The 45,962-nt window shown below is 72.3% G+C and carries 35 protein-coding genes and 1 pseudogene; 27 read left to right on the top strand and 9 right to left on the bottom strand.

The features are described from left to right. Positions 1-526 precede the first annotated feature (526 nt). On the bottom strand, positions 527-1,966 hold the full coding sequence (gene gndA / locus ACFV6X_RS32800; RefSeq protein ID WP_385389809.1) for an NADP-dependent phosphogluconate dehydrogenase: 1,440 nt from the start codon (positions 1,964-1,966) through the stop codon (positions 527-529). Positions 1,967-2,368: 402 nt separating this feature from the next. On the opposite strand from gndA, the gene ACFV6X_RS32795 reads away from it, so the two are divergent. After that, complete coding sequence (locus ACFV6X_RS32795) at positions 2,369-3,550, top strand: transglycosylase family protein (protein ID WP_385389807.1); 1,182 nt, start codon at positions 2,369-2,371, stop codon at positions 3,548-3,550. On the opposite strand, the gene ACFV6X_RS32790 is transcribed toward ACFV6X_RS32795, so the two are convergent. Then, positions 3,540-4,652 carry a DMT family transporter gene (locus ACFV6X_RS32790; RefSeq protein ID WP_385389805.1) on the bottom strand — a complete coding sequence of 371 codons (1,113 nt, stop codon included), beginning with the start codon at positions 4,650-4,652 and terminating at the stop codon, positions 3,540-3,542. The genes ACFV6X_RS32795 and ACFV6X_RS32790 overlap by 11 nt on opposite strands. 228 nt (positions 4,653-4,880) lie before the next feature. Between ACFV6X_RS32790 and ACFV6X_RS32785 the strand changes: the two genes are divergently transcribed. The 5 genes from ACFV6X_RS32785 to ACFV6X_RS32765 all read left to right on the top strand — a co-directional run bounded on the left by ACFV6X_RS32785 (position 4,881) and on the right by ACFV6X_RS32765 (position 11,506). Further along, a complete protein-coding gene (locus tag ACFV6X_RS32785; protein WP_385389803.1) occupies positions 4,881-5,645 on the top strand; it encodes a (2Fe-2S)-binding protein in 765 nt (254 codons plus the stop codon). An 83-nt stretch (positions 5,646-5,728) separates the two neighbouring features. Next, a complete protein-coding gene (glgA, locus tag ACFV6X_RS32780) occupies positions 5,729-6,880 on the top strand; it encodes a glycogen synthase (RefSeq protein WP_385389801.1) in 1,152 nt (383 codons plus the stop codon). A 47-nt stretch (positions 6,881-6,927) separates the two neighbouring features. Further along, positions 6,928-8,187 (top strand): glucose-1-phosphate adenylyltransferase, encoded by a 1,260-nt coding sequence (glgC, locus tag ACFV6X_RS32775; protein ID WP_385389800.1) that lies wholly within the window; start codon positions 6,928-6,930, stop codon positions 8,185-8,187. A gap of 380 nt (positions 8,188-8,567) precedes the next feature. Further along, positions 8,568-9,908, top strand: coding sequence for a wax ester/triacylglycerol synthase family O-acyltransferase (locus ACFV6X_RS32770; RefSeq protein WP_385389799.1), 1,341 nt, complete (start codon positions 8,568-8,570; stop codon positions 9,906-9,908). 104 nt (positions 9,909-10,012) lie between these two features. Beyond that, positions 10,013-11,506, top strand: a complete 1,494-nt coding sequence (locus ACFV6X_RS32765) for an SDR family NAD(P)-dependent oxidoreductase (protein WP_385389797.1) — start codon at positions 10,013-10,015, stop codon at positions 11,504-11,506. A 6-nt stretch (positions 11,507-11,512) separates the two neighbouring features. Here ACFV6X_RS32765 and ACFV6X_RS32760 read toward each other — a convergent pair whose 3' ends face one another. Continuing rightward, positions 11,513-11,686, bottom strand: coding sequence for a hypothetical protein (locus ACFV6X_RS32760; protein WP_365447216.1), 174 nt, complete (start codon positions 11,684-11,686; stop codon positions 11,513-11,515). Positions 11,687-12,267: 581 nt separating this feature from the next. Further along, positions 12,268-12,828, bottom strand: coding sequence for an HD domain-containing protein (locus tag ACFV6X_RS32755; RefSeq protein ID WP_385389795.1), 561 nt, complete (start codon positions 12,826-12,828; stop codon positions 12,268-12,270). A gap of 474 nt (positions 12,829-13,302) precedes the next feature. Between ACFV6X_RS32755 and ACFV6X_RS32750 the strand changes: the two genes are divergently transcribed. Both ACFV6X_RS32750 and ACFV6X_RS32745 read left to right on the top strand, forming a co-directional pair. Further along, positions 13,303-13,476 (top strand): hypothetical protein, encoded by a 174-nt coding sequence (locus ACFV6X_RS32750; protein ID WP_103782545.1) that lies wholly within the window; start codon positions 13,303-13,305, stop codon positions 13,474-13,476. A 54-nt stretch (positions 13,477-13,530) separates the two neighbouring features. Continuing rightward, positions 13,531-14,013, top strand: a complete 483-nt coding sequence (locus tag ACFV6X_RS32745) for a GNAT family N-acetyltransferase (RefSeq protein WP_385389793.1) — start codon at positions 13,531-13,533, stop codon at positions 14,011-14,013. Between the two features lie 15 nt (positions 14,014-14,028). Here ACFV6X_RS32745 and ACFV6X_RS32740 read toward each other — a convergent pair whose 3' ends face one another. Then, positions 14,029-15,396: an amidase gene (locus ACFV6X_RS32740; RefSeq protein WP_385389791.1), complete on the bottom strand. Its 1,368-nt coding sequence runs from the start codon at positions 15,394-15,396 to the stop codon at positions 14,029-14,031. Between the two features lie 225 nt (positions 15,397-15,621). On the opposite strand from ACFV6X_RS32740, the gene ACFV6X_RS32735 reads away from it, so the two are divergent. Then, positions 15,622-17,961 carry an alpha-L-fucosidase gene (locus tag ACFV6X_RS32735; protein WP_385389790.1) on the top strand — a complete coding sequence of 780 codons (2,340 nt, stop codon included), beginning with the start codon at positions 15,622-15,624 and terminating at the stop codon, positions 17,959-17,961. A 60-nt stretch (positions 17,962-18,021) separates the two neighbouring features. Here the strand turns inward: ACFV6X_RS32735 and ACFV6X_RS32730 are convergent, their stop codons facing one another. Next, entirely contained in the window at positions 18,022-19,065 is a 1,044-nt protein-coding gene (locus ACFV6X_RS32730) for a LacI family DNA-binding transcriptional regulator (protein WP_385389789.1), read from the bottom strand. A gap of 239 nt (positions 19,066-19,304) precedes the next feature. Between ACFV6X_RS32730 and ACFV6X_RS32725 the strand changes: the two genes are divergently transcribed. From ACFV6X_RS32725 to ACFV6X_RS32700, 6 genes are read left to right on the top strand one after another with little or no spacing between them, the layout of a single operon-like run. Then, a complete protein-coding gene (locus ACFV6X_RS32725) occupies positions 19,305-20,594 on the top strand; it encodes an ABC transporter substrate-binding protein (protein ID WP_385389788.1) in 1,290 nt (429 codons plus the stop codon). A gap of 6 nt (positions 20,595-20,600) precedes the next feature. Beyond that, positions 20,601-21,488: a carbohydrate ABC transporter permease gene (locus ACFV6X_RS32720; protein ID WP_385389786.1), complete on the top strand. Its 888-nt coding sequence runs from the start codon at positions 20,601-20,603 to the stop codon at positions 21,486-21,488. Continuing rightward, positions 21,485-22,396 (top strand): carbohydrate ABC transporter permease, encoded by a 912-nt coding sequence (locus ACFV6X_RS32715; RefSeq protein ID WP_385389784.1) that lies wholly within the window; start codon positions 21,485-21,487, stop codon positions 22,394-22,396. Before ACFV6X_RS32720 ends, ACFV6X_RS32715 begins: the two co-directional genes overlap by 4 nt. A gap of 32 nt (positions 22,397-22,428) precedes the next feature. Next, positions 22,429-23,694: a glycosyl hydrolase gene (locus ACFV6X_RS32710; protein ID WP_385389783.1), complete on the top strand. Its 1,266-nt coding sequence runs from the start codon at positions 22,429-22,431 to the stop codon at positions 23,692-23,694. Further along, the gene (locus tag ACFV6X_RS32705; protein ID WP_385389781.1) at positions 23,691-25,706 is read left to right on the top strand and encodes an endo-beta-N-acetylglucosaminidase; all 2,016 of its coding nucleotides are present in this window, start codon (positions 23,691-23,693) and stop codon (positions 25,704-25,706) included. Before ACFV6X_RS32710 ends, ACFV6X_RS32705 begins: the two co-directional genes overlap by 4 nt. Positions 25,707-25,738: 32 nt before the next feature. Further along, complete coding sequence (locus ACFV6X_RS32700; protein ID WP_385389779.1) at positions 25,739-28,759, top strand: alpha-mannosidase; 3,021 nt, start codon at positions 25,739-25,741, stop codon at positions 28,757-28,759. A gap of 85 nt (positions 28,760-28,844) precedes the next feature. Here the strand turns inward: ACFV6X_RS32700 and ACFV6X_RS32695 are convergent. Then, positions 28,845-29,552, bottom strand: a pseudogene (locus ACFV6X_RS32695) (FadR/GntR family transcriptional regulator); the annotation flags it as partial. Between the two features lie 162 nt (positions 29,553-29,714). Here ACFV6X_RS32695 and ACFV6X_RS32690 point away from each other — a divergent pair. Genes ACFV6X_RS32690 through ACFV6X_RS32655 form a run of 8 tightly spaced genes read left to right on the top strand, consistent with a single transcriptional unit; the run spans position 29,715 to position 37,605 of the window. Then, positions 29,715-30,803: a sugar ABC transporter substrate-binding protein gene (locus tag ACFV6X_RS32690; protein WP_385389777.1), complete on the top strand. Its 1,089-nt coding sequence runs from the start codon at positions 29,715-29,717 to the stop codon at positions 30,801-30,803. Further along, complete coding sequence (locus ACFV6X_RS32685; protein ID WP_385389776.1) at positions 30,800-32,296, top strand: sugar ABC transporter ATP-binding protein; 1,497 nt, start codon at positions 30,800-30,802, stop codon at positions 32,294-32,296. The genes ACFV6X_RS32690 and ACFV6X_RS32685 overlap by 4 nt, the downstream gene beginning before the upstream one ends. Beyond that, entirely contained in the window at positions 32,289-33,317 is a 1,029-nt protein-coding gene (locus ACFV6X_RS32680; protein WP_385389774.1) for an ABC transporter permease, read from the top strand. The genes ACFV6X_RS32685 and ACFV6X_RS32680 overlap by 8 nt, the downstream gene beginning before the upstream one ends. A 38-nt stretch (positions 33,318-33,355) precedes the next feature. Continuing rightward, positions 33,356-34,702, top strand: a complete 1,347-nt coding sequence (locus ACFV6X_RS32675) for an enolase C-terminal domain-like protein (protein ID WP_385389772.1) — start codon at positions 33,356-33,358, stop codon at positions 34,700-34,702. Then, positions 34,699-35,457: an SDR family NAD(P)-dependent oxidoreductase gene (locus tag ACFV6X_RS32670; RefSeq protein ID WP_385389770.1), complete on the top strand. Its 759-nt coding sequence runs from the start codon at positions 34,699-34,701 to the stop codon at positions 35,455-35,457. The genes ACFV6X_RS32675 and ACFV6X_RS32670 overlap by 4 nt, the downstream gene beginning before the upstream one ends. Beyond that, complete coding sequence (locus ACFV6X_RS32665; RefSeq protein ID WP_385389769.1) at positions 35,454-36,440, top strand: aldo/keto reductase; 987 nt, start codon at positions 35,454-35,456, stop codon at positions 36,438-36,440. The genes ACFV6X_RS32670 and ACFV6X_RS32665 overlap by 4 nt, the downstream gene beginning before the upstream one ends. Then, a complete protein-coding gene (locus ACFV6X_RS32660; RefSeq protein WP_385389767.1) occupies positions 36,440-36,754 on the top strand; it encodes an L-rhamnose mutarotase in 315 nt (104 codons plus the stop codon). The genes ACFV6X_RS32665 and ACFV6X_RS32660 overlap by 1 nt, the downstream gene beginning before the upstream one ends. Beyond that, complete coding sequence (locus ACFV6X_RS32655) at positions 36,751-37,605, top strand: amidohydrolase family protein (protein ID WP_385389766.1); 855 nt, start codon at positions 36,751-36,753, stop codon at positions 37,603-37,605. The genes ACFV6X_RS32660 and ACFV6X_RS32655 overlap by 4 nt, the downstream gene beginning before the upstream one ends. Here the strand turns inward: ACFV6X_RS32655 and ACFV6X_RS32650 are convergent. Next, positions 37,593-39,014 carry a lipase maturation factor family protein gene (locus tag ACFV6X_RS32650; RefSeq protein WP_385389765.1) on the bottom strand — a complete coding sequence of 474 codons (1,422 nt, stop codon included), beginning with the start codon at positions 39,012-39,014 and terminating at the stop codon, positions 37,593-37,595. The two genes, ACFV6X_RS32655 and ACFV6X_RS32650, sit on opposite strands and share 13 nt — an antisense overlap. 151 nt (positions 39,015-39,165) lie before the next feature. Between ACFV6X_RS32650 and ACFV6X_RS32645 the strand changes: the two genes are divergently transcribed. From ACFV6X_RS32645 to ACFV6X_RS32635, 3 genes are all read left to right on the top strand, one after another. Beyond that, positions 39,166-40,515 (top strand): DUF6777 domain-containing protein, encoded by a 1,350-nt coding sequence (locus tag ACFV6X_RS32645; RefSeq protein ID WP_385389763.1) that lies wholly within the window; start codon positions 39,166-39,168, stop codon positions 40,513-40,515. A gap of 77 nt (positions 40,516-40,592) precedes the next feature. After that, a complete protein-coding gene (locus ACFV6X_RS32640; protein WP_385389762.1) occupies positions 40,593-42,671 on the top strand; it encodes a SpoIIE family protein phosphatase in 2,079 nt (692 codons plus the stop codon). Positions 42,672-42,745: 74 nt separating this feature from the next. Further along, positions 42,746-43,609, top strand: coding sequence for an Fpg/Nei family DNA glycosylase (locus ACFV6X_RS32635; RefSeq protein ID WP_385389760.1), 864 nt, complete (start codon positions 42,746-42,748; stop codon positions 43,607-43,609). 4 nt (positions 43,610-43,613) lie between these two features. On the opposite strand, the gene ACFV6X_RS32630 is transcribed toward ACFV6X_RS32635, so the two are convergent. Then, positions 43,614-44,795 (bottom strand): PP2C family protein-serine/threonine phosphatase, encoded by a 1,182-nt coding sequence (locus tag ACFV6X_RS32630; RefSeq protein WP_385389759.1) that lies wholly within the window; start codon positions 44,793-44,795, stop codon positions 43,614-43,616. A gap of 195 nt (positions 44,796-44,990) precedes the next feature. On the opposite strand from ACFV6X_RS32630, the gene ACFV6X_RS32625 reads away from it, so the two are divergent. Next, the gene (locus ACFV6X_RS32625) at positions 44,991-45,842 is read left to right on the top strand and encodes a SigB/SigF/SigG family RNA polymerase sigma factor (protein WP_385389757.1); all 852 of its coding nucleotides are present in this window, start codon (positions 44,991-44,993) and stop codon (positions 45,840-45,842) included. Positions 45,843-45,962: the final 120 nt, after the last annotated feature.

Raw genomic sequence — 45,962 nt, 5'->3', positions numbered from 1 at the left:
CGCCCGTGCCGCCCCCGGGGGGGGGGGGGGGTGGCCCCGCCGCCCGCCACCCCGCCCCGTCCGGCGCGCCGGACGGCCGGGAGAGGCCGCCTCGGCCACGAAGTGACTCCAGTGGGTGACTGGCGGCGCGGGGCGCCGGGTACGCGGGGGAGTAGTCCAGTGCCGACGCCCACCCACTGGCCGGAGGACAATCATGACCAGCCCGCAGCCCGAACCGGTACCACCGCCGCCAGGCCCGCAGCCCCACCCCGTGCCGCCGCCCGAACCACCCCCGGCCCCGGCTCCTCCACCGCCGCCTGCCCCGGAGCCACCTCCGGCCCCCCACCCGGCCCCGGACCCGAGCCCGTCCCCCATCCCCCCGGGCCCCGAACCGGTCCCTAGCCCGGAACCCGGCCCGCCTCTGTCATGAACAGCGACGGTGGGCGGCGGTCCACGCCGCCCACCGCAACTCCGTGGAAGGGGCGCGGAGAGCTGCGTCACCAGCCCCGCACGCCCGCACCCGCGGAACGACCGAACCGCCCGACTCCTAGGCGGACACCTCCGACCGGTCGCCGCCCCACAGCGTGTGGAACGCCCCGTCCCGGTCGGTCCGCCGATACGTGTGCGCCCCGAAGAAGTCCCGCTGTCCCTGCGTGAGCGCCGCGGGCAACCGCTCGGCACGCAGCGCGTCGTAGTACGCCAGCGCCGCCCCGAACCCCGGCGTCGGCACACCCTGCCGGGTCGCGGCGACCAGCACCTCACGCCAGTCGTCCTGCGCCTCGGCGATCTCCCGCGCGAACGTCTCGTCGGACAGCAGGCTCGGCAGGTCGGCCCGCGCGTCGTACGCGGCGCGGATCCGGTCCAGGAAGGCCGCGCGGATGATGCAGCCGCCACGCCAGATCGAGGCGACCTGCCCGAGGTCGATGTCCCAGTCGTACTCCTCGCTGCCCGCGGCGATCTCGTGGAAGCCCTGGGTGTACGACACGATCTTCGACGCGTACAGCGCCTGCTCGACCCGGTCCGCGAACGCCCCGGCCTCCTCCTTGCTCAGCGGCGCGGCCTTCGGACCCGCCAGCCCCCGCGAGGCCTCCCGCAGGGCCGCGTGCCCGGACAGTGAGCGCGCGAAGACCGCCTCGGCGATCCCGGACACCGGAACGCCCAGGTCCAGCGCGATCTGGACGGTCCAGCGGCCGGTGCCCTTCTGCTCCGCCTGGTCCACCACCACGTCCACGAACGGCTTGCCCGTCGCCTCGTCCACGTGCGACAGCACCTCGGCGGTGATCTCGATCAGGTACGAGTCCAGCCGGCCCGTGTTCCAGGTGCGGAAGATCTCCGCGATCTCCGCCGGCGAGTACCCGGCGACATCGCGGAGCAGCTGGTACGCCTCCCCGATCAGCTGCATGTCGGCGTACTCGATGCCGTTGTGCACCATCTTCACGAAGTGCCCGGCGCCGTCCGGACCCACGTGCGTCACACAGGGCGCCCCGTCGTCCGCCTTCGCCGAGATCTTCTCCAGCATCGGGCCCAGCGACCCGTACGACTCCTTCGAGCCGCCCGGCATGATGCTCGGCCCGTGCAGCGCGCCCTCCTCGCCGCCGGAGATGCCCGTGCCGACGAAGTGGATGCCCTGCTCACGCAGCTCGCGCTCACGGCGCCGGGTGTCCGCGAAGTGCGCGTTGCCGCCGTCGATGATCATGTCGCCCGGCTCCAGGAGCGGGGCGAACTCCTGGATCACCGCGTCCGTCGGCTCACCGGCCTTGACCATGATGACCAGGCGGCGCGGACGTTCCAGTGCCGCGACGAAGTCCTTGGCGGTCTCGGCCGCGACGAAGTCGCCCTCGCTCCCGAACTCCTCCACCAGCGCGTGCGTCCGCGACGCGGTCCGGTTGTGCAACGCGACCGTGTAGCCGTTGCGCGCGAAGTTGCGGGCGAGGTTGCGGCCCATGACCGCGAGACCCGTGACGCCGATCTGGGCTGAAGTGCTCATACCGCCTGCTCCTCATGGGATCCGGGGACCCCGTAGATCGTGTATCGGTGGTGCCGATCCGGATATGTACGTCTGTATGTATTCGTGCCGTGTGCTGTAAGCCGTGTGCCGTGTGCCGTGTGCTCGTCCGATCCGGTGCTGCCGCCCATTGTGTCCGTCGTCGTGCCGTCAGTATCGTCCCTCGGCCATCCTGACGTGCCGCTCAGCCGACCGCATGTCCTGACCCGACGGGGCTCAGTACGTACGGAAGGGGCCGGGCGCCTCAGCGCGCGCCGGGGCAGTCCCGCAACAGGGGTACGATCCGCGCCACTTGGCACTTCCAGGCGGCCGATTGCCGTCTTGTCATGGCCTGTTCGCGGCGCATACTTTTGGCCCTCCTGACGCTTGTCGAGGGGGCTCTCCATGGCCGTACGCGGCCGGCACCGCCGGTATCAGCCGAACAGGATCAACCGCGCCTCGCTCACCGTCACGGCGGGCGGCGCCGGCATGGCCCTCCCGTTCGTCGGCACCGGAGCGGCGCACGCGGCCGACGTGGCCACCTGGGACAAGGTCGCCGCCTGCGAGTCGACCAACGACTGGAACATCAACACCGGCAACGGGTACTACGGCGGACTGCAGTTCAGCCAGTCCACCTGGGAGGCCTACGGCGGCACGGCGTACGCGGGCCGCGCGGATCTGGCGACCAAGGACCAGCAGATCGCCGTCGCCGAGAAGGTGCTCGACGGGCAGGGGCCCGGCGCCTGGCCGGTGTGCTCGCAGCGCGCCGGGCTGACCCGGGGCGGGGAGAGCCCCGACATCAGACCCGCCGGCACCACGACGCGTACCCCGAAGTCCACGGCGGCGGACGTCCAGCCGCAGACCACACCCCAGTCGCGCGCCGGGACCGCCGAGATGTACACCGTCGTCCGCGGCGACACACTCTCGACCATCGCCGACGAGCGTGACGTCCGGGGCGGCTGGCAGCGCCTGTACGCCGGCAACCGCAGAACCATCGGGGCGGATCCCGACCTGATCCTGCCGGGCCAGCGACTGAACCTGCGCGCCAAGGCCACGGGCACGACGACCGCGCCGGCCCCGAGCACGACGCGGCAGACCCCCAAGGCCCCGCCCAAGGCGGCACCGAAGTCCCCGCCGAAGACCTCCGCTCCCGCCGACGACGGCGGCGGTGACCAGCGCGGCGACTCCCGCGTCGCCCCGGTCAGCGGCCCTCTGGGCACGGCCTACCGCGCGACGGGCTCCAGCTGGTCCAAGGGCTACCACACGGGTGTCGACTTCCCCGCCCCCACCGGGGCCACCGTGAAGGCGGTCGGGGCGGGCCGGGTCGTCGACGCCGGCTGGGGCGGCTCCTTCGGCTACCAGGTCGTGATCCGGCACTCCGACGGCCGGTACAGCCAGTACGCGCACCTGTCGGCCATCTCCGTCAAGGCCGGGCAGTCGGTGGGCGCCGGCCAGCGCATCGGCCGGGTCGGATCCACCGGCAACAGCACGGGCCCGCATCTGCACTTCGAGGTGCGGACCGGGCCCGGTTTCGGCTCCGACGTCGACCCGCTGGCGTACCTGCGGGCCGGCGGGGTCAGGATCTGACCCTGACGCGACTGCGCTCCAGGGCCGGGAAGGGGACGTAGGGCGCGCCGTACAGCGCGTGGTACTGCGGCGTGGCGTCCGAGGCGACGGCCGGCGCGGCGTTGTCGTACACGCCGTCGTCGTAGGCACCGGAGGTGTCCGCGGCGGTCGTGCGCGCGCCCCTGGTGTACACGCCGTCCGCGAGCGGGCTGGGCAGGAAGACGCTGTCGGGCAGGGCCGCGGCGGCCGGCTTCCCGGTGGTGACGGCCTGCGGCACGGGCGGCGGCGTCCCGGTCCCGGCGCGCTCGACACGCTCCGCCGTCAGAAGGATCAGTCCGCCCGCCGCCACCACACCGCAGCCCAGGGCGAGCAGGGTGCCCGTGGTGCCGTACCGGAAGGACTCGCCGAACATGGTGGTGCCCACCGCGGCGGCCACGACGGGGTTCACGACGGTCAGCGTGGCCAGCGGGGCCGTGAGTCCGGCGCCGCGGTAGGCGGCCTGGGACAGCAGCAGACCGGCGACGGCGAACACGCCGATCGCGGCCAGGGAGGGCAGCAGCGCCGAGGTCGGACCGCCGGTCCAGTCGACCGCGACGGACTTCGTGAACACCGAGGACATGCCGAACGCTATGCCGGACGCCGTGGCCAGCACCATCGCGCGCACCGCCGGATGCCGGTGCGCCGCACGGCCCACGACCATCAGCGAGGCGACCACACCGGCGGTCACCACGAACACGCCCGTCTGCTGGGCCGCGTCAAGGGATCGCGAGCCGGAGGAGCCGACGAGGGACAGCAGGCCCGCGAGGCCGACGGTCGCCATGACGGCGCCCCGCCAGGCAGTCGACCCGGCCCTGCGTCCCACGAACAGCGCGGCCATGGGCAGCGCGAACACGATGGTGAGCGCCCCCAGCGGTTGCACCACGCTCAGCGGTCCGTAGGCCAGGGCCGCGACGTGCAGCAGGCCGCCGAGACCGTTCAGCGCGACCGCGGCCCACCAGCCGGGCCTGCGCAGCGGCGCGTACTGCCCGTCCGCCTCCGCCACGCGCTCCTGCACGATCGCCCCGCCCGCGTACGCCACGGCGGAGACGAGCGACAGCAGCACGGAAAGCGCGAGGGCGCTCATGGCCTGCTCCTCTGCGGGCGGCGCAGGCACTGGGCCCGGCGCGGCGAACGGTCGGTTCTCATAGCCAACACGATGCCTTGTCGCGCTGTTCCCGTCGTCGTACCTGAGCACGCAATGAGACCTACTGCCGATGGAGTACGACCAGCCGCACGTCATCCCCAGGGTGGGCTACCAGGGAGGTACACCCCTGGGGTTCGGCCCCTAGGGGCCTTGGTACTACTGCTCCTCGTGGAACTCGACCCCGCCCTCACCGCCCTGCGACCGCTCGGCGGCTTCTTCGTCCTGCGCACGGTCGTGGACGGCCCCCGGGACCCGGCCGGGCCGCTGCCGACCCTCGCGCAGACGTACGACGGTACGACATCGGACGTCTGCCCCGAGTCCCTGGAGCTCCCCGATTCCCCGGGCTTCCCCGATGCCCTGGACCTCCGTGTCCAGAAGGTGGCGACGGCCCTGCGCGCCCCCCGGGCCCGGATCGCCGCCTCCGTGGCCCACCTGGGGCTCGCGGCCCGGCTCTGGTCGGCCGCCCTGGGCTGCGCCGCTCTGTACGGCCGGATCCCCGACCTCGACCCACGGCTGCTGCGCTGGGACGCCGACGCCGGTGCCCCCGACGACCTGTGGCTCACCGAGGTGCGCCCGCTGCCGGGCGACGCCGCGACCCTCGTCGACGTCGTGCTGCACGGGCACCTCGAACCCCTGGCGGCCGCCCTGCGCGCCCGTCACCGGCTCCCGGAAGGCCTGCTGTGGGGCAACGCCGCGTCCGCGCTCGCGGGCGCCGCCCGCGAACTGGACCGCTGGGCGCGCACGCACGGCCGTACGGACACCGCCGCCCGGGCCCGCGCGCTGACGGACGGGCTCTTCGCACATCCCCTCCTGCGCGACACCGGCACCCTCACGGGCACGGCCTTCCGGCGCCGCAGCTGCTGCCTGTACTACCACGTGCCGGGCGCGGGAGTCTGCGGCGACTGCTGTTTCACCCGGCCGCCCACGGCTTGACCAGGCGGCCGTCCCGTGGTCTTCCGCCCGCGACGCATCTGGGTGACCATGAAGGCACCAGCCGCTGAGACAGGGGGTTCCGGGTGCGAGTGGGACTGCTGACCCGGGAGTACCCGCCGGACGTGTACGGCGGCGCGGGAGTCCATGTCGAGTTCCTCGCCCGGGAGTTGCGGCCCCTGGTCGATCTCGACGTGCACTGCTGGGGCGAGGGCCGCAGCGAGGGCGTGGTCCGCCACCGCTCCTGGCCCACCCTCGACGGCGCCAACGACGCCCTGCGCACCTTCTCCGTGGACCTGTCGATGGCCGCCGCCCTCCAGGGCCGCGAACTCGTCCACTCGCACACCTGGTACGCCAATCTCGCCGGCCACCTCGCCAAACTCCTGTACGGCATCCCGCACGTGGTGACCGCCCACTCCCTGGAGCCGCTGCGGCCGTGGAAGGCCGAGCAACTCGGCGGCGGTTACGCCCTGTCGAGCTGGGCCGAGCGCACCGCGATCGAGGCCGCCGACGCGGTCGTCGCCGTCTCGGGAGCGATGCGCGAGGACATCCTCGCCTGCTATCCGGCGCTGGACCCGGCCCGCGTCCACGTCGTGCACAACGGCATCGACACCGAGATGTACCGGCCGGACCCGGCCACCGACGTCCTGCGCCGCCTCGGCGTCGACCCGGACCGCCCCTACGTGCTGTTCGTCGGCCGCATCACCCGGCAGAAGGGCGTGCCCCATCTGCTGCGCGCGGTGCGCGACATCGACCCGTCGTCGCAGGTCGTGCTGTGCGCGGGCGCGCCCGACACCCCCGAGATCGACCAGGAGTTCCGCGAGCTGTACCGGGAGCTGAGCCGGGTCCGCGACGGCGTGCACTGGATCCGCCGCATGCTGCCCCGCCCCGAGGTGATCCAACTCCTCACCCACGCGGCGGTCTTCGTCTGCCCTTCGGTGTACGAGCCCCTGGGCATCGTCAACCTGGAGGCGATGGCCTGCGGCACGGCCGTCGTCGCCTCCCAGGTCGGCGGCATCCCGGAGGTCGTCGCCGACGGCAAGACGGGCCTTCTGGTGCCGGTGGACGACGACTTCGAGCCAGGCCTCGCCCGCGCCCTGGACGCGGTGCTCGGCGACCCGGAGGGCGCCCGGCGGATGGGTGCGGCGGGGCGGGAGCGGGCGGTGGGGGAGTTCGGGTGGGACACGGTCGCCCGGCGCACGGCACGTCTTTACTCGGACGTCCTGGTTCCGGGGTAGTCGACAGAGCAGACCACGGCGGCACAACAGGTAAGAGGGGCGGCGGGATGCGGCGATGGGGGAACCCCCTGGTCGAGCGGAGTCGAGACCTTGGGGGAGGACTTTCCGTGCTGGGAATCGTATTGGCGGGCGGAGAAGGCAAGCGCCTGATGCCCCTGACCGCGGACCGGGCGAAACCCGCGGTGACCTTCGGCGGCACGTACCGCCTCGTCGACTTCGTCCTGTCCAACCTCGTCAACGGGGACATCCTGCGCATCTGCGTCCTCACGCAGTACAAGTCGCACTCGCTGGACCGGCACATCACCACCACCTGGCGGATGTCCAGCCTGCTCGGCAACTACGTCACTCCGGTCCCGGCCCAGCAGCGCCTCGGCCCCCGCTGGTTCCTGGGCAGCGCGGACGCGATCCTGCAGTCCCTGAACCTGATCCACGACGAACAGCCGGAGTACGTCGCCGTGTTCGGCGCCGACCACGTCTACCGCATGGACCCGCGCCAGATGCTCGCCCAGCACATCGACTCCGGCGCGGGCGTGACCGTGGCAGGCATCCGTGTGCCGCGCTCGGAGTCGCCCTCCTTCGGGGTGATCACCCCGGGCTCGGACGGCAGCACCGTCGAGCGGTTCCTGGAGAAGCCCGCCGACCCGCCGGGCCTGCCGGACGACCCCGACTGCGTCCTCGCCTCGATGGGCAACTACATCTTCACCACCAAGGTGCTCGTCGAGGCTCTCCACCGGGACGCCGAGGACCAGAACTCGGTGCACGACATGGGCGGTTCGATCCTGCCCCAGCTCACCGCGCGCGGCGAGGCCCACCTGTACGACTTCGGCGACAACCACGTGCCCGGCGAGACCACCCGCGACATGGGCTACTGGCGGGACGTCGGCACGCTGGACGCGTACTACGACGCCCACATGGACCTCATCGCCGAGCGGCCCGCCTTCAACCTCTACAACCGCAGCTGGCCCGTCTACACCCACTCCAACCAGCTCTCACCGGCCCGCTTCAACGCCGGCGGCATCGCCGGCGAGTCCATCATCAGCGCCGGCTGCCTGATCCGGGGGCAGGTCACCCGGTCCGTGCTGTCGCCGGGCGTGGTGGTCGACCCGGGGGCGGTCGTGCAGGGCTCGGTGCTCCACGACAACGTGCACATAGGGCGCGGCGCGGTGGTGCGGGGCGCGGTGCTGGACAAGAACGTCGAGGTGCCCCCGGGGGCGACGATCGGGGTGAACCCGGAGCGGGACGCGGAGCTGTACACGGTGTCCAAGGGCGGGGTGATCGCGTTGGGGAAGGGACAGCGGGTGCCGTGAGGGCGTGAGAGCTTGGGAGCGCGAGGGCGTGAGGGAGGCACGGGGTCGATCGCATGTTCGGCCCCGTGCCCGGGGCGTCGCGGCCGGGTACGGCGCCCGGATCCCTCCGCGCGGCGCCCGCCGTGTCCGAGTGGGGCGGCGCCCGGGGCGTCCTCGTGTGGCGCGCGCCGGGTCTTCATGTGACGCTCCCTACATCTCCGTGGTGCCCCTGCCCGTCCTTCGTGACCTCTTATGTCACGCGTATCCCGTGAGTCCCACGCCCTTTCTCGGGCAGAGGGACTTAATCTGTTGTTAACTGTGCGTAGCCTGATCGTACTTGACCGTAATCGCGCGTGGGCGATTGACTGCTGGCCCACCCGTCGTCGACGCGAGGCACCCCATTGACTTCTGACGACCTGCTCGCTCCCCTCGACCTGGCGTTCTGGAACATCGAGTCGGACCGGCACCCCATGCATCTGGGGGCGCTCGGTGTCTTCGCGTCCCACTCGCCCGCCGCCGGTGCCCATGCCGCCGACCTGCTCGCCGCGCGTGCCGCCGCCGTGCCCGGGCTCCGGATGCGGATCCGGAACGTATGGCGGCCGCCGGCCCTGCGGCGCCCGCTGGCCTTCGGTGGCGCTGCGCGGGAACCCGCCCCCGACTTCGACCCGCTCGACCACGTCCGGCTGCATGCCCCGACGGCCGACTTCCACGCGGTGGCGGGCCGGCTGATGGAGCGTCCGCTGGAACGCGGCCGGCCGCCGTGGGAGGCGCACGTGCTGCCGGGGGCGGACGGCGTGTCGTTCGCCGTGCTCTTCAAGTTCCACCACGCCCTCGCCGACGGCCTGCGCGCCCTGACCCTGGCTGCGGCGATTCTGGACCCCACGGACCTGCACGCCTCCCGCCCCCGCCCGGCGGAGCCGCCCCGCCGCCTCCTGCCGGACGTGCGCCAACTGCCCGACGTGGTGCGCGGTGCCCTCTCCGACGTGGGCCGCGCCCTCGACATCGGCGCCTCCGTCGCCCTGTCCACCCTCGGGGTGCGCTCGTCGCCCGCACTCACCTCCGAGCCCTCCGGCACCCGCCGTACCGCCGGCGTGGTCCTCGACCTCGACGACGTGCACCGCATCCGCAAGGCAGTCGGCGGCACCGTCAACGACGTCCTGATCGCCGTCGTCGCGGGCGCCCTGCGCCGCTGGCTCGACGAACGCGGCGACGGCAGCGACGGCGTCGCGCCGCGCGCCCTGATCCCGGTCTCCAAGCGCCGCCCGCGCACCGCGCACCCGCAGGGCAACCGGCTGTCGGGGTACTTGATACGGCTTCCGGTCGACGATCCCGACCCGCGCGGCCGCCTCGACACGGTCCGCACGGCCATGGACCGCAACAAGGACGCCGGCCCCAACCGGGGCGCGGGTGCCGTCGCGCTGCTCGCCGACCACGTCCCGGCGCTGGGCCACCGGCTCGGCGGGCCGCTGGTCAGCCAGGCCGCGCGGCTCTGGTTCGACATCCTGGTCACCAGCGTCCCGCTGCCCGGCCTCGGCCTGAAGCTGGGCGGCAACCCGCTCACGGAGGTGTTCCCCTTCGCCCCGCTGGCCGCCGGGCAGTCCCTCGCCGTCGCCGTCTCGACGTATCGGGGGCGGGTCCACTACGGGCTCGTGGCCGACGCGGCGGCCGTACCGGACCTGGACCGATTCGCCCAGGCGGTGGCCGACGAACTGGAGACGCTGATCAAGGCCTGTGCGCCGTGATCATGACGGGTTTGGCGGTGCGGCCCGGCGCTCCGTAAAATCTGCCGTTCGAATGCGGGCGCGACCGGAGCGCCGCGACGGCAGATCCAGGAACGGCAGCGGCGATGACGGTGACAGAGGACGGCTCGGCGATCACGGACGAGATCGTGTACGGGCCCGGCATCGACCCGGAGCGGCTCGCCGTGTGTCTGAGCGTGCTGGAGGAGCTCGACAAGCTGGACGTCGACCACCCCGACGCGATCCTGGTGCGCCGGGCCACGTCGCACATCTACCGCACCGTCAAGCAGCGCCGCCGGCAGGACCGCCGGGCCGCCAAGACCGCGCACGACAAGGCGGTCACGGAGGCCACGGCGACCGGCTCCGCCGAGCGCATCGACGACGAGACCGAGGGCATCCTGCCCTCGTCGCGGACCGCCGAGGGCAAGATCGCGGGGATACTCCAGCGCCCCCGCTCCTGCTACACCTGCAAGCAGCGGTACGTCGAGGTCGACTACTTCTACCACCAGCTCTGTCAGGACTGCGCCGCCCAGAACCGTGCCAAGCGGGACGTCCGGGCCGACCTCAGCGGCAAGCGCGCGTTGCTCACCGGTGGCCGCGCCAAGATCGGCATGTACATCGCGCTGCGGCTGCTGCGTGACGGTGCGCACACGACGATCACCACGCGCTTCCCCAAGGACGCCATCCGCCGCTTCAAGGCGATGGACGACTCGGGGGACTGGATGCACCGCCTGGAGGTCGTCGGCATCGACCTGCGTGACCCGGCGCAGGCCGTCGCCCTCGCCGACCAGGTCGCCGAGGCGGGCGCCCTCGACATCCTGATCAACAACGCGACGCAGACCGTGCGCCGCCTGCCGTCCGCCTACGCCGCGCTGGTCGACGGCGAGAGCGCTCCGCTGCCGGCCGGTGAGCTGCCCGCCCACCACGTCATCGGCGCCTTCAACTCCGGCGCCGTCGACGGTCTGGCCGCGCTGCCCGTCGGCATCAGCGGCCTCGACGCGCAGCAGGTCGCCGACCTCGCCCTGGTCGCGGGCAACGCCAGCGTCGCCCGGCACCTCGACGGCACCGCCATCGACGCGGGCGGCCTCGTCCCCGACGTCGTCGACAGCAACACCTGGGTGCAGACCATCGAGCAGATCTCCCCGGTGGAGCTGCTGGAGACCCAGCTGTGCAACTACACGGCGCCGTTCATCCTGATCAGCAAGCTCCGGCCGGTCATGGCCGAGGCCGCGAGGCGCGCGGCGAGCGGGCGGGCGTACGTCGTGAACGTCTCCGCGATGGAGGGCGTCTTCGGCCGTGGCTACAAGGGCGCGGGCCATCCGAACACCAACGCCGCCAAGGCCGCGATGAACATGGTCACGCGGACCAGCGCGCAGGAGATGTTCGACACCGACGGCATCCTGATGACCTCGGTCGACACCGGCTGGATCACCGACGAGCGCCCGCACTACGACAAGCTGCGCATGGCCGAGGCCGGCTTCCACGCCCCGCTCGACCTGGTCGACGGCGCGGCCCGCGTCTACGACCCGGTGGTGCGCGGCGAGGCGGGCGAGGACCTGTACGGCGTCTTCCTCAAGGACTACGCGCCCGGTAAGTGGTGAGCCCGCTCACCACTCACTGCGGGCGTTCTCGACGAGGTCCATCCAGGCGATGCCCATCAGCAGCGCGGCCACGCCGACCAGCAGGGCGCTCACGGCCAGGGCGAAGTACAGGACCGTACGGGACAGGCCCCCGAGGTCCGGGGTGCGCCGGGGGCGCGCGGGCGGAGTGACGTCGCTCATGGGTGCCACCTTCCTCACGGCGGCCTGCCGAAGCGTCCCGACCCTGCTGCCGGGGCGCGTCGGCCGACAGGCCCCACACTCATGATCCCACCGGCCCCCGCCGCCCGCACCCAGCCGCCGGCTCCCACCGACAAGACGGCCGACTCGCTGTCTCCGGCCCGGGCCCACGCTGCTGTCTCCGGCCCGGGCCCACGCTGCTGTCTTCGCCCGGGCCTGCGGTGGTGTCTTCGGCTCCGGGGCTGCGGTGGTGGCTCCGGCCCGGGCCCACGCTGCTGTCTTCGCCCGGGCCTGCGGTGGTGTCTTCGGCTCCGGGCCCGCGGTGGTGTCTTCGGCTCCGCGTCCGTGTCCGTGGTGGTGTCTCCGGCCCGAGCCCCGCGCTGGTCTCCGGTCCCGGCCCGCGAGGGTGTCTTCGGCTCCGGGCCGTGGAGGCGCCTCTGGTTCGGGGCCGTGCAGGTCTGCGCCGGGCCGGGGCACGCGGCAGAACGGTGTGCGGGAGGGGCAGGGCATCGGCGACGTCGACGAGGTGCCGGGCGAGACGGTCGGGGGCGTGTCGGCCGACGATCCCGCCGCGCGCGCCGGTCTCAGTCCACCGCGCCGAGACGTGAGTGTCGGGACGCGACCAGTTCCAGGACCGTGCGCCAGTCCTCCATGACTCCCGCGTCCAGGCCGACGACCTTCCCCGCGTCGTCCGCCTGGCGCAGGGTGACGGCGTCCTCGGCGAGGGGATCCTGGGCGAACGCGGCGGCCTCGGCCGGGCTCATCGTCCCACCCTGCAGGGTCAGGGTCAGCGAGCTCTGCGGGGACAGGCCGCGCTCGGGGGAGACGGCGGCCAGATAGCGCTTGGCCGGGACGTGCAGCCGTACGAGACGGGCGACCCGTTCGCCGAGCAGGGGCCGGACGACGTCCGCCGCGTGGTCCGCGTGCCCGGCGTCGTCGCCGGGGCGCAGCAGATGGCCGATGTCGTGCACCAGGCCCGCGACCTGGAGTTCCTTGTCGGCGGGGTGACTTCGGCGCAGCAGCGCGGCCGTCTGCAGCGCGTGGTCGTGCAGGTCGACCGGGTCGCCGGTGCGGTCCGGGGTGTCCCAGGCGCCGCGGCAGGCGCGCAGCAGATCCATCAGCTCTTCGACCCCGCGCAGTTCCATGTGCGTCACTCCTCCCGCGGGTCAGGCCGTTTCCGGACGTCAGCAGAGCATGGCCGGCTTGCGAATCGGCCAACGCGACCTGAACTGCGTGACGCCGCGGAGGGCCGGTCGCGGCCCTGTTCGCCCAGGTAGGCCGGTCGGGTGAGTCACCATGGGTCCTTTTCGTTATGGATGGCCCAAAGTTCGCCTGATCGAGCACGGGATGACGCGGGAATGTTACCCGCAGTTTTCAGCCCCATCGAGCATGCCCCCGCTCATTTGGTTAATCTGGTCCGGACGGACAGCAGCAACGGGTCCCCACCCACACCCATCGTCCGTCCCGGGACAAGCCGGTGCACAACGGCGTGCTCTCACGCGAGTTACCGACGCCACCGCGTCCAACTGCAACATGGCAGAACCCGAACGGGCGTCGGGCAGCGGACCGCAAGCCGCCGGCGCGCCCCCGCGGGTGACCCGACACATAAGGAGTGCGCGGTGACACCGGAGAAGACGAATCGCGAACAGCGCCCCAAGGAACGCACGGAGCGCGCGGGCCGCCGGCCAGGCGAGATCGGCAGCCTCGACGTGTGGGCCCGGTCCGCCCCGATCCGCCTGGCGGGCTACGAGGAGGACCTCGCCGAGCCGCACATCCTGCCCAGCGTGGACTGACGGGCAGGAGCCCTTCGCGATCGCCGACCGCATGGGCGTGCGAGACTCACGCCCATGCTGATCAGGGAAGCCGCGGCCGAGGACTGGCCGCACATCTGGCCGTTCTGGCACCGCATCGTCGCCGCCGCCGAGACCTACGCCTGGGACCCGGACACCACCGAGGACGCGGCCCGAGCCCTGTGGATGAACCCGGCCAAACGCGTCTACGTCGCCCAGGACGACGACGGGACCGTCATCGGCTCCGCCTATCTCACCCCGAACTACAGCGGCCCCGCCGCCCGGATCGCCAACGCAGGCTTCATGGTCGACCCCGACCAGGCCGGCCGCGGCATCGGCCGGGCCCTCGCCGAGCACATCCTGACCCAGGCCAAGGTCCACGGCTACCGTGCCATGGTGTTCAACGCCGTCGTCGAGACCAACCCGGCCGTCCAGCTGTGGACGTCCCTCGGCTTCACGATCCTGGGCACGGTGCCGGACGCGTTCGACCACCCCCAGCACGGCAGGGTCGGCCTGCACATCATGCACAGGACCCTCTAGGGCCGGTCCGGCGGGTCATGCCGCGGACGCCCTGGCCGGCCGGTCGACAGGCGCCGTCCGCCGCCAGGGGTGCGCCGCCTCCAACTGGCGTGCCAGCTCCAGCAGTTCCCCTTCCGACCCGGGCCGCCCCACGAGCTGTACGGCACAGGGGGCGCCCGACGGCAGGGTGCCGAACGGCACGGCCATCGCGGGCCAGCCGGTCAGGTTCCACGGGGGAGTCATGGGCGAGTAGTTGGTGTTGGCGGCCATGTTGCGCAGCCAGCCCCGCTCGTGCCAGGGCCCCGCCTTGGGCGAGCGGCGCGCCAGCGCGGGCGTGAGCAGCACGTCGTACTCGGCGAAGAACGGCTCCAGCCGCCGCCGCAGCTCCTCCCGGCTCGTGCCGGTGCGCACCCCGCGCGCGAACCGCCGCCCGACCGCCGCGTGGACGCGGGTGCGCCGCGTCAGCAGCCGCGCGTCGAGCCCCTGGGCGTCGACGGAGGTCCCCGCCGTCCAGTGGGCGAGCGACGTGAGGCTCAGCGACACCGGATAGGGCGGGTCGGCGCGCCGTACCTGGTGACCGGCCTTCATGAGCAGCCCGGCGGCCTCCCGGGCGGCGTCCGTGTACGGCTTCGCGACGGTGACCCCGACGATCGGGCTGCGCAGGGAGACGGCGACCGTCCGGGCGCCGGGCGTGTGCTGCCGTACGGCGTCGGTGCCGGCGAGGACGGAGAGCATCAGCCGGGCGTCCTCGACCGTCGTCGCGAGAGGGCCGTTCTCCGACATGCCGAACCAGTCGCCCTCGCCGATGCCGGCCGGGACGACCCCGAGGCCGGGTTTGATGGTGACGACCCCGCAGTTGGCCGCCGGGATGCGCAGGGAGCCCATGCCGTCGTTGCCCAGCGCGATCGGCACCATGCCCGCCGCCACGGCGGCCGCGCTGCCGCCGGACGAGCCGCCCGCCGTACGCGTCAGGTCCCACGGGTTGCGGGCGGTGCCGTGCACCCCTTCGGTCGTACCGAACGCGCACAGTTCCGGCACATTGGTCAGCCCCACCACGACCGCGCCGGCGGCGCGCAGCCGGGCGACGGCCACATGGTCCTGGCCGGCCGGCACGTCCGGCGTCGCCGCCGAGCCGATCCGCATGCTCTCGCCGCGCACCGGCAGATTGTCCTTGACGGCCACGGGCACGCCCGCGAGCGGCAGTTCGGCCAGATCGGTGCGCGCCCCCACCTCGTCGGCCTCGGCGAGCGCCCGCTCGACCCGGACGGCGCGGAAGGCCCCGATCCGGCCGTCGAGCCGCTCGATCCGCGCCAGATGCGCGGCCACCACCTCCCGCGGCGTGACCTGCTTCTCCCGCACGGCGGCGGCGATCTCGGCGGCGGTTCGTCCAACCCGGTCGGTCACGGGCGCTCCTTCGTCCTGGGGCCAGGGGTGGTTGGTCCGCCCGACATCCTCGCAGGGTCGGTGCGACAGCGCAGGGGGCCGGTCAGCCGACTTCGCCGGGCCGGCCCGCTACGGTCGCGGGGTCGGTGTCATCCGATCAATGGCGCAACTTCCTTGACCGCACGCCCCGTTGACACTCCTGTGCGGCCGCTCAATCATCAGACATCCGATGAATTGGAGCCGCTTGTGACCACGTATCCAAGGCGTCAGGTCCTGGGAGCCGCCGCCGGGGCCGCCGTCGCGGCCGGCCTCCCCCTCGCGACCCCGGCCGAGGCGCGCGCTGCCGGTGACCGGCCGGGCGAGTGGGTCCCCGTCCCCGACGCGATACCCGTGCCGCTCGACGCGTACCTGGACAACGACGGCATCGACACCGCCTCCGCACGCGGTGGGAACTTCGACGGGTCCGGCTACACCCTCCCCGGCGAGGAACTCCCGGCCGGGCCCGTCGAGGTGGACGGAACCCTGTTCACCTTCCCCTCCTCCGCCGAGGGCGCCAGGAACAACGTCGTCGCCCTCGGTCAGCGCATCGACCTCCCCAAGGGGCGCTACCTCTCCGCCGTGTTCCTCACGGCGGGCAGCTACGGCAGCGCCTCGGGCCGGGCCACCGTGCACTACGCGGACGGCGGCGCGACCACCGCCGGGCTCGGCGGCGCGGACTGGTACTCGGCGGGCGGCCCGTTGTCGGCCGGTTACCGCTACAAGCCGGACGGCACCAAGGACGAGCACCGGGTCGGGATCGGCACGGCGGAGGTGTGGCTCGACCCGCGGCGCGAGGCGGTCGCCCTGACGCTGCCGACGACCAACCCGGCCGAGGAGGGCAAGACCTCCCTCCACGTGTTCGCCCTCTCCCTCCAGCCGGCCGTGGAGGGACGGGCGCTGGCCCTGCGCAACGTCCGCTCGACACAGTCGTTGCTGGAGTCCTCGGGCGCACAGAGCGTCGAGGCCACCGTCGTCAACGCGGGCACGGTCGCGGTCCTCGCCACCGACCGGCTCAGCGTGAGCGTGGAGGTGCCCGGCGCCAGGACCGTGCAGCCCGCCGCGGTGCGGCGCCTCGACCCCGGCGAGCAGGCCCGCGTCCGCGTCGGCATCCGCAACCGGGCCGGGACGCCGCCCGGCACCACGCGCGACGGCCGGGTCGTGGCCAGGGGCCGGGGGCAGCAGGCCACCGCCGGCACCGGGAAGCTCGGGCTGGGCGTCCCCGACTACCGGCCGGCCGAGGACTCCCTCGCCGGTCACCAGGCGCCGTACTGGTTCCACCGCGCCAAGTTCGGCATCTTCATCCACTGGGGCGTCTACTCGGTGCCGGCCTGGTCACCCGTCGGCAAGCAGTACGCCGAGTGGTACTGGAACCACATGGAGAGCCCGGACAACGAGGTCCACGCCTACCACCGGCAGACGTACGGCGAGGACTTCGCGTACGACGACTTCATCCCGATGTTCACGGCGAAGAGGTTCGACCCGCGGGCCTGGGTGGAGCTGTTCCGGGACGCGGGGGCGCAGTACCACGTCCTGACCTCCAAGCACCATGAGGGCTTCGCCCTGTGGGACACCCGGTTCGCCGACCGCAACTCCGTGAAGATGGGCCCGAAACGCGATCTGATCCGCGAACTGTTCGACGCCTCCGCGCGGTACACGCCCGAGCTCCGGCGCGGCCTGTACTTCTCGATGCCCGAGTGGTTCAACCCGGACGACCCGTGGACGGGCCACGCCCCGCGCAACCCCTACACGCTGGAGCCGGTCCCGTACACCGGATACACCGCGGGCAAGGACTACGTGAAGGACTATCAGGCCGCGCAGATGCTGGAGCTGATCCACGGCTACGACCCGGCCCTGCTGTGGTGCGACATCGGCGGCGCCAACGACAGCCTGCGCGTCCTCGCCGAGTACTTCAACCACGGCAAGAACCGGGCCAAGCCCTACGAGGTGGCCGTCAACGACCGCTCCGGCATCGGCTTCCACGACTTCACGACCCCCGAGTACACGACGTACGACAACACCGTCGTCGCCAAGTGGGAGTCCAGCCGGGGCCTGGACCCCCGGAGCTACGGCTGGAACCGGGCCACCCCGGACGACGCCTACATGACCGCCGAGGAGGTCGTCCAAAGCCTCGTCGACATCGTCGCGAAGAACGGCAACTTCCTGCTCGACATCGGTCCGCGCGCCGACGGCACCATCCCCGAGATCATGGAGACCCGGCTGCGGGAGACCGGCCGCTGGCTGCGGACCAACGGCGAGGCGATCTACGACACGACGTACTGGTCACGGATGGCGGAGCTCGGCGAGGACCTGCGCTTCACGGTCCGGCAGAACCACGCCTTCTACATCCACTCGCTGACCGCGCCCGGCAGCAAGCTGACCGTCGAGGCGCCGGTGCCGATCCGCGCCGGGGACAAGGTGACCATGCTCGGCCACCACCGGCCGCTGACCTGGCGGGTGAGCAACGGGGCGCTGGTGATCGACGTTCCGGCGGCGGCCCGCAAGTCCGGTGAGCACGTCTGGGTGTTCAAGGTGGAGTGGCAGAGCTGAGCCAACCCTGCGACGGCCCAGGGGGGTGGACGTCCTCGGTGACGTCCACCCCCGTCCGTCTCACGCCCGGCAGGGGCCCGTGCTGTCCCGCTCGATCAGCCGCGGCACCGGCACCTGCACCGTCCGGGCCGGGCCGCCGTCCAGCAGCGACGTCAGCTCCTGCGCGGCGGTCCGGCCGAACTCCACCGTGTCGCGGGAGAGCGCGGACAGCCACGGCTTGACCATGCGGCACAGCGCGGAGTCCTCCCAGGCCACGACCGAGACATCCCCAGGCACCCGGAAGCCCAGTTCCGCCGCGGCCGCCACACCGGCGACGGCCATCACGTCGTTGTCGTAGATCAGGGCGGTCGGGGGAGCGGCGCCGGACAGCACCCGGCGGGTCACCGCGGCGCCCTCCGCGTCGGAGTAGTCGGTGGTCACCGACCGCACCTCGGTCAGACCGCGCCGCCCGGCCTCCGCGCGCAGCGTACGGATCCGGCGTTCGGTGTGCGCGAGTCCCGCGAGACCGGCGATGTGGACGACACGCCGGTGACCGAGGGCGTGCAGCTCGCCGACGACCGCGGCCATGGCGCCCCCATCGTCGGCCCACACCGTGGACATACCGGGGTGGCGCTCGTCGGGCGCGCCGCCGATCACCACGGCGGGCAGGCCGAGTTCGTCGAGGAGGCCGGGCCGGGGGTCGTCCGTGCGCGGGTCGACGACCAGGACGCCGTCCACCCGGTGCTCGGCCCACCAGCGCCGGTACACCGCGCACTCGTCGGCCACGTCCTCGGCGACCTGGAACAGCAGCCCCAGATGACGCTCCGCCAGCACTTCCTGGATGCCCGACACCAACTGGAGGAAGAAGGAGTCCACGCCCAGCGTGTGCGCGGGCCGCGCCAGCACGAGGCCGACCGTCGCCGCCCCCTCGCCGGACAGCGCGCGGGCCGCCGTGCTGGGCCGCCAGCCCAGCTGCTCCGCCACCCGCCGTACCCGCGCCCGGGTGGCGTCCGAGACCCCTGGCCTGTCGTTGAGCGCGAAGGACACGGCGCTCTCGGAGACCCCGGCGCGCCGCGCGATGTCCTTCATCGTCGGCCGGCGCGCGGGAGACCGCTTGCCCGACAACCCCGCCTCCCCATTCGATCACGTCGAGGACTAATGCGCTTCAGCACTCGCCCGAGGGCCGCACTCTAAAGCGCATTAGCGTTTGGTCGCAAGGGCTCGCTCAAATGGCTTTGACCTGCGTTCATGTCCAACTAATGACTTTAGCTGAGTCAAATCCATTGACTTCCCTCCGAGTCGCCGTGCAAGGTCTGCCCCGGCGCCATTTCCCGCTCACTTCGTCGTAAAGGAGCCCGGTCACCGTGCGCATCTCCCGCAGAACCCTCGCCGCCGCCGCTGCCGTCGTCGTCGCACTGCCGCTCAGTGCCTGCGGCGGTGGGGGCGACGGTGGATCGGCCGACGCCTCCGGCAAGGTCGAGGGCGACATCACCTTCCAGACCTGGAACCTGAGGGCCAACTTCAAGCCGTACTTCGAGGACCTGATCGCCGAGTTCGAGAAGCAGCACCCCGGTACGGACGTGAAGTGGGTCGACCAGCCCGCCGAGGGCTACGCCGACAAGATCAGCGCCGACGCGGCCGGCGGCACCCTGCCCGACGTCGTCAACGTCTCGCCCGACCTCGTCGCCCCGCTCGCCAAGGCCGGGCTGGCGCTGGATCTGGACAAGGCCGCCGGACAGTACGAGAAGGAGTACCTGCCGGGCGCCTGGGCCGGCCACCGGATTCCGGGAATGAGCGGCACGTACGCCTTCCCCTGGTACCTCAACACCGGGCCGCTGTTCTACAACAAGTCACTCTTCGAGGACGCCGGACTCGACCCCGAGCAGCCGCCGAAGACGTACGACGAACTCTTCACGAACGCCCTTCGGATCGCCGAGAAGACCGACGGCGAGGTCGCCACCCTCGCCAACGTGCCCACCATCGAGGACTTCGGCCGCTACGGCGTCCCCCTCATGAACAAGGAGGGCACCGGATTCACCTTCAACGACGCCAAGGGCGTCGAACTCCTCACCAAGTACAAGGAGCTCTACGAGGCCAAGGCGCTCGACCCGCAGGCGCTCACCGCGACGCCCGAGTCGTCCGGCAAGAAGTTCCTCACCGGCGCCGTCGCCATGAACCCCGGCAGCGCGCTCGACCTCGGCAACTTCAAGAAGCAGGCGCCGAACCTGTACAAGAACATCGGTATCACCGACCAGATCACCAGCACCGGTCACGTCAACATGTACGTGATGGGCGTGATGGTCAACGCGCAGACCCAGCGCAAGCCCGCCGCCGTCGCCTTCGCCCACTTCGTCACCGACGCCGCGCACCAGATGTCGTTCGCGAAGAAGGTCGCCATCTTCCCCAGCACCGCCGGCTCGCTCGACGACCCGTACTTCACCAAGGAGGACGGCACCGACGAGACCCGGGTGCGGGTGGCCGCCGCCCAGTCGCTGAAGACCGCGGTCAACTACACGCCGGTGCTGTTCAGCGAGCAGATGAAGACCGAGCTGCGCAACGCCGTGGCCCGGGCGCTGCAGGGCAAGGAGAGTCCGCAGGAGGCTCTTGACAACGCTGTCAAGGCCTGCGATCGGCTGCTTCAGCAGCAGGGCTGAGACACCGTGAACGGCTCCTCTCGCATACGGCGGCAAGCACCGGCCGGCCCCTGGTTGTTCGCCGCCCCCGGACTGCTGGTCATCGGCGCCTTCGTGCTCTACCCGTTCGTCTCCACCGTCGTCAATGCCTTCACCGACCGGCGGACCCTGATCCCCGGCGAGTTCGTCGGCCTCGCCAACTTCCGCGAGCTGCTCCACGACGACATGTTCTGGATCGGCCTGCGCAACAGCACGCTGTACGTCGTCGGGGTCGTGCCCGCCCTCGTGATCCTGCCGCTGCTGCTCGCGCTGCTGGTGCAGAAGAACATCCCCGGCATCACGTTCTTCCGCTCCGCCTTCTACACGCCGGTCGTCGCCTCGATCGTCGTGGTCGGCCTCATCTGGGTGTGGCTGCTCGACGAACGCGGCCTGGTGAACGCGCTGCTGGAGACGGTCGGTGCCGGCGGGGTCGGGTTCCTCAGCGACCAGTGGCTGCTCCTGCTGAGCGCCATGACCGTCACGGTCTGGAAGGGGCTCGGCTACTACATGATCATTTACCTGGCCGCGCTCGCCAACGTACCGCGTGAACTGCACGAGGCCGCCGCGGTCGACGGCGCCGGACCGGTGCGCCGGTTCCTCGCGGTCACCGTGCCCGCCGTCCGCTCCACCATGGTCCTGGTCGCCGCGCTCTCCTCGGTCGCCGCCTTCAAGGTGTTCTCCGAGGTGTATCTGCTGGCCGGCCCGAGCGGCGGACCCGCCGGTGAGGACACCACGCTCGTGATGCTCGTGCAGCGCACCGGCACCGGTCTGTCCGGCCGGGTCGGATACGCCTCGGCCATCTCGGTCGTCGTCTTCGTGGTGACGGTGGCGCTGATGCTGCTGGTGCTGCGCGCCGACCGGAGGGAGGAGACATGAGCGTCATGGAGAAGGCGCGGCCCGCGACGGCCGGCGGCACGGCTCCGGCCGAGAAGCGGCGCGTGACCGACGAACACGGGCGGCGGATCCGCGCGTGGGAGCTGGTCCTGCGCTATCTGCTCCTGTTGGGGGTGCTGGCGCTGACCGTGGGGCCGTTCCTGTGGCAGCTGTCGACCTCGCTCAAGGGGCCGACCGAGGACATCTTCAGCTCCCCGCCGAAGTTCCTGCCGGGCGATCCGACGCTGCACAACTACGAGCGGGTCGCCCAGACCATCCCCGTGTGGGACTACGCCCTGAACTCGCTGAAGGTCGCGACCGCCAACGTCGTGACGAACTGCGTCGGTTCGGCCCTCGCCGGCTACGCCCTGGCCCGGCTGCGCTACCGGGGCCGCCGGGCGGCGACGCTCGCCTTCGTGCTCGCCATGCTCGTGCCGGTGGAGGGCATCATCATCGCCCAGTTCACCACCATGCGGGAGCTGGGCCTGAACAACACCCTGGTCGGGGTGGTCCTGCCGGGCTGTGTCAGCGCCCTGAACGTGCTGCTGATGCGCAACGCCTTCCTCAATCTGCCGTACGAGATCGAGGACGCGGCGTTCGTCGACGGCGCCAACGTCTGGCAGCGGTTCTGGCGGATCGCGCTCCCGTCGGTCAAGGGCACCCTCGCCGTCGTCGCGATCTTCGCCTTCATGGGCGCCTGGGACGACTTCCTGTGGCCGCTCATCGTGCTGAGCGACCCGTCCAAGTTCACGCTGACCATCGGCCTCAACTATCTGCACGGCACCTTCGCCAACGACGAACGGCTGGTCGCCGCGGGCACGATCATCGCCGTGGCGCCGCTGATCGCCCTCTTCGCCTGCCTCCAGCGGTACTTCTTCCGCGGCGTCGGCGAGGGCGCCGTCAAGGGCTGACCCCCGTACGCACAACGACCACCAGGACCTCCATGTCTTCTGCCGTGCGCTTCGGCGTCAACTACACCCCCAGTGAAGGGTGGTTCCACCACTGGCTCGACTTCGACCTGGACTCCGTGCGCGCCGACCTCGACTCGATCGCGGCCCTCGGACTCGATCACGTACGGGTCTTCCCGCTGTGGCCGTACTTCCAGCCCAACCGCACCCTGATCCGGCCCAAGGCCGTCGAGCAGCTCGTGGCCCTCGTGGACGCCGCCGGCGAACGCGGACTCGACGTCAACGTGGACGGCCTCCAGGGCCACTTGAGCAGCTTCGACTACCTGCCGGCCTGGACCCGGACCTGGCACCGCCGGAATCTGTTCACCGACCCCGACGTGCTCGACGGCCAGGCGGCCTACCTGCGCACCCTGGCCGCCGCCCTCGACGACCGCCCCAACTTCCTCGGCCTGACCCTGGGCAACGAGGTCAACCAGTTCTCCGCGGGCCCGCATCCCGATCCCGACCGGGCGACCGAGGCGCAGATCGACGCGTGGCTGACGCGGATGCTGGCCGCCTGCGCGCAGGGCGCTCCCGGGAAACTGCACCTGCACGCCGAGTACGACGCCACCTGGTACCAGGACGACCAGCCGTTCACGCCGGCCCAGGCCGCCCGGCGCGGCGCGGTCACGGCCGTGCACTCCTGGGTGTTCAACGGCACCGCGCAGCGGCACGGCCGTACCTCGGTGCCGAGCGAACACCACGCCGAGTACCTGATCGAGCTCAGCAAGGCGTGGGCCGACGACCCGCACCGGCCCGTCTGGCTCCAGGAGGTCGGCGCGCCCGCCCCGCTCGTCCCGGCCGAGCACGCCGCCGCCTTCACCGAGGCGACGGTGACCCACGCCCTGGACTGCCCCGGCCTGTGGGGCATCACCTGGTGGTGCTCCCACGACGTCGCCCGCGACCTCGCCGACTTCCCCGAACTCGAATACGGTCTGGGGCTGCTGACCAACGACCGGCGGCCCAAGGACAGCGCGATGGTGCTGGCCCGCGCCGCCCGTGAGCACACCAGGACCCCGGCGGCGCGCACCACGGCGCTCGCCGTACCCGCCGACCCGGCCGTCCGCTCCCGCTGCGCACCCGGCGGCCCCGTCTTCGACGCGTTCTTCCGGCTGGTCGCCGACGGAGCCCGCCCCACCACCGTCCTCGACACCCGCGCGGACGACAAGGACCACCTCGCCGCCCGCGGCATCACCGAAGTCGTCACTCCCGACCAGGTACTCCCCGTCCCCCGCGGAACTCAAGGAGGCACCCGCTCGTGAACCCCACCAGACGCACCGTCCTGCTCGCCGGCGCCACCGCCGCCCTGCTCCCGTCCCTGCCCGCGACGGCCGCTCCCCGTCCCGCGGCGGCGGCGCTCCAGCCGTACGCCTCGTACTGGTACCCGGACTCGCTCCCCTCCGGCACCCCAGGGGCCGGCATCACCTGGCGCAGCCTCAAGGCCTGGCGCGCCGCGGACGACGCCGACCTCGCCTTCAACGCCGCCTCGGTGCCGCTCGCCCCGCGCTTCACCCCCGCCCCGGCGAACCCCACCGCCCGCGCGGGGCAGGCCCGCATCCAGTCGCTGGTCTCCTTCGGGCCGACGGCGGGCAACCCTTCCCAGGGCTCCGCCACCGCCGACCACTACGCCCTCACCCACTGGGCGTACATCGACGAGCTGGTCTTCTGGGGCGGCTCGTCGGGCGAGGGGCTCATCCTCGCCCCGAACGCGCCGATCGTGGACGCCGCCCACCGGCACGGTGTGCGGGTCCTCGGCAACGTCTTCCTGCCGCCGGTGGCGTACGGCGGGCAGCTGCGGTGGACGCGTGACCTGGTGCAGAAGGACTCCGCCGGGCGGTATCCGCTCGCCGCTCAACTGGTGGCGGTGGCGGCCGCGTACGGCTTCGACGGCTGGTTCGTGAACGCCGAGACCGGCGGCGGAGACGCGGCGCTCGGCGCGGACATGCAGGGGTTCCTGCGGGAGCTGAAGTCGCTCGGGGCGGCCCGGGGGCAGCGAGTGACCTGGTACGACTCCATGACCGTGAACGGCGGTGTCAGCTGGCAGGGGGCGCTCAACGCGCAGAACCAGCCGTTCTTCCAGGCCGCCGACAGCATGTTCGTCGACTTCCGCTGGTCGGCGGGCACCCTGGCTTCCTCCGGGCAGCGCGCGCAGCAACTGGGCCGCAGTCGTCACGAGTTGTGGGCGGGCGTCGACGTGGAGTCGAACGGCTGGAACACGAACGTCGACTGGGACGCCGTCGTGCCGACCGGCTCACCGCACGTCACCTCGGTCGGCTTCTACCGGCCCGAGTGGACCCGTCACCAGCTGCCGGCGGACGGGCGGACCCCCGGCGCCTTCCACGCGGCCGACGACCGTTTCTGGACGGGGCGGTCGCTGGACCCGACGCGGCCGGACGGCACGGACCCGTGGCGGGCGCCCGCCGTGACCGTGGCGGACCGGTCCACGGTCACCACGATGCCGTTCGCCAGCGTCTTCAACACCGGGCACGGACTGCGGTGGTACGAGAACGGGGAGGTCACCTCGGACGCGCCGTGGAACCACCTGGGCCTGCAGGACCGCCTGCCGTCGCGGCGCTGGGCCGTGCACACCCAGGGCGTGCGGCCCACCGTCACCTTCGACTTCGCGCAGGCGTGGTCCGGCGGCAGCAGCGTGCTCGTGGACGGCGCGCCCGACGAGCCCGTGATCCTCGACCTGTACGCGACCCGGCTGACCCTCACCGGTGGGACGGTCGTCGAACTGACCCACCGGGCCGACACCGGCGGGGTGACCGTCGAACTGGCCGTCGCCACCGCGGAACCGGGCACGGCGGGGGCGACACCCCCGTACACCTACTTCCCGGTGAACCCGGCCGGCGCCTGGCAGACCTCGGCCGTACGGCTCACCGGTCTGTCCGGCACGATCCGCGCACTCGGCGTGCGCCTCACGCCCACCACCCCCGGCGCTCCCGTGCGCTGGCGCCTCGGCGGCCTCGCCGTGCGCGCGGACCAGCCGCCCCGGACTCCCGCCGCCCCCAACGGATTCCGCGTCACCGCCGCCTCCGGAGGCGACCTGCGTTTCGCCTGGCAGCCCGCCCCCGGCGAGGTCCGCCACCACACCCTCCACCGCGTCCTGCCCGACGGCAGCCGGCGCTTCCTGGGCGGCACCTGCCAGCGGGCCTGGTTCGCCGGTGGCCTGCGGCCCGAGCAGGGCGAGCGAGTGGCACGGTTCGAACTGCGCTCCGTAGGGGAGCTGTACACCTCGTCGGACCCCGTCACCGTGAACCACACCTGGTAACCACCCGCACCACAGCTACGGAGCACCCCGCCATGCATGACGACCGCAGCCTCGTCGAAGCCCGTCTGAAGCGTGTCCTCGACGAACGCATCCGACCCGCCGTGTACCCCGAGTCCGTGCCGCTGGACGTGACCGTCTGGCACGCGCCCGACGAGCCCGTGCCGGTCGCCGAGGGGCTCGCGGCCGAGCCCGGGCCGATCGAGGTGGGCGCCCGCTGGGGTGCTCCGTGGGGCACCAGCTGGTTCCGGGTCACCGGGACCGTCCCCGGCCACTGGGCCGGGCGGACCGTGGAGGCGATCCTCGACCTCGGGTTCGACGAGAACATGCCCGGCTTCCAGTGCGAGGGCCTCGTCTACCGCCCCGACGGCACGCCCGTGAAGGGTCTCAACCCGCGCAACCAGTGGGTGCGCGTCGGCGCGCCCGTCGAGGGCGGCGAGGAGGTGCGGCTGCACATCGAGGCCGCGTCCAACCCCGTCATCCTCGACTACCACCCCTTCCGGCCGACCGAGCTGGGCGACAAGGAGACCGCCGGCAGCGCGCCGCAATACACCCTGACACGCATGGACCTGGCCGTCTTCGACGAGACGGTGTGGCAGCTGGTGCTCGACCTGGAGGTGCTCGGCGAGCTGATGGCCGAGCTGCCGGCGGACTCCGCGCGGCGCTGGGAGATCCTGCGGGCGGTGGAGAAGGCCCTGGACGCCGTCGACCTCCAGGACGTGGGCGGCACGGCGGCCGAGGCGCGGTCCCGACTCACCGGCGTCCTCACCACGCCCGCCGCCCCCTCCGCGCACCGCATCAGCGCCGTCGGCCACGCCCACATCGACTCGGCGTGGCTGTGGCCGCTGCGCGAGACGGTCCGCAAGGTCGCCCGCACGACCGCCAACATGACCGCCCTGCTGGACGACGAGCCCGACTTCGTGTTCGCCATGTCGCAGGCGCAGCAGTGGGCATGGGTGAAGGAGCACCGGCCCGAGGTGTGGGCACGGGTGAAGAAGGCCGTCGCGGACGGACGGTTCGTGCCGGCCGGCGGCATGTGGGTGGAGTCGGACACCAACATGCCCGGCTCGGAGGCGATGGCCCGGCAGTTCGTGCACGGCAAGCGGTTCTTCCTCGACGAGTTCGGCATCGAGAACGACGAGGCCTGGCTGCCCGACACCTTCGGCTTCGCGGCCGGACTGCCGCAGATCATCAAGGCCGCGGGCGCCAAGTACCTGCTGACGCAGAAGATCTCCTGGTCCCGCACGAACAAGTTCCCGCACCACACCTTCACGTGGGAGGGCATCGACGGCACCCGGATCTTCACCCACTTCCCGCCCGTCGACACCTACAACTGCTCCATGAAGGGCAGCGAGATCGCCCACGCGGCCCGCAACTTCAAGGACAAGGGTGTCGCCCGCCACTCGCTGGCGCCCACCGGCTGGGGCGACGGGGGCGGCGGCACCACCCGCGAGATGGTCGCCAAGGCGGCCCGGCTGCGTGACCTGGAGGGCTCCGCGACGGTGGCCTGGGAGACGCCGGCGGCCTTCTTCGCCAAGGCCGAGGCCGAGTACCCGAACCCGCCCGTCTGGGTCGGCGAGCTCTACCTCGAACTCCACCGTGCCACCCTCACCAGCCAGGCGAAGACCAAGCAGGGCAACCGGCGCAGCGAACACCTGCTCCGGGAGGCCGAGCTGTGGGCGGCGACGGCCGCCGTGCGGACCGGATTCCCCTATCCGTACGAGGAACTGGACCGCGTCTGGAAGACGGTGCTGCTGCACCAGTTCCACGACATCCTGCCCGGTTCGTCCATCGCATGGGTGCACCGCGAGGCCCGCGCGACCTACGAGCGGCTCGCGGGCGAGCTGAACGGGATCATCGACGCGGCCCAGCGCGCACTGGCGGGGGAGGGGCAGCGGGAGCTGGTCTTCAACGCCGCCCCGCACGGCAGGCGGGGCGTCCCCGCCGGGGGAGCCGGCGCCCCGGCCGTCCAGGGCACGTCGTCGGTGAGCCCGCGCGCGGAGGGCGGGTACGTCCTGGACAACGGCCTGCTGCGGATCGAGATCGACGAGCGGGGCCTCGTCGTCTCCGCGTACGACATCGAGGCCGACCGGGAGACCGTGGCCCGGGGCCGGGCGGCCAACCTGCTCCAGGTGCACCCCGACTTCCCCAACATGTGGGACGCCTGGGACGTCGACGAGTTCTACCGCAACACCGTCACCGACCTGACCGGCCTGGACGAGCTCATCGCCGGCGAGGACGGCGAGTCGGTGCGGATCGTCCGGTCCTTCGGCGCGTCGCACGTCACCCAGGTGCTGTCGCTGGCCCCGGGGGAGCGGCGGCTGGTGCTGGACACCGAGGTGGACTGGCACGAGACGGAGAAGTTCCTCAAGCTCGCCTTCCCGCTCGACGTGCACGCCGAACGGTACGCCTCGGAGACCCAGTTCGGGCACTTCCACCGGCCCACACACACCAACACCTCATGGGAGGCCGCCAAGTTCGAGGCGTGCAACCACCGCTTCGTCCACCTGGCGGAACCCGGCTGGGGCGTCGCGGTCGTCAACGACTCGACGTACGGTCACGACGTGACCCGCACGGTCCGTACCGACTCCGACGGCGGTACGACCACCACGGTCCGTGTCTCGCTGCTGCGCGCCCCGCGCTTCCCGGACCCCGAGACCGACCAGGGTGTGCACCGCTTCCGGCACGCGCTGGTGCCGGGCGCCGGGATCAGCGACGCGGTGCGCGAGGGCTGGTGGATCAACGTGCCGGAGCGGCACGTGACGGGCGCCGGTGAGGTCGCGCCGCTGGTGACGGTCGATCAGGAGGCCGTCGTCGTCACCGCCGTCAAGCTGGCCGACGACGGCAGCGGCGACGTGGTCGTCCGCTTCCACGAGGCGCACGGCGGCCGGGCGCGGGCCACGCTCACCGCGGGCTTCGCGGTGGACGCCGTCACGGTGACCGACCTGCTGGAACGGCCGCTGGCGGGGGCGACCGAGCCCGTGGTGGACGGCGAGCGGATCACCGTACGCCTGCGCCCCTTCGAACTGGTGACGCTGCGGCTGCGGCGGCGCTAGCCCGGTCGGCGTCGTGAGGGCCTGCCTCTGGGCCCTCACGCGCCGGCGTCGGGACCGCCTGCCCGGGGCCGCCCGCGTCCTGGTCGCCGAGCTGAGCGCGCAGCCACTGCTCCACCTCGCCGACGTGCGCGGCGGCCGCCGCCCGGGCCGCCTCCGGGTCGCGGGCGGCCAGGGCGCGGTGGATCGCCGCGTGTTCGCGGCGGGTGCGGGTGAAGGCGCCCTCCTCCTGGTAGCCGCGCCAGACGCGGGCGCGGAAGGTGCGGGAGGACAGGCCCTCCAGGATCGCGGCCATGGTCTCGTTGCCCGCGGCCAGCGCGATCTCACGGTGGAAGGCGAGGTCGTGGGCGAGGATCTCCTCCGGGTCGTCGGTGGCGTTCATGGCCGCCAGATGCTTCTCGACCTCGGCCAGCTGGTCCGGCGTGATGCGGGCGGCGGCCAGGGCGGTCGCCGTGGACTCGAGGATGCGGCGGATCTCCAGCAGCTCCACCAGACCCGGTCCCCGGGACAGATCGGCGACGACCCCGAACGTCTCCAGCAGGTCCCCGGCCTGGAGCTGGGTGACGTAGATGCCGGAGCCGTGCCGGGCCTCCAGGACACCCATGACCGTCAGCGCGCGGATCGCCTCCCGCATCGAGCTGCGGGAGATGCCCAACTGGGCCGCCAGTTCGCGTTCGGTGGGCAGCCGCGCGCCGGGTTCGAGGAGCCCTTCGGCGATCAGCGCCTTGATCCGCTCGATGGCGCGCTGCGTCACCGTGCCCTTCTGCGGGGCCGGCCCTGACTCCGTCTCGTTCACGCCACTTCTCCCGTCGCCGTCCGCCGCAGTCTAACCAGGCGGGTGGTCGGACCACTATGGCCAAGAACTCAAGATATTCGGCTCCAGAGGGTGTTGACGGCGTCAAGTGGTCTGATAAATATGCGGGCAACTGCTCGATCACGCTCGATGAGGAGCCGGCAGATGGCCGACGGGACACAGCGGAACGCACGGCGGTACGGACGGCGGTACGGGCGAACAGTCCCGCGTGCGGCGGCTGCGGCGGTCTGCGCCGCCCTCGTGCTCACCGCCTGCGGCAGCACCAAGGACACCGGCGCCGTCGGCGCCGGAGGCGGCGGCACCGGCGAGGTCGGGGTGATCCTGCCTCTGCTGACCTCGCCGTTCTGGCAGTCGTACAACGACTACGTACCGAAGATGGCCGAGTCCGAGGGCGTGGAGGCACGCAAGACGGTCAACTCCAACAGTGACCCCTCACAGCAGATCACCGACATCAACAACCAGCTCAACCAGGGCGTCAAGGGCCTGGTCGTCGCACCGCTGGACAGCGCCGCCATCGAGGCGGGACTCGACCAGGCCGAGCGCAAGGGCGTACCGGTCGTCGCCGTCGACGTGGCGCCGGACAAGGGCAAGGTCGCGATGGTGGTGCGCGCCAACAACGTGGCGTACGGCGAGAAGGCCTGCCAGTACCTGGGGGAGCAGATCCCCTCCGGCAAGGTCGTGCAGATCATGGGCGACCTCGCCTCGGTCAACGGCCGGGAGCGCTCCGAGGCGTTCCGCTCCTGCGTGAAGAAGAACTTCCCGAAGCTGAAGGTCCTGGAGATTCCCGCCAAGTGGGAGTCCGACACCGCCGCCTCCAAGCTGGACACGCTCCTCAACGCCCATCCCGACATCAAGGGCGTCTACCTGCAGGCGGGCGGCGTCTACCTGGCGCCCACGCTGCAGACCCTGAAGTCGAAGGGGATGCTGAAGAAGGCGGGCCAGGCGGGCCACATCGCGATCGTCTCCAACGACGGCATCCCGCAGGAGTACGACGCCATCCGCAAGGGCGAGATCGACGCGACGGTCTCGCAGCCCGCCGACCTGTACGCCAAGTACGGCATGTACTACATCAAGGCGGCGATGGAGGGGAAGACCTTCGAGCCCGGGCCGACCGACCACAACTCCACCATAGTCAAGCTGCCCAGCGGCATCCTGGAGGACCAGCTGCCCGCACCCCTGGTCACCAAGGACAACGTCGACGACCCCGAGCTGTGGGGCAACACGGTCGAATGAGCACACCACTCGTTGAGGCGCGGGGCATCGTCAAGCGGTACGGCCCCACCACCGCCCTCGCCGACGGGCGACTCACCGTGCTGCCGGGCGAGTCCCACGCCCTCGTCGGGCGCAACGGCGCCGGCAAGTCCACCCTCGTCACCCTGATCACCGGCCTCCAGGCACCCGACGAGGGCACCGTCCGCTTCGACGGCGAGCCGGCCCCCTCGCTCGCCGACCGGGACGCCTGGCGCCGCAAGGTGGCCTGCGTCTACCAGAAGCCGACGGTGGTACCCGAACTGACGGTCGCCGAGAACCTCTTCATCAACCGGCAGCCGCTGCACCGCGGGTTCATCAGCTGGCGCAGGCTCAAGGCGCACGCCGCCGAACTCCTCGCCACCTGGGACGTGCACGTCGACCCGGAGGCCCGCACCGCCGACCTCCGGGTCGAGGACCGCCAAATGGTGGAGATCGCCCGGGCGTTGAGCTTCGGCGCCCGGTTCATCGTGCTGGACGAGCCGACCGCGCAGCTCGACAACCGGGAGATCGAGCGGCTCTTCACCCGGATGCGGGCGCTCCAGGACTCCGGCGTCACCTTCCTGTTCATCTCCCACCACCTCCAGGAGGTGTACGAGGTCTGCCAGACCGTCACCGTGCTGCGCGACGCCCGCTGGATCACCACCGCACCCGTCGCCGACCTGCCGCGCCGGGCACTGGTGGAGGCCATGGCGGGGGAGACCGCCGCCCAGCGCGAGGACCGCGCCGCCCACGACGCGGTGCCCGCGCACGCCCCCGTGGCACTCGACGTCCAGGGCCTGACCTCATCCTCGTACGAGGCCGTCGACCTGACCGTGCGCCGCGGCGAGGTCGTCGGGCTCGCGGGCATCAGCGGCAGCGGCAAGACCGAGCTGGCCGAGACCCTCGCCGGACTGCGCACGCCGAGCGGCGGATCGGCCCGGCTGAACGGCGAGCCGCTGCCGTTCGGTGACGTACGGGCCTCCCTCACGGCCGGGGTCGGCTGTGTGCCGCGCGACCGGCACGGCCAGGGCCTCGTCTTCGGCATGACGATCGGCGACAACGCCACCATGAGCGTGCTCGACCGCCTCGGCCGCCTCGGCTTCGTCGGCACCGACCGCAGACGCGGCCTCGCCGCCGAGCTGATCGACCGCCTCGACATCCACGCCGAGGGCCCCGACCAGCCCGTCTCCGACCTGTCCGGCGGCAACGCGCAGAAGGTCGTGATGGCCCGCGCCCTCGCCTCGGACCCGCGGCTGCTGATCCTGATCAACCCCACGGCGGGCGTCGACGTGAAGTCCAAGGAGTCCCTGCTGGCCCGCGTGGACAGCGCCCGCGAGGACGGCACCGCCGTGCTCGTCGTCTCCGACGAGCTCGACGACCTGCGCCGCTGCGATCGCGTCCTCGTCCTCTTCCACGGCCGCCTCGTCGCGGAGCACCCCGCGGGCTGGCGCGACCACGAGCTGATCGCCTCCATCGAAGGAGTGGACCATGGCTGACACCAAGGCGGCCCCGCCGCTCGCGCCCCCACGCGCCCTCGCCGCCGCGTCCGCCAGAACCGTACTGTTGCGCCGCGCCCGCGAACTGGCCCTGCTGCCCGCTCTGTTGCTGCTTCTGGTGCTCGGCGCCGTGCTCAACGACTCGTTCCTGACCGAGCGCAACCTGATCTCCGTCCTCGGCGCCTCCGCCGCCCTCGCGATGGTGGTGCTCGCCGAGTCGCTGGTCCTCATCACCGGCAGGTTCGATCTGTCCCTGGAGTCGGTCGTGGGCATCGCGCCCGCCGTCGGGGCGCTCCTCGTGCTGCCCGCCGCCCAGTCCGGCTGGGGCACCGAACTCCCGGCCGCTCTCGCCCTGCCGGCGATCCTCGTCGCCGGGGCCGTCGTCGGCGCCTTCAACGGCGTCCTGGTGGTGAAGTTCCGGCTCAACGCGTTCATCGTGACGCTCGCCATGCTCATCGTGCTGCGCGGGCTGCTCGTCGGTGCCACCAAGGGCAAGACCCTGTTCGGCATGCCCGAGTCCTTCTACTCGCTGGCGACCACCACCTTCGTCGGCGTCCCCCTGTCGGTGTGGCTGGCCGCCGGCGCCTTCGCGGCGGCGGGGCTGGTGCTCAAGTACCACCGGGTCGGGCGGGCCCTGTACGCCATCGGCGGCAACGCCGACGCGGCCCGCGCGGCCGGCATCCGCGTCGAGCGCGTCATGCTCGGCGTGCTCGTGGTCGCCGGGGTCCTCGCAGCGGTCGGCGGCATCATGCAGACGGGGTACGTCGGCGCGATCAGCGCCAACCAGGGCAACAACATGATCTTCACGGTGTTCGCGGCCGCGGTGATCGGCGGTATCAGCCTCGACGGCGGCAAGGGCAGCATGCTCGGCGCACTCACCGGCGTACTCCTGCTGGGGGTCGTGCAGAACCTGCTCACCCTCGCCCAGGTGCCGTCCTTCTGGATCCAGGCCATCTACGGCGGAATCATCCTGATGGCCCTCATGATCGCCCGGGTGACCACCGGCCGCGCCCAGGACTGACCCGCCGCAGCTCCCTGCACCCCACCGAAAGGCTCTCCGTGTCACCGACTCCCGCCCGCATCACGGCCGTCGACACGTACGACATCCGCTTCCCCACCTCCCGCGAGCTCGACGGCTCCGACGCGATGAACCCGGACCCCGACTACTCGGCGGCCTACGTGGTGCTGCGCACCGACGCCGCCGACGGGCACGAGGGGCACGGCTTCACCTTCACCATCGGGCGGGGCAACGAGGTCCAGGTCGCCGCGATCGAGGCGCTGCGCGGGCATGTGACCGGACGCGAGGTCGACGAGCTGTGCGCCGATCCCGGCACCCTCAACCGGGCCCTGATCGGCGACAGCCAGCTCCGCTGGCTCGGGCCCGAGAAGGGCGTGATGCACATGGCGATCGGCGCGGTCGTCAACGCCGTCTGGGACCTGGCCGCCAAACGCGCCCGCAAGCCGCTGTGGCGGCTGCTCGCCGACGCCGAGCCGGAGTGGCTGGTGCGGCAGATCGACTTCCGCTACCTCACCGACGCCCTCACGCCCGAGGAGGCGCTCGGCATCCTGCGGCGCGGGCGGGAGGGGGCGCCGGAGCGCCGGGTCCGGCTGCTGGAGCGCGGCTACCCCGCCTACACGACCTCGCCGGGCTGGCTCGGCTACGACGACGCCAAGCTCACCCGGCTCGCCACCCAGGCGGTCGCCGACGGCTTCCGGCAGATCAAGCTCAAGGTCGGCGCCGACCTCGACGACGACATCCGCCGCTGCCGGGCCGCCCGCGCGGCCGTCGGCCCGGACGTACGCATGGCGATCGACGCCAACCAGCGCTGGGACGTCGCCGAGGCGATCCGCTGGACCAAGGCCCTCGCGGAGTTCCGCCCCTACTGGATCGAGGAGCCCACCAGCCCGGACGACATCCTCGGCCACGCCGCGATCCGCCGCGCCGTCTCCCCGGTCAAGGTCGCCACCGGCGAGCACGCCCACAACCGGATCGTCTTCAAACAGCTCCTCCAGGCCGGCGCCATCGACGTCCTCCAGCTCGACGCGGCCCGCGTCGGCGGCGTCAACGAGAACCTCGCCATCCTGCTGCTCGCCGCCAAGTTCGGCGTCCCGGTCTGCCCGCACGCCGGCGGGGTCGGGCTGTGCGAACTCGTCCAGCACCTCGCCATGTTCGACTACCTCGCCATCTCCGGCACCACCGACGACCGGGTCATCGAGTACGTCGACCACCTCCACGACCACTTCCTCGACCCGGTCCGCATCCGCGACGGGCACTACCTCGCGCCGACCGCGCCCGGCTTCTCGGCGACCATGCGGCCCGAGTCCCTGGCGCGCCACACCTTCCCCGGCGGCACCGTCTGGGCCGCCGAACCCGACGACACGCACGAGAAGGGGCAAGCGGCATGACCGACTTCGAGGGCCTCAGGGCCCTGGTGACCGGTGGCGCCTCCGGTATCGGGCGCGCCACCGCGGAACTCCTGGCCGAGCGGGGCGCCCTGGTCGCCGTCCTCGACCTGGACCCGTCGGCAGTGGGCAAGCCCCTGATCGCGCACCGGGCCGACGTCACGGACGACGCGTCCGTACGGCAGGCGGTGGCGGACGCGGTCGCCGGCCTCGGCGGACTCGACGTGCTGGTCAACAACGCCGGCATCGGCGCCCAGGGAACCGTCGAGGACAACGACGACGCCGAGTGGCACCGGATCATGGACGTCAACGTCGTCGGCATGGTCCGCACGGCACGCGCCTGCCTGCCGCATCTGCGCCGGTCGTCGCACGCTGCGATCGTCAACACCTGCTCCATCGCCGCCACCGCGGGCCTCCCGCAACGCGCCCTGTACAGCGCGTCCAAGGGCGCCGTGTACTCCCTCACCCTCGCCATGGCCGCGGACCACGTCCGCGAGGGCATCCGCGTCAACTGCGTCAACCCCGGCACCGTGGACACCCCATGGGTCGGCCGCCTGCTGGACGCGGCCGGCGACCCGGCCGCCGAACGTGCCGCGCTGGAGGCCCGCCAGCCCACCGGCCGGCTCGTCACCGCGGCCGAGGTCGCCGGCGCCATCGCCTACCTGGCCGGCCCGCTGTCCGGCGCGACCACCGGTACGGCCCTGGCGGTCGACGGCGGCATGCAGGGCCTGCGGCTGCGTCCGGCGGCCCGGTCGTGAGCCAGGCCCGCCCGGGTGCGGCACGGCTCGCCTTCGGCGCCGCCGGGATCGGCAACCTGTACACCGAACTCACCGACCAGCAGGCGTACGACGCCGTCACCGCCGCCTGGCGCCAGGGCGTCCGCCACTTCGACACCGCCCCGCACTACGGCCTCGGCCTGTCCGAACGCCGCCTCGGCGCGGCCCTGCGCGAGCACCCCCGCCCGTCCTACACGCTCTCCACCAAGGTCGGCCGCCGGCTGGAACCGGCCGACGGCACCGGCGACGACCTCGCCCACGGCTTCGCGGTCCCCGCCACCCACCGCCGCGTCTGGGACTTCACCGCGGACGGCATCCGCCGCACCCTGGACGCCTCCCTGGAACGCCTCGGCCTCGACCACGTCGACACCGTCTACCTGCACGACCCTGACGACCACGCCGAACAGGCCTTCCGCGAGGGCTACCCGGCCCTGGAGCGGCTGCGCTCCGAGGGCGTCGTCGGCGCGATCGGCGCTGGCATGAACCAGACCGCCATGCTCACCCGCTTCGTCCGCGACACCGACGTCGACGTGGTGCTGTGCGCCGGCCGCTACACCCTGCTCGACCAGAGCGCCCTCACCGACCTGCTCCCCGCCGCGCGGGAGCGCGGGACGGCGGTGGTGATCGGGGGCGCCTTCAACTCCGGCCTGCTCGCGGAACCGCGGCCCGGAGCGACGTACAACTATGCCGCTGCGACAGGTGAGTTGGTCGACCGCGCGCTGCGGCTGAAGGCGGTGGCCGAGCGTCACGGCACCACCCTGCGTGCCGCCGCCCTCGCCTTCTGCGCGGCGCATCCGGCGGTCACCGGCGTCCTCGTCGGCGCCCGCTCGGCCGCCGAGGCCGACGACTGCGCCGAGCAGTTCCGCACCCCCGTGCCCGCGGCCCTCTGGCAGGAGCTGCGGGAGACGGGGCTGCTGCCCGCCGACGCCCCCGTCCCCCATGAGCAGCCGGGAGAGGAGCCGTGATGAGGGTCGCCCTGCACACCACGGTCCGCGCGGATCGCGTCGACGCGTACGAGGCCGCCCACCGCGAGGTCCCCGAGGAACTGACCGACGCCATCCGTGCGGCGGGCGCCACCTCCTGGACGATCTGGCGCAGCGGCACGGACCTCTTCCACGTCCTGGAGTGTGAGGACTACGCCCGCCTCCTCGCCGAGCTGGAGCGGCTTCCGGTCAACGTCGCATGGCAGGCCCGCATGGCCGAACTCCTGGACGTCGTGCACGACTACTCCGAGGACGGCGCCGGTGCGGGCCTGCCCGTCGTGTGGGAGCTGCCGTGACCGTGGACGCGCACCACCACGTGTGGGACCTGTCGGTCCGGGACCAGGACTGGATCACCGGACCCGAACTCCAGCCGCTGCGGCGCAACTTCACCCTCGACGACCTCGCACCCGAGGCCGCGGCGGCCTCGGTCGAGCGCACCGTCCTCGTCCAGACGGTCAGCGTCGCCGAGGAGACCCCGGAGTTCCTCGCCCTCGCCGCCGGGCACGACCTCGTCGCGGGCGTCGTGGGCTGGACCGATCTCACCCGCCCGGACGTCGCCGACGAACTGGCCCGGCTGCGGGAACTGCCCGGCGGGCGGTTCCTCAAGGGCGTCCGCCACCAGGTGCAGGGCGAGCCCGACCCGGAGTGGCTGCTGCGGCCGGACGTACGCCGTGGACTCGCCGCCGTCGCCGCCGCGGGCCTCGTCCACGACCTGGTCGTGCTGCCGCACCAGTTGCCCGCGTGCGTGAAGGCCGCCGCCGCGCTGCCCGGCCTGACCTTCGTCCTCGATCATCTGGGCAAGCCGCCCCTCGCCGCCGGACCGCCGGGGCCCTGGGCGTCGGACATCAGGGCACTGGGCGAACTCCCGAACACGGTCTGCAAGGTGTCGGGCCTGGTGACCGAGATGGACCGGGTCCTCTGGGGCGGGACCACCTGGCCGCTCGCGCCTCTGCGCCCCTACTGGGACACCGCGCTGGACGCCTTCGGACCCGGCCGCCTGATGTTCGGCTCGGACTGGCCGGTGTGCACGGTGGCGGCGACGTACGCGCAGGTGTCGTCTCTCGCGGGCGCTTTGGCGATCGGTCTGAGCCCCGACGAACACCTCCAGTTCTTCGAGGGCACCGCCACCCGCGTCTACGACCTCTGAACGCTCCCCGTCAGCCGCGTCGGCGGCAGATACTCGCGCACGAACGTCCGGTCCCAGCACGCGCCCGTCTCCCGCAGCTCCCGCCAGGTCGTGTACCGGTAGCGGAAGAGGCGGGCGCGGACGAAGCGCGGGGGCGCGTCCGCCGGGAAGGGGGAGCGGCGCAGCAGCTTCAGCGTGTCGCGGTCGTTCTCCAGCAGCCGTTCCACCAGAGCCCCGAACCACGAACCCGCGTAGGACGGGGAGAGAGCCGCGAACCACATGAGCCAGTCCAGCCGCAGATGGTACGGCGCGAACTGGCGTGGCCAGCGCCGTGGATCACCGGGCTTGCCCTTGAACTCGTACTCCCGCCAGTCGGAGTCCTCGCGTGGCACATCGTCGGCGGTGCCCTCGATGACGACCTCGTACCGGACCCGGCCGACGCTGCCGAACGCGCCGTAGGTGTTGACCAGGTGGAGCGGGTCGAAGGAGCGGTTCATGACCTGGCGACGGGAGATCATGTTGGTCACCGGGTGATAGCTGAGGACCGCGATCAGCGCGGCCACGGCAAGGACCACGACCACGAACCAGAGCGGGGCCCCCGGGACGGTGGGCGCGTCGGCCGGGAAGCGGATGGCCGCGAGGGCGAGCACGATGGTGATCCAGTTGAGCCAGGAGAAGTTGCCGGACAGGACCAGCCACAACTGGGTGACGACCATCAGCGCGGCGGCGGCCGTGGCGATCGGCTGCGGGGTGAACAGAAGGACCGGCACCACGAGTTGGGTGAAGTGGTTGGCGGCCACCTCCACGCGGTGCAACGGCCGGGGCAGATGGTGGAAGAACCAGCTCAGCGGGCCCGGCATCGGCTGGGTCTCGTGGTGGTAGTCCAGACAGGTCAGCTCGCGCCAGCAGGCGTCACCGCGCAGCTTGATCAGCCCCGCGCCGAACTCCACCCGGAACAGGATCCAGCGCAGCAGGAACAGCACCACGATCGGCGGCGCGACCTCGTCGTTGCCGAGGAACACCGCGAGGAATCCGACCTCCAGCAGCAGGGACTCCCAGCCGAACGAGTACCAGGTCTGGCCGACGTTGACGATCGACAGATACAGCAACCAGGGCACCACCCACAGCAGCATCCCGGCCCACAGCGGCACCATCGAGTCCACGCCCGCCAGCAGCGCCGCCGAGACCGCGCAGCCCGCCCAGGCGCACCCCGCGAAGAACCGGTCGGAGTAGTGGAGCTGGAAGAGGCTGGGCGCCCGCTTGAACGGCACGACCGCGGTGAAGCGCGGGACCGGGAGCATGCCGCGCGTCCCGATCAGCGCCCGGAACTGGAGGGCCGCCGTCACGAACGCCACCAGGTAGACGGCCGCCAGGGCCCGCTGGAAGACCAGCCGGGTCAGCCAGTAGTCGGGTGCGGTGAACCACTCCACGTTCGGGCGCTCCTCTCCTTCTCTTCGCGCCGTCCCTCGGTGCCCCGGGACGGATTGTCACTGCCGGTAGTCACGCTCTCCGTTTGCGTGACCCATGTGAGTGAAGCAGACAATAGTGTCGAAAACCCCCAGGACGAGGCGGGAGAACGTGGTGCGAATACCCACCGGAACCTTCGTCACGGCCTGCGCGCTCTCGGCGGCCCTGCTCGCCGCCGGCTGCGGCGCGGGTGGCGACGAGAGGACGAACGCAGGCGACGAGAGCACGGAAGCGAGCGGCGAACTCCTGCTCCAGCCGGTCGCGGACCGGGGCCCCGACCCCTTCACGGCCTCCACGGCCACCATCCCGGCTACCCCGGACCTCGTCACCCGAACGCCGCAGTCGGTCCCGGTCGGCCGCTCGGGGCCCGGCGTCCCCGCCCCGGCCGGTCTCGCGGACGTGCGCTCCTACTCCGGCTGGACCCCCGGCCTCTATGCCGGCCGGGCCCAGGCGGGCAGCTGTGACGTCGACCGGCAGATCCGCCTGCTCACCGCCGACACCGGCCGGGCCGACACCTTCGCCGACATCGCGGGCATCCCGCGGGGGGAGCTCCCGGACTACCTGCGCGGGCTCACCTCGGCCGAACTGCGCGCCGACACCCGGGTCACCAACCACGGGTACCGCGCCGGCGGCGCCACGGCCCACCAGTCCGTCCTCCAGGCGGGCACCGCCGTCCTCGTGGACAACCGGGGTGTGCCCCGGGTCCGCTGCGCCTGCGGCAACCCGCTCGGCGCACCGATCGCCATGGAGGGCACGCCGGGCAGCAGCGGACGGGCGTGGGAGGGGTACGAGCCCACAGAAGTGATCATGGTCCTGCCCGCGCCCGAGGCCATCACCAACATCACCCTCGTCGACGTCGTCGAGAACACCTGGATCGAGCGGCAGATCGGGCAGGACGTCCGCCACGACAAGGTCGTCCCCAGGCCGGAGCCGCAGCCGCAGCGCGGCGAGACCGTCCTGCCGGGCGACGGGACCGTCCTGGCGGAGGGCGGCGCGGAGGCGGGCCCGCTGTCGCGGGAACCCGCGACCGGCGTCGTCCCGCCGGCCGCCGAGGGTGACGCCCCGCTCCTGCCGCAGGAGCCCGGCGGCGCCCCCGAGCTGCCCGGCGGAGCGCTGCCGCAGGAGCCGGCCGGGCCCCAGGACCTCTCGGAGGAGATCGGCCCCCTGACCGTCCCGGAGATTCCGGACGTGCCCGACGGCGGCGGCCTCATCCCGGACGACCCGGACGTCAGCGACGACTTGGGCGACGTCGGTGACGTGGGCGGACTCGGTGATCTCGGCGGCCTCGGCGACATGGGAGAACCGGCCGACCCGGACGGGCTCGGTGACACGGGTGCGTCCGGTGACAGGGGAACATCCGCTGACAGAGGGACAACCGGTGACAAGGGCGGATCCGGCGACGCGGACGCGCCGGAGAGCGCCGACAGTATCTTCGGCAGCATGACGGACGTCTTCTCGGGCTGAAGCGCACCTAGATGCTCCAGCCGGAGCACCGTGCTGATCCGGTCGAAGAATCGGTCGAATCCTGGCAAGGTGGGCGCATGGTTGATCGGGGAGCGAGCGCCCTGTCACTCCCGGACGACTGGCCCGCCCACCCGGACCCGATCCTGGCGCTCAACCAGATGGGCAGCTTCGACTGGGACCTGGACAGCGGTCTGTTCCACATGGACGCCCAGGCCCACGAGGTCTTCGACGTGCGCCCCGAGGAGTACGACGGCCGCCCGGAGACCCTGAGCATCCGGGTCCCGCCGGCCGAGGGCCGGCGGCTGGACAGCCTGGTGGCCCAGGCCTTCAAGGACGGCAGCGAGAACTACGGCGCCTACTTCCGCCTCCGCCGCCGCGACGGCACCCTGCGCTGGACCCACACCCAGGGCTACATCCGCCGCGACGAGACCGGCCGGCCGCGCCGGATCATCGGCATCGTCCGCGACGCCACCCCCGAGCTCAACGAGTACGCGGCGCGCCGCGACCAGACCGCCTGGAACCTCGCCGCCCGCCGCGACGAGACCAACGTCGTGCAGTTCATCACGGCCGCCCTCGCCAACGCCCGGACCGTCCAGGACGTCATCGACGTCCTCAAGGACACCCACGGAGTCACCCATCTGGGCGCGACCAGCCTGGTCATGGGCCTGGTCGAGGCCGGGCGCATCCGGCTGGTCGCCGAGGGCCCCGAGGGCAGCTTCGTGCCGGGCACGCTCGTCACCCGGGTCGACGAGCAGTACCCCATGAGCGAGGTCGTGCGCACGCTCGGCCCCCGGTTCATCGAGTCCCCCGAGGATTTCGCCGAGAGCTACCCGATCCTGTGGCCGCACATCACGGACCTCGACATCACCTCGGCCGCGTATCTGCCGCTCATCGTCCAGGCCCGTCCCATCGGCGCGATCGGCCTGCTCTACGGCGACCGGCGCGGCTTCACGTCCGAGGAGCGCAACCTCCTGGTCGCCCTCGGCAGCAGCATCGCCCAGAGCCTGCAACGCGCGATGTTCTACGAGCAGGAGAAGGACCTCGCGAGCGGCCTTCAGCAGGCCATGCTGCCGCGCACCATCCCGAGCGTGCGGGGCGCCGACGTCGCCGTCCGCTACCGGTCGGCCTCGCTCGGCCGGGACATCGGCGGCGACTGGTACGACCTGATCCCGCTGCCCGGCGGCCGGGTCGGCGCGGTCATCGGCGACGTCCAGGGCCACGACACGCACGCCGCCGCCGTGATGGGCCAGCTGCGCATCGTCCTGCGCGCGTACGCCGCCGAGGGCCACACACCGGCCACGGTGATGGCCCGGGCCTCCGTCTTCCTGCACGAGCTGGACACCGACCGCTTCGCGACCTGCCTCTACGCCGAGGCCGACCTCGCGACCGGAGTCGTCCAGGTGGTCCGGGCCGGCCACATCGACCCCCTGATCCGGGCCCCCGACGGCAGCTGCCGCCGCGCCCCCGTCCAGGGTGGCCTGCCGCTCGGCCTGTCCGCCGAGTTCGGGCAGCTCGCCTATCCGGTCGGCACCATCGAACTCGACCCCGGGCACACGCTGATCCTGTGTACCGACGGCCTGGTCGAACAGCCCGGCGCGGACCTCGACGACGGCGTGCAGATCCTCACCGCGCTCGTCGCCTCCGGCCCGCAGGACGTGTGGAAACTCGCCGATCTGCTCATCGACGTGGCCGAGGATCGCGGCGGCGACGACGACGTGGCGCTGCTCCTGCTGCGCCGGCGCGGCGCGGACGCCCCGCAGAGCGGCGGCCGTCTCCAGCAGCACGTCGCGCCCGGCGACCCGGAGGCCCTGAGCCAGGCCCGGCACATGATCCACGCCGCCGTGCGCGCATGGGGCGCCACCGACCGCTCCGACGAGGTCGAACTCGTCGCCGACGAGCTGATCACCAACGCCCTGATGCACACCGAGGGCGCCGCGATCGTCACCCTGCGGGTCGTCTCCGACACCGACCGGCGGCTGCGCGTCGAGGTCGAGGACTCCTCCAGCGCCCTGCCCCGCCGCCGTGACGCGGGCGACTCCGGCGTCTCCGGCCGCGGCCTGCTCCTCGTCCACGTGCTCACCGACGTGTGGGGGGTGGAGGCACGGGGCGGCGGCAAGTGCGTGTGGTGCGAGTTCGTCGTGCCGGAGCGGGACTGAACGCCGGGTACCGTTCGCCCCTCGGCCGCCGCCGGACACCTGGCGGTGTCGGTCCCGGATGGCACTCTGGACGTATGCCGGAACTGCCCGAGGTCGAAGCGCTCAAGGACTTCCTGACCGACAACCTGGTCGGTCACGAGATCGTGCGCGTCCTGCCGGTCGCGATCAGCGTGCTGAAGACGTACGCACCACCCCTGTCGGCCGTCGAGGGCCACGAGGTCACGGCCGTGCGCCGGTACGGCAAGTTCCTGGACGTCGAGACGGACGGCGGCCCACACCTGGTCACCCACCTGGCCCGCGCGGGCTGGCTGCACTGGAAGGACCGCCTCCCCGACGGCCCGCCCCGTCCCGGCAAGGGCCCGCTGGCGCTGCGCGTGGCCCTGGAGACCGGCGCGGGCTTCGACCTCACCGAGGCCGGCACGCAGAAGCGGCTCGCGGTGTACGTCGTGGGGGATCCGCAGGAGGTGCCCGGCGTGGCCCGGCTCGGCCCCGACCCGCTCGCCGACGACTTCGACGAGGCCCGCTTCACCGCCCTCCTCCAGGGCGAGCGCCGCCGGCTCAAGGGTGCCCTGCGCGACCAGAGCCTCATCGCCGGCGTGGGCAACGCCTACAGCGACGAGATCCTGCACGCCGCGAAGATGTCCCCCTTCAAACTGGCCACGTCCCTCACCCCCGAGGAGACCCGAAGACTGTACGAGGCCCTGCGCACCACGCTCACGGAGGCCGTCGAGCGTTCGCGGGGCGTCGCGGCCGGCCGGCTCAAGGCCGAGAAGAAGAGCGGCCTGCGGGTGCACGGCCGGACCGGCGAGGCCTGCCCGGTGTGCGGCGACACCATCCGCGAGGTCTCCTTCAGCGACTCCTCGCTCCAGTACTGCCCGACCTGCCAGACCGGCGGCAAGCCGCTGGCCGACCGCAGGCTGTCCCGGCTGCTGAAGTGACCGTTCAGCGGGACGGCGGCCACCACTCGACCAGCAGGATCGTCGCGTCGTCCCGGAGCCGGTCCGGCTGGGCGTCGAGGATCGAGTGGATCAGCTTGCGCAGGGTCTCCGGCGCCAGTTCGCCGGCGGCGGTGGCCCGGATGACGTAGTCGGCGAACCGCTCCAGGCCGAACTGGTCGCCGTCCCGGGTCCGCGCCTCGGTCACCCCGTCGGTGTACAGCAGCACCCGGTCGCCGGGCTGGAGCGCGATCTCGTGCACCTGCCGCGACCGCGCGGTCAGCAGCGACGGCAGACCCATCGGCGGATCGGGCTCCCGCACCATCGCGTCGACGAGCAGCCGCTGGTCCCGGATCAGCAGGGGTGTCGGATGCCCGCAGTTGCTCCAGCGCAGCACACCGCTCGCCAGGTCCAGCTGGGCGAGCACGCCCGTGCAGAACTGGTCCGGCAGCCACTCGGCCAGGGCGTCGTCCACGCTCTGCACCAGCTCCGGCAGATCGGCACCGGTACGGCGCGCGTTGCGGCAGGCGGCCAGCGACACGGCCGTGGTCAGCCCCGAGGCCAGGTTGTGCCCCATCGCGTCGAGGACGGCGGCGTGCAGCGTGGTCTCGGTGAGGGCGTGGTCGAAGGAGTCGCCGCCGAGCTCGTAGGCGGGTTCCAGGACGGCCGTGGAGACGACGTGCGCGGTGCCGATCGTGCGAGGCGGCAGAAAGGCGCGCAGCATCTCGGCGGGCAGCCGCATCGGTTCGGTGCGGGTCCGCCGTACGAAGGACTCCTTGTACGCCCGCTTGGACGTGATCATCATGGCCAGCAGCGTGGCGAGGGCCCGGCTGCGGCGCAGGGAGAGGGGGCTGAGCGACGGGCTGTGCACCGCGAGCACGCCGAGCCGCTCGGCGCCGTCGAGCAGCGGGAGCCAGGCCGTCATGCCGCCCGTCTCCGACTCCTCCACCCGCAGGGACTGGGTGCGGTACGTCCAGCCCGCGAGGGAGCCGTCGATCGGCAGCGCGGAGGTGACGTCGGTCAGCGGGACGAGCTGGCGCTGCTGGAGGTCGGCGAGATAGACCACGGAGTGCTGCAGGCCCAGGGCCTTGGAGCAGCGGGCCACCGCGGTGGACAGATCCAGGGCGGAGCTGTCGGGAGCGGCGAGGAACTCCTCCAGCCGGCCGTCACCGGTGTCCGCCGTCGTCACCTCGTCGCCCCTCGTCGTCGCCGCGCCCGCGGTGGGGCCATGTCGTTCAGCAGTCTCACACCGCCGCAGTGGGCCCGCCCGGTGAGATTTCATGCGATTAGGGACCAAAGTCCCGAATAGGGGCAAGGGGGTCATGGGCAAAGACCGTCGGTAGGAACAACCGCTCACCCGACCGAAAGGCTTCGAGGAACCACGATGCCGACCGTCGCCACGCACGCCCCGACCGAAACCGCCACCACGGCCCCGAACGCGACCGCCACCCGTCCGGTCCGCGACGCCCCCGACACCGCGGCCGCCTTCCGCCGTCTCACCGCACTGCCCGCCGGGCCGGAGCAGAGCCGGGTGCAGGAGGACCTGCTGCGGGCGTGGCTGCCGATGGCCCACCGGATCGCCTGGCGCTTCCGCGACAAGGGGGAGAGCATCGAGGACCTGCGGCAGGTCGCCGCGCTGGGGCTGCTCAAGGCGATCCGCCGGTTCGATCCGGACCGGGGACCCTTCGAGCCGTTCGCGATACCGACCATCAGGGGCGAGCTGCGCCGCCACTTCCGGGACCGGATGTGGGACGTGCGCGTGCCCCGCCGCGTCCAGGAGCTGCGCAACACGGTCCGGGCCGCCTATGCCGAGCTGGCCCACGTCCCGGGCAGCCGGCGGCCCACCGTCACCCAGCTCGCGGACCGCACCGGCCTCGGCGAGGAGCAGGTCCGCGAAGGCATGGCCGCCCTGGAGAGCTACAGCGCCCTGTCCCTGGACGCGGCGAACGGCGACGCCGACACCGACGACGGCGGGCCGAGCCTGACGGACCTGCTGGGCGAACCCGAACACGGCTTTGAGCTCGTCGTCGACCGTGAGAGCGTCAAGGGCGCGGTCCGGCGGCTGCCCCAGCGTGAGCGCGCCCTCCTCTATCTGCGCTTCTTCGAGGACCGGACCCAGAGCCAGATCGCCGAGCGGCTGGGCATCTCCCAGATGCACGTCTCCCGGCTCCTGATCCAGACCTGCGCCCGCATCCGCGAGGAGACGCTCCAGCCGGCCGAACCCGGCAGGCCCTAGGTGTATTGATCACGAGCGTTGTTAGCGCTTGGTGCTCGGGTTGCTTAACGGCGAAGACCTCCGGTGTGGTGGAGCTGTCTAGGACTGCACCGCACAGGAGGTCTTCGTGTCCCACCGTAG

It is taken from the genome of Streptomyces sp. NPDC059861 (assembly GCF_042731435.1).
Lineage (GTDB): Bacteria > Actinomycetota > Actinomycetes > Streptomycetales > Streptomycetaceae > Streptomyces.
This window is presented reverse-complemented; position numbering and strand designations above follow the sequence as displayed.

Bases quoted from the DNA above. Each gene is read 5' to 3' on its own strand.
- gndA (WP_385389809.1), bottom strand. From the start codon at position 1,966: ATGAGCACTTCAGCCCAGATCGGCGTCACGGGTCTCGCGGTCATGGGC.
- ACFV6X_RS32795 (WP_385389807.1), top strand. From the start codon at position 2,369: ATGGCCGTACGCGGCCGGCACCGCCGGTATCAGCCGAACAGGATCAAC.
- ACFV6X_RS32790 (WP_385389805.1), bottom strand. From the start codon at position 4,652: ATGAGCGCCCTCGCGCTTTCCGTGCTGCTGTCGCTCGTCTCCGCCGTG.
- glgC (WP_385389800.1), top strand. From the start codon at position 6,928: ATGCGGCGATGGGGGAACCCCCTGGTCGAGCGGAGTCGAGACCTTGGG.
- ACFV6X_RS32765 (WP_385389797.1), top strand. From the start codon at position 10,013: ATGACGGTGACAGAGGACGGCTCGGCGATCACGGACGAGATCGTGTAC.
- ACFV6X_RS32760 (WP_365447216.1), bottom strand. From the start codon at position 11,686: ATGAGCGACGTCACTCCGCCCGCGCGCCCCCGGCGCACCCCGGACCTC.
- ACFV6X_RS32755 (WP_385389795.1), bottom strand. From the start codon at position 12,828: ATGGAACTGCGCGGGGTCGAAGAGCTGATGGATCTGCTGCGCGCCTGC.
- ACFV6X_RS32745 (WP_385389793.1), top strand. From the start codon at position 13,531: ATGCTGATCAGGGAAGCCGCGGCCGAGGACTGGCCGCACATCTGGCCG.
- ACFV6X_RS32715 (WP_385389784.1), top strand. From the start codon at position 21,485: ATGAGCGTCATGGAGAAGGCGCGGCCCGCGACGGCCGGCGGCACGGCT.
- ACFV6X_RS32710 (WP_385389783.1), top strand. From the start codon at position 22,429: ATGTCTTCTGCCGTGCGCTTCGGCGTCAACTACACCCCCAGTGAAGGG.
- ACFV6X_RS32700 (WP_385389779.1), top strand. From the start codon at position 25,739: ATGCATGACGACCGCAGCCTCGTCGAAGCCCGTCTGAAGCGTGTCCTC.
- ACFV6X_RS32690 (WP_385389777.1), top strand. From the start codon at position 29,715: ATGGCCGACGGGACACAGCGGAACGCACGGCGGTACGGACGGCGGTAC.
- ACFV6X_RS32685 (WP_385389776.1), top strand. From the start codon at position 30,800: ATGAGCACACCACTCGTTGAGGCGCGGGGCATCGTCAAGCGGTACGGC.
- ACFV6X_RS32680 (WP_385389774.1), top strand. From the start codon at position 32,289: ATGGCTGACACCAAGGCGGCCCCGCCGCTCGCGCCCCCACGCGCCCTC.
- ACFV6X_RS32670 (WP_385389770.1), top strand. From the start codon at position 34,699: ATGACCGACTTCGAGGGCCTCAGGGCCCTGGTGACCGGTGGCGCCTCC.
- ACFV6X_RS32660 (WP_385389767.1), top strand. From the start codon at position 36,440: ATGAGGGTCGCCCTGCACACCACGGTCCGCGCGGATCGCGTCGACGCG.
- ACFV6X_RS32640 (WP_385389762.1), top strand. From the start codon at position 40,593: ATGGTTGATCGGGGAGCGAGCGCCCTGTCACTCCCGGACGACTGGCCC.
- ACFV6X_RS32635 (WP_385389760.1), top strand. From the start codon at position 42,746: ATGCCGGAACTGCCCGAGGTCGAAGCGCTCAAGGACTTCCTGACCGAC.
- ACFV6X_RS32625 (WP_385389757.1), top strand. From the start codon at position 44,991: ATGCCGACCGTCGCCACGCACGCCCCGACCGAAACCGCCACCACGGCC.